This is a genomic window from Pseudomonas putida, assembly GCF_005080685.1.
GTDB lineage: Bacteria > Pseudomonadota > Gammaproteobacteria > Pseudomonadales > Pseudomonadaceae > Aquipseudomonas > Aquipseudomonas putida_V.
This window is the reverse complement of the sequence record NZ_CP039371.1, coordinates 4,234,994-4,291,661: the sequence shown is the minus strand read 5'-3', so window position 1 is coordinate 4,291,661 and position 56,668 is coordinate 4,234,994. Positions and strand designations below refer to the sequence as shown.

The following is a 56,668-nucleotide window of genomic DNA, read 5'->3' as shown; positions in this document are numbered from 1 at the left end:
CCGCTTGGGCCAAATGGCGGCGAGCCAACGCAAATTTCCGATCAAGGGTGTGTTTGCTCAAACCATGTAGGCCGGGAAATTGAGACAAAATAGCCTGGACTACCGCAGTCTGATTTTTATAGATCGACTGCACTTGGCCGGATTTCGACTTGCCTACGGTGATTGCCAGTAGGGCGCCGATGATCGTGTAGTGGACGCTGGCGGAGGCTTCAGGGGCTGGCTCCGCTGCATCAAGCTGCGCCGTTAGCTCGTTTTCATGGCGCTTGTAGACCGTCATCTCTTCGACAACAGAATCGTAGGCCTGATGCATTTTCTCAAACTCACGCGCGTAGAAGTCCCGTTCAGCTTGCACAGCCAAAAAGGCGTTCAAACTCACGCATTCGAGGTGGTCGATATTTTTGGGGAACAGGAATTCGGGTTTTTCCTCCGGATGGTTTAGCGCAAACCAGGCCCGCAGATCCGGACGGCGTATGGACCAATACACTCGCTCGGCGTGGTCGTTGAGCGTAATGGGCCCGCCGAGGAACGTTGCCGGTAGCTCACCCGCGGCAATGGCGTCGTAGATGCGCTCCACATAGAAGTGGAGACAGGGCCACTGCGGAAAATGCTTGAGTAGCTCACCTGAGTGGGCTATTTCGACCTGTAAGATCTCTGCGGTGTGATCGGCCAGATCGCACCAAAGAATTGCCGCATCGATGGGGTGATAGCAGCTTTTGATCGCGTCCATGGAGAACAGCCTCCAGCTGAAGTCGTCCTAATCGCCGATGGGATCATTATTTTGAATCTCATTCGAGCGAGCTAGACTCCGAAAGCAGTTTCGGATCCAATAACGTGACAAAGTATTTTCATTATAGTTCGCCGTAACTCTTCAGGCTGCGACGAGTTTTGACGTAGATCAGTGGGGATTGTGGTTCGGTCGCAGTGCCCGACCACCTTCTGATTGAAGCGCTTTAGGGCGGCCTGCATCGTCGAGCTCGACTTGTATCAGCAACCCCCTCAGTTGCTCCATAGCCGGTGTGGCCTGGCTACCTCTGCGTGTTACCAACTCGTAGGGGTCGCTTACGGACTTGATGGCCAAGGGCAAGATGCATACGCGGTTGTGCTGGACGCACTGCTTGGCCACATCGATTGACACAAGCGCAACGAATTCGGGCTGGTTCTGCAGCAGTGACAGCGTTGCCAGAATCGACGTGGTCTCCACCAGGTGCAGAGGGAAGCGGATGCCCGCATCATGGAACTCTCGCTCAAGCTGCACCCGCATAGGCATGTTGGCCCGGTAGACGATCCACCGACTTTCAGCCAACTCCTCCAAGCGAAGTGCTCCAGCGGCCTGGAGGGGGTGGTCGATGTTGGCGATGACCGCCAGAGTCTCGTCCTGAACAAACGCACTCGAGAAAAGATGCGGCGAACTGCTCACACTCGTCCGACACAGGGCCATGTCCAGACGCCCGCTCTCGATCTGGGTTAAGAGCGATTGGCTGGTGTCCTCAATGATCTCGAATGACATTTCCGGCTGTATAGCAGTCAGCTGGGAGACCGCCTTCATCAACAGCGGCACTGCCCCCATGATCGCCCCCACCGCAAGGCGTCCCCCGACCCCTCTCAGGATCGCATCCAAATCGTGCCGCAGGTTCGAGATATCAGTCTGCACCACCCTGGCGTACCTGATGGCGCAATAGCCGGCAGCCGTTGGTTCAAGCCCACGGTTGTTGCGATTAAAAAGCGTCGTACCAAAAGTCGTCTCGATCTCCTGAAGGGCCTTGCTTGCCCCAGGTTGTGTCAGCCCCACGCTATTTGCGGCTCCGAGAAGAGAGCGGTGCTCGTCCAGCTCGATGAGCAATCGCAGGTGTCTAGCGTGGAGCCTGGACATGATCGAGTTGAGGGACGGGGTCATTTGGTATGAATCCTAGTTATACCTGTATGGATTGTTCTCAATACCACGGCTGAATTCAGATTTCTATACTGGCGCGGCACGATGTCGCACTCGGTGCGGCGGATTGGCCTGAGATCGGCCCAAAATAACAAAGCCAGTAGGCTCGAGGAGACTCCATGTCCCTGATCAATTACATCACCCAGATCCAGTTTGAAGTCGGAGCTATTTCGCTCCTGCCTGCAGAGTGTCAGCGCATTGGTATTACCCGCCCTTTGATCGTCACTGACCGTGGTGTCCGTGCGGCAGGTATCGTCGATGTAGCTCTGAGCAAATTCACCGACTCCACTGTTCAGCTGCCGATCTATGACGGCACGCCACCCAACCCAAACGAAAATGCTGTTCGTGAAGCAGTGGCCATGTTCAAGGAATGCGGTTGCGACGGCATCATCGCCATCGGCGGCGGTTCCGCTATTGACCTTGCCAAAGGTGTAGCCGTATGCGCCAAGCACGAAGGCCCGCTGAAAAGCTTCGCTGTCATCGAAGGTGGTCTGGCTCGCATCACTCCAGCAACGGCCCCTGTGATCGCAGTGCCGACCACTGCCGGCACCGGCAGCGAAGTTGGTCGTGGCGCCATTCTCATCTTGGACGATGGCCGTAAGGTTGGCGTGATCTCCCCCCACGTTGTTCCAAAATCTGCAATCTGTGACCCGGAACTGACTCTTGGCCTGCCTGCAGTTTTGACTGCTGCTACCGGGATGGATGCGATTGCCCACTGCCTCGAAACCTTCATGGCTCCGTCGTTCAACCCACCTGCGGACGGTATTGCATTGGACGGCCTGTGGCGTGCCTGGCGCTTCATCGAAACCGCTACCCAAGATCCGAAAAATCTGGAAGGTCGCACCAACATGATGAGTGCTTCCCTGCAAGGCGCTCTCGCGTTCCAGAAAGGTCTGGGTTGCGTTCATAGCCTGAGCCACTCGCTGGGCGGCATCAATCCTCGCCTGCACCACGGCACTCTCAACGCAATCTTCCTGCCGGCTGTGATCCAGTTCAACCGCAAGGCAGCGACCATGGTCAACGAGCACAAGACAGCGCGTATTGCTCAAGCGATGGGGTTGGCTGACGAAAGCCAAATCGAAGATGCGATCCGGGACATGACCCGAGCACTCGGCCTGCCAACCGGCCTGCGGGAGCTGGAAGTCACTGAAGACATGTTCCCCAAAATCATCAAAGGCGCTCTCGCAGATCACAGCCATCGCACAAACCCGCGTGAAGCTTCTGCAGAGGATTACCAGTGGATTCTCGAGGCCTCCATGTAAGCCTCGAAATCCTGCCCTCATCCAATAACAAGAAAGTGAACGCCTATGAACACCAAATATGCGGAAGCGGAGCTCAACCGTAAGCCTGAAACGGTGGCGAGCTCAAACCCCTTCAAGAAGTACCAGGTCATCACCGTCAGCCTGCTGCTGGTGATCGGCATCATCAACTATGTGGATCGGAGCGCTCTGTCGATTGCAAACACCTCTATCCAGCGGGATATGGGGATTACGCCTTCCCAGATGGGCATCCTCCTGTCAGCGTTCTCGTTGGCATATGCCCTGGCTCAGCTTCCACTGGGTGTGATCATTGATCGCCTGGGCAGCAAGATTTCAGTGGGCGCAGCGCTTCTTGGCTGGTCTGTTGCTCAAACTGCTTCTGGCTTGATCAACACATTCTCTGCGTTCATCGGTTTGCGGATCGTGCTGGGTATCGGTGAAGCACCAATGTTTCCTTCAGCTGCTAAGGCACTTTCAGAGTGGTTCGAAGCTGAGAAGCGTGGGACGCCCACTGGGATCGTGTTGTCGTCGACATGCATAGGGCCTTGCATCGCGCCACCACTCTTGACCCTACTGATGGTCAATTGGGGATGGCGTGGCATGTTCATTGCCACCGGCGTTTTTGGAATCTTGATCGCTGCCTGCTGGTTCGCCTTCTACAAGAGCAAAGAGCGTTTTTTGGCTGAGCTTCCTGCAGAGGAACGCGAACGTCTACTGGCTACGCAAGCACAGAGGCAGGCAGCAATTACAGCAAGGCCCAGCGTGAAAGCTCAGTTGAGCGCGTGGGCTGAGCTGTTCCAGCACAAAAGCACTTGGGGTGCAGTCCTGGGGTTCATGGGCGTGATCTACATGCTATGGCTGCACCTCACCTGGTTGCCAGGTTATTTCGAGCGTGAGCACGGTCTCAGCCTGTATCAAACTGCCTGGATCGTTTCCTTGGCCTATGTATTTGGCGCCTTGGGCACCATCGTCGCTGGCCGTTTCTGTGACCGACTGGTGAAGAATGGGGCCACCGTACTGGGTAGCCGGAAGTTCGTAGTTGTCTGCGCACTGTTCTCAGCTGCTGCATTCACCATCCCTCTGTCGTTCGGCAGTGGCTTCATCCTCAGCGTGGTGTTGCTGTGCGGTGCATTGTTCAGCGTCAACATGGCCAGCTCAACTGCTTGGATGATCGCTAACACAGTCGTGGATAGTCGACGGGTTGCTTCCTTCGGCTCTATCCAGAACTTCGGCGGTTACCTGGCGGGATCGGTGGCACCCATTGTCACTGGCTTCAGCATCCAGCAATCCGGCTCATTCGCTTCCGCATTTTTGATCAGTGCTGCCGTGGCATCGGTGGCAGCAATGGCTTACGTGCTTCTTCTGAAGCAGCCCATTTCCACTGACAAGTAACAAGTTTTCGGAGTAGATATATGCAACTCACAGGTGAACAACTAATCGGTTATCAAGCGGTGCGCGGCGAAGGCCGTGAACTCCTTGCGATCAATCCTAATAACCAACAGTCTATTCCAAGCCCTGTGTTCAACTGCGCAAGCGCAGCTCTGGTTAACGAGGCCTGCGAGCTGGCCGAACAGGCGTTCGACTCGTTCCGCTCCGCTGCACCTGAATTGCGTGCCCGTTTTCTCGAAGAGATTGCGGAAGGGATCGTAGGCCTGGGCTCTACATTGACTGAGCGTGCTCACCTCGAAACCGGGCTGCCCATGGCTCGACTTGAAGGCGAGCGGGGACGCACCGTCGGTCAGCTGCGGCTTTTCGCATCTGTTCTTCGCCAAGGCCGTTGGCAGGATGCGACACTCGACTCGGCTCTGCCAGATCGTCAGCCGCTTCCACGCCCCGACCTGCGCATGTGCAAAATTGCGCTGGGGCCTGTCACCGTCTTCGGTGCAAGTAATTTCCCGCTCGCTTTCTCTGTCGCAGGTGGCGATACCGCTTCCGCACTGGCCGCAGGTTGCCCTGTTGTCGTGAAAGCACACCGCGCTCACCTGGGAACCTCCGAGCTCGTAGGGCGAGTGATCCAGGAAGCTTCGAAGCGCCTTGAATTGCCTGAGGGAACGTTCTCGCTGATTGTCGGTGATGGCAACGATGTAGGACAGCAGTTGGTATCGCACCCGGCTATCAAAGCCGTAGGTTTCACCGGATCACGTAGCGGTGGCCTGGCATTGATGCGGGCAGCGGCAGCGCGGCCTGAACCCATCCCCGTCTACGCCGAAATGAGCAGCATCAACCCGGTATTCCTCCTGCCAGGTGCACTGTCTGCTCGGGCAGAGTCCATCGCCACCGGCTTCATCGACGCTCTGGTAATGGGCGCAGGCCAGTTCTGCACCAACCCAGGCATCGTGCTTGCAGTCGATGGCCCTGACCTGGAAGCCTTCCTGGACAAGGCCGGAGCTCATCTGGGCGACAAGGCTGCGCAAACCATGCTGACTCCTGGCATTCATTCTGCCTATTCGCAAGGGATTGATCGCATCACCAGTCAGTCCTGCGTTCAGGCCGTTGCTTCAGGCCAGCCTGATCTTGGAGCCACACAGGCACAGGGGCATCTCTATCAAACGACCTTCGAAAGCGTGGCAGCCAATGCACAGCTCTTGGAGGAGGTGTTTGGCCCGGCAGCTATCGTCATCCGTTGCCAGAACGTCAACGAAATGCTCGCGTTCGCCAAATCCATCGAGGGTCAGCTGACGGCGACACTTCATCTTGAAGATGAGGACTTGGCGATTGCTCAAGGGTTGGTGCAAGCCATGGAGAAGAAGGCTGGCCGCGTATTGGTCAACGGCTTCCCAACTGGCGTGGAGGTATGTGACTCCATGGTACACGGCGGTGCTTTCCCTGCTACCTCTGACAGCCGCACAACGTCGGTTGGTTCGACTGCAATCGACCGCTTCCTTCGTCCTGTTTGCTATCAAAATTTGCCAAATGTCCTCCTCCCTGAGGCATTGAAGCAAAACAACCCTTTGAATATCTGGCGCCTGGTAGACGGAAAAACCACTGCTCCGAAAGGCTAGAGCAACAAATGCCAGCAGCCACACGCAGCCGTGGCTGCTGGCATCCAATTGATCAAATGGCGGTTGCAGAAGCTGAGTGCAACACGGTCATTGAATTGAAGCTGGAGCATCATGCCGCATAACCATGGCCTTCTGCATCACCTCGCCCATAACTTCGATTGGGCATTTGAAGTCGAAGCGCTTACGCGGACGCATGTTCAGTTGCAGTGCGACCCCTTTCTGAATCAGCTATGTTGATGAGGGATTCATCCTTAACGAACATGCAGAAGCCGTGAAACGTGCGCAGAACTCTGTTTTGAAATGGGTGCAAGAGCAACTGCCCAAGAATTAAACAAGATGAACTTCCCCAAGAAATATACTGAAAGCATTGTTGGGAAGGTTCTTCGACAGCCCGCAATTTACGGGTCTTTTATCGCTATGGAGTGGGACGAATCAGGTAAGCCGATTCAGGTCAAAAAAGAGATTAAAGGCTATTATCCGGCAGTAATTTCAGAGTCAGAGTTTTATAGAGTCGGCGCAAAATTGAGTGAGCGACAAGACCCAAAACTTGCAGGGCGAAAGGTCGCAGAATTCAAAAACATCTTACGAGGGATTGTTTTTTGTGCCTGTGGCTCGGGCTTCCGTTACCACGCACAAAAAAGAGAGTATGTTGACTTGGTGTGCTCGGCCTCATTGGCTGGGCGCTGCACGTATGCATCACCATGAAAAGGCGTCAGATATAGATATGCACGAATAGAGGAAATATTCCTTGCCTACCAATCCCTTATCCCATTTCACAGAATAATACCAAAGTCTAAGGATATTAAGTCGCTGGAAAATGAAAAGCAAGAGCTAGCTGGAAAAATTCTTCAACAGGAAAAATCGTTAGCAAGCAATTTCGACATTCTTACTAATGCCTCGGAAACGGCCAAAAAATACATTCTAAGCAAAATTGAGGAAGTAGCTCACGACTTGGATCAGCTTAAAGCAAAGCATAATGAGATTAGCCTAAGAATTAGTTCGCTGCATCTGGCCAGTAAATCCATGCTTAACGTTATGGGAATTTACAAGTTCCTTTTGAACGAGCATGGGCGAATGCGAGTAAATAATTTCCTAATCGGTCAAAACGTAAGAATTACTATAACGCCTATTAAGAAAAACATTTCATCATGGATGTTCACTTGGCTGATGAGCACATTGACCGCATCAGTTTCACCCCGAATGGATACACTGCCGAAAAGAAGCCCCATCTCTAAATCGCTACCAGCCCTAAAACGCACCCAATCAAAGATTTGGCACCTTTTAGGGCTAATATAAAATTTATTCATGTGCAAAATTCATCGCTTCACCCCTAGCTCTTTGCGATCTGACTTTTTCAGTAAGTTCGCTAATTGGCAATGCCTTGCTGAATAGCCATCCTTGAACAAGTGCATCAGGACAGAAATCAAGAATTGCTTTTTTCTGAGCTTCCGTCTCCACGCCCTCAAAAATTATTTTTGCGTTTAAAGCTTTTGCTATTTCATGAATCTTTTGCAGCACTACTGCTGCCGGAGAGTCTGTTCCAGCAGCTTTTGAGAACGACTTGTCAATTTTTATAATATCAACATTGAGCCCGGCCAGATAGGATAGACTTGAATATCCTGAGCCGAAATCGTCAATTAATACTTTATAACCAGAAGCTCGAATGGACTCAATTTTTTGTTCGACCTGGCTAATTTCAGCCGTTGCCCCTTCAAGAATTTCAATTGCAATCTGGCTAGCTGATACGCCGTGACTTCTTGCTGTATCTGATATGTGTCGAATTAGACCGCCATCCAGCAGGTCCTTGGTTTCAATGTTAAAACTCAAATATACTCCCGGATGGCAAGCCAGGCCTCTCGAACACTCTTCCAAAGCCCTATTAACAATCAGCTTGTTCAGCTTCTCTTGCAAACCAAGAGTTTCCGCTTTTTGGATGAAGACATTTGGAGGGACTGATCCGAATTTCTTATCGTGCCAGCGCGCCAAAACTTCGAACCCGGAAACCTTGCCGGTCTTGCCATGAACAATTGGCTGATATGTAGTTGATATTAGCCCATTTCTAATAGCGTATTTTAAACGATATGAAAGTGAGTTTCTAACTCTACGATATTGGTGGGCAGCATAGAAAGCCAACAAGCCCAAAGAACAGCCAGTTAATGCGACAAACAGGAAAAGAGTAGGTTTGCTGGCCTTGAAAATATTTGCTTGAATGTTCGAGCTAACACAAATGTCGTATTTTTCAGAGCACACTCTTGCAGATGCGCTGCTTAGGATATTTCCTTGCTGAAAATCGCCGAACGTGCGCATGATGGTTTTGCCGTCACGAGAGACAATAAATGCATTTAATTCTGCTGGCGGTGATTCAAAAGGTGCAAATGCGGTGGGTGACGTAACCACAAATGAGTTTTCTTTTGCTGAAACATCAATTTTTATTGCGCCGGGAAAATAGCTTGAAGCTGCACTCCACAGCCTAACATTGTTTTTCGTAAGTCTACCCTCACCAGCCAACCTGAAAGCAGGGATTACGCCCCACATAGCGGAGCAAGTAATAGTGTTGTTTTTTATTCGCCCTGCATCTTTTACAAAGCGATATTCATATAAAACTCGTTTTAACGTGTCTAGGTCAGTTAGCCCGCAAGACTCGTCAGAGGTATTGTTTAGCTCATCAAGTGCAGCTGTAAGGTTTCCTGCGACCATTTCGGCATGATTGAGAATAACCTTAGCGTGGGACTCTATCCTGTTATCTGCACTAGCCAACCATAAAAGCTGTGTCACTCCAAATGAGAACAGCACTCCAACTGTCAGGCATCCAGCTAAATAGCACAGAGTGCTTTTTTCGAGCTTTTTCATGCGCACCGCACCACCCATGATTCCCTATTTCCGCCTTATGCCATATCTCTGTGGGGTTGCATAGGGGCTATATGAGCATTTTCAACCATCACGCTATGCGTGACGGCGCTGGACAAATCCAGCGCCAAATGTTGGCCCTAACAAGTCAGGGCCAGCCGGACAAATCCGGCTAAAAACCAAAGCCTCGGACAAGTCCGAGGCGCTGGACAAATGTAAGGGATCCATCATCCCCACATTCCAAGCGTCCACCTGATTCACGATGCTGCGCTCCCGATTTCTTTCTGGAGCCAGCCCACCATGATGCGTCCCGACAGCAAAGTCGAAAAAGTCTACCTCTATCCCAAGTCCGTGGACTTTCGAAAGTCCATCGACGGGCTCACTGCCCTGGTCGAACTGGATATCAAAGTCGCCGTGTTCGACCCGGTACTTTTCGTCTTCCTCAATAAAGCCCGCAACCGCATTAAGGTGTTGTACTGGGAGCGCAACGGCTTCTGCCTTTGGCTCAAGCGCCTCGAAGCCGAGCGTTTCAAAACCTCCCCCGACGCCACCGACGAAGCTATCATTCTGACCGTCCAGGAACTGAATTGGCTACTCGACGGTTTCGATCTCTGGCGCAACCGTCCGCATCAGGTTTTGACACCCCGTTTCGTCGCTTGAGCCGGTATAATCCGGGCCATGATTTCAGTGCCCGATGACCTTCCTGACGACCCTGCCGCGCTCAAACAACTGCTTGCGCAGTTGTTGGCCGAGCGCACGGTCGATAAAGGCCAGATCGTCGATCTTAAAGAACAGGTCAAGCTGCTGCGCGACCGACTGTTCAATCGCAAGTCGAGCAAACCGTCGAGTCCAACACACCCCAACTGGCGTTGTTTAACGAACCTGAAAGCCAGTGGGTACCTGCCGCTGATGATGCTGACGAAGACGTTGTTGCCCCGACCGAGCCGCGTGGCAAACGCAAACCCCTGTCGGCTGACCTACCACGTATTGAAGTCATTCATGACTTGCCCGATCACGAACTGACTTGCGCCTGTGGTTGCCGCAAACACGTGATTGGCGAGCAAACCAGCGAACAGCTCGACATCGTGCCGATGCAGATCCGTGTGCTCAAACACGTACGCAAAGTCTATGGCTGCCGTGGTTGCGAAACTGCGCCGGTCACCGCTGGCAAGCCGGCGCAATTGATCGAAAAGAGCATGGCCAGTCCCAGCGTGCTGGCCATGTTGCTGACCACCAAGTACGTCGATGGCCTACCGTTGCACCGCTTCGAGACGGTGCTGAGCCGACATGGTATCGAGATTCCCCGGCAAACCCTGGCCCGCTGGGTCATCCAGTGCAGCGAACACGTTCAGCCATTGCTGAACCTGATGCGTGACCGCTTGCTGGAAAGCCCGGTGATCCATTGCGACGAAACTAGAGTGCAGGTGCTCAAAGAGCCGGGTCGTGATCCGACCAGTCAATCCTGGATGTGGGTGCAGGCCAGTGGCCCGCCTGATCGACAAGTCGTGCTGTTCGATTACACCACCAGTCGCGCGCAGGAGGTGTCGCTGCGCCTGCTGGAGGGCTATCGCGGCTACGTGATGACCGATGATTACGCTGGCTACAACGCGTTGGCGCTACAGCCGGGTGTTGAACGACTGGCGTGCATGGCGCATGCCCGGCGTAAATTCGTCGAAGCGCAGAAGGTGCAGCCCAAGGGCAAGACCGGTCGCGCCGATGTTGAGCTGACGATGATCAACAAACTGTATGGCATCGAACGCGACCTCAAGGATGCCAGCGATGAACATCGATTTATCGGTCGTCAGGAACGAAGCCTGCCGATCCTTGAGCAGTTGAAAAGTTGGCTCGACAAGACGCACTCGCAAGTGACATCGCAAAGCGTACTGGGCAAGGCGTTGCATTATCTGGCAAACAATTGGAACCGCCTGGAACGCTACGTCGAGGCGGGCCACCTGCCGATCGACAACAACCTGGCAGAGCGGGCCATAAAGCCGTTTGTGATCGGGCGCAAGGCTTGGCTGTTCAGTGACACGCCCAAGGGAGCCACGGCCAGCGCGCAGATCTACAGCTTGGTCGAAACCGCCAAGATCAACGGCCAAGAGTCCTATACGTGGCTGCGCCACGTACTTGAGCGACTGCCGCATGCGTCGTCAGTAGCAGACTACGAAGCGCTGCTGCCATGGAACTGTTCGCCAGAGATGCCACGGTAACCTTGGCTTCCACCTTGCGGTAGGTGGGGTTCATGGATCGTTTACAGACCTTCGCACCTTGGCGAGCCTCCGTGGTGGCGTTCAGGAAGGACAGCGCATGCTGTTCCTGTTCTGGTCACTCAATTTCATGGGTATGAGCTTCCAGGTCAACAGTATGAACTTTTGGGTTGAGGCCAAAGCCGTAGCAGAGAGGTCCTTCCCCAATGGTGATTGGGAAGAAGCGGCGCTTGGAACCGTGTTTGAGAAGGTCTGTCAGCATTGCAGAGGTGAGAAGGTCGAGTTTAATGGGGAAAGCTATAAGCCACTCTACACTCCCCGTAATTCAACGCTGATACGTGCTTTCAATATCACGCCGGAGGAACAACAACACATGATTACTATCATTGATCCAGTGGAAAGAGCACGCCGAGGAAAAGAAAGGAAAATATGGGTGCGCAGGCAGCGTGGAGCGAGTGAACAGAAGAATAGTGATGCCCGAACTAAGCCATGGGAAAAGTTAGGAATAGGCAAAACGACTTATTGCAAGTGTAAGAAGTTACAAAGGCAGCAAACTTGGGGGTTACAAGTAGGGTGAACTACTTCGTCCTGTTATCTAAGGGGATGCTGCGGTGAGGGGGTTTTAAGTATTATTTGAATCTGCCTTTTAGACATGGTTTTGCTCTTGCAATTTCCAGCGCCGAAAGACCATTAAATCATTGTCTTGCTCTTGATTTTTTAAGTTTAAGTTTTACGATATAAAAACAACAATATTAGGCATTACATGACATTTAAAATCTACAATCTCACCCTTAACAAGGGACTAAAAAGCGAAATGCAGACCAGGCTGACTATAAAGCAGGGCTTTGATATTTATCGTATTGAAAATGATAGTTTTTGGGAGTGTTACGCTGGTGAATGGGAGCGTAAAAGTCTCTCTTATAGTGGTATAACCAATCAGCACTATCTTGGTGATCTCAAATTAGACCGGGTAAGTGCATGCCTCTTTTACTATCAGGTTGATGTCTTCCTGCCCTTGCCGTAGTATTTGATAAATTTGTTCATGGTCGTCAGTTTAGTAAAAACCTAAATACTCTTCAGCGTATGTAGTTCGGTGGTGAAAACGAAGAATCTACTCTCAGTTTCAAAAAGCATGAGTTTTCGTTGAATAAATTGGTAGAATGGCATTGGGATAATCATAGTAGGTCGAATATAACAATAGGTAAGGTTTTGGTTACGCCTAAACTACTGGCTGATTTTCAGCAGTCCCTGCTACGAACTGAACAGCAAATAGAAATCCCACCAGAAATGGCCCGAGGGATGTTCTACACTGGAGAGGATGATGCTTTTGCCTTTGGTTAAACAACCCCGTAAGGGGAGCATCTTGGCGAATCCTTCTCCCTCCTAATCCAAGAATTTTTCTTAGACCGAGAAAACTTCTCTTCTAAGGTCAATCACCTTTTGGATTTTCTCCCGATAGGTTTTCCAGATGGGTATATCAAAGGATATGCTTTGTTCAACAATCAGGCGTGCATGAGCTTTGCAATGCCCATCAAGAAATCGCCATGCATCCATTTTAATGCTCAAATCGTCTTGATTAAATATTGCAGGATTGAAAGAAAGGAAAAACTCTAAGACTTTAACCCCTTCGATTCGGTCGGATAGAATTATCTTTTCTAATTCACGAATTGAATTATTGATCTGAATGACTGCGCCTTCATAATCCTTTGCTTTATCCATTGCCACGCACTCCTCTTTTCCCAAGCATATACACAACCTACAAGGCTGTCAATTTATTTGCCATCGCACGAAAGTCTTGGTGAGACAAAAGTTGGAATTTAACTATATCAGGGATAATAGCCCGTGAGAGAACATCTTGGCAAAGGCTGTTCACACATGCACTTAAAATTTTGCTCTGGAATGCGCCATTGGTATTCAAACCAACACGGCGCAAAGCGCGTATCATTTTGGATTGCGCATTCGAATGTGATTTCCTCTGACCAGAGCCTCAGATTTTAGTTGGTAAATCTCTCCGACTCGAAAAGCATAAAAGTCTTGTGATTCTACCGGGACAATTTTCTTTTCTATCCTATGGTCTTCATCGTCGAGATCCATAGTGGTGACTAACGCCAAGCAGACAATTCCCTCATAATCGTTCGGGTCATTTCCACTGTCCAAGTCGAAATACCAGTCCTGAACCGATGAAATGCGATGGATTTCGATAATTTTCTGTCGCATCCTTTGCTTCCTGCTTTTGGTGTTTCACGACACTAGAAATAATTCTTTGCCCAAGGCAATAATACTTTGGTCTAATAAAAACCGCCTTGCTAGGCGGTTTGGTCAAGAGCTTTAAGGTGTTGTGCTGCCATTTGCGTTATCTCTACTGAATTTCAGCGCAATAACTCCGCTTCCGTTCGTCCCGCAATAAGTTGATACGTCTGATATTTTATAACAGTCATTGTATTTCACAGTTCCTACGCTATCCCATCCTACTGCTTTTTGAGATTTCACGATGTTCGCACAAACCTCTACCTGCTTCAGATCTGAAACGACTAGCGAGCACCGATACTCGCACCAGCAGATTAAGATTGCGGGCTCGCTGGATGTGATTTCAGGTGGCAAGCCTTGATTCGACTTCCTATCCAGTCACACAGGATCATTCGCACCGAAAGCAGCAGGCTTTCAGTAGATCGCACCGTACTGACTGATCACCACGCCTGAGGTTGTATTCAAATGTTTGGGTTTCTGCACTGCGCATCCAGCCAGTCGATAAACACCCGCAAGCGTGGCGTTAGACGTCGATGGTGGGGGTAGAGGATGGTGATGGGTAAATCCGGCGGTCGATGCTGGGGCAGTACTTCGATCAAGCTCCCGTGTTCCAGTTGACGGGCGACATGGTAATAAGGGACTTGGACGAGGCCGAAGTTAGCCTCGCAGGCAGCCACATAAGATTCTCCATTGTTGACCGCCAGGCTGGCTGGCAGGGTGCGAAGCAACACCTGGCCGTGGACGCAGAACTCCAAATGTTGCAGCTTGCCGGTGGTGGCCGATAGGTAGTCCACGCAACGCTGCCCTTCGAGTTGTTCGAGCTTGGAGGGAAGGCAATAACGGGCCACATAGTCGGTACTACCGCAGGTGACCTGGCGCAACGGGGGCAAAGGGTGCGCGACCAAGGTTGAGTCCGACAGTTCGCCGACTCTGACCACACAATCGACGCCTTCTTGTACCAGATCAATCATTCGGTCACCGATGCCGATCTCCAGCATGATCTCGTGGTAGATTTGGTAAAAGGTGGGCAGTGCCGGGATGACCACCAGACGGCCGAAAGAGGCCGGCCAATTCAGGGCTAATGTAATTGCAGGTCTCATTTCCAGCGGATGGCAGGCTCAGGAAAGTATCGCTTGCCGACTCGAGGGCCAGTTTGCCGGCTTTGGTCGGCACAAAGTCCATTGTCGGCATTTCATCGTTGGTGCCGAGCTTTAGGAGTCTGCCATTGAACGTCACCGTTTTGTCGGTCAGCGTTGGTTGCTTGCAAGGTGTAGCGGCGTGCGGCGGCGGGCACGGTCAGTGATGTCGCTTGATACCGGGCAGTGTTGAGCACCAGCAGGGCGAGGCCGCTCGGTTGCTCACGTAGATGTTGCTAAGAGATCGTAGAGAAAGCGAGCACTAAGCTGTAACGTTTGGATAGGGGGTGAGCATCACTCCACCGGAAACTTGGTCATACGTCCGCGTGGTCGTCGAGTGCATGAAGCTTGATGGGATTATCTCCAACGTCGTGAGAGTAGATGGAATGTACGGGAGGGCATCTCGATACTTGGTGCTGTTGATCGCAGTCATCTCGCCGTTTGAGGGAGTGATCATGAACGATTTCAGGTAGCATCTCTATTACAAGTCCCCGGCATGGTCGTCGATGAACTTGCTGAGACTTAACCGCATGCGCAATTCGGTCATGGCGTAGGAGCAGTACTGGCATGTCCTTTCAATTTCTAAAGTTGATATCTTCGGCGAGCAGTGACGCCATGGTACAGCCCGACATTCTCATGTGCGAGCCAGTTAGAGGGCGTCAGATGCAGAGCCTGGCGGGTGTCGAGCCATGAGCTTGACTCTGGGTGAGGTCCTGAACCTGCCCGGCTTGGAAGACATGAGGGTCCGTGCAGGCGAGCTTTACTTGCAACGGCGAGTATGCTGGTCCTACGTGGCGGGAAATGAGGGTATCACCGCGTGTAAAATGGGCGGCGAACTAGTATTTATTTCGGAAATCAATTACCTATGTGACGAACGCAAGCTACTCACTTTGGTCGAGACTGGTGCTGTGTTGGGTATTGCCGGGATGGTGGTTCTTACTGGAGGCCCGTTTCCCCAGTGCATCCCGTCTGCAGTGATCGCTCGTGCTGAACAGTTGGGCTTGTCGCTGATCGAGCAGCCCTCTCCGCTGAAGTTGGTGTTTGTGACCCACCTGATCGATACGGCCCTGATGCATATGACTCAAGTGCGGCGCTCACGTAACCACATTCTCGGCCAGTTGCTGACCGGAGATTACCCGAGTCTGGCCATTGCCCGACAGCGGGCTGCGCATCTGCAACTGATGCTTGATATTCCACGGCGACTGGTCGTGCTGCGCTTGTCAGGTATCGAGACGCTGTTTGAGCGCCAAGGCTTGGCCCAAGGCGAGCAGCTGTGGCAAGCCACTCGCCAGTCCATGGAAGACCAACTTGAAGCCTGGGATCGCAGCCGCCCGGGAACGATGACGGTAGAGATGCCGGGCGACCTCTTCGTGCTACTGCTGGCGGATGCCGATGACCTAACGGCAGCCTTGACCACGTTGCGTCGGCAACTGATCGGAGTGGCAGGGGAGTTGGATATGTACATGGGCCTGTCGAGCGTTGCTGAAGATTGTGGTCATTACCGCCGAGTGCTCAACGAAGCGCGCCAGGCGCTGAATGTGGCGCAGAAACTGCGCCCGGAGAGCGGTTACTGCGATTTCAACGAGTTGGGCGTGTTGGGTTTGCTGCAGGGGGTAGTCGACCGCACGCTCATCGACGACTTCGTCGAAAAGACACTCGGCCCGTTGTTCGTGGCCGGCCGTAAACACCCTAAAGTACTCGTGCATACCCTCGACGCTTTGCTCAAGGAAAATGGCAACGGGCTCAAGGCTGCCCAGCGCCTGGGACTTCACCGTAACACCATCAATCAACGTATCCAGCGCATCGAACAACTGAGTGGAAAATCCCTGGACGATCCACTTTTTCGTATGAATGCTTCGATCGCTATTATGGTATGGCACATGTCTGTCGCCCGAGGTAAGGAATAATGACATGAACATCATCAATGCGCGCCTGCGTAGCAAGCGTAGTCCGCTTCGTCCTGAATGGCATGACATCTAGCCAGATCCAAGTGATGGTCCAAAACTGTGCGGAATGACCGAGATTCCCCTGCAGAATTGTGGTGGCGCCCTCGTGGAGCGCACATTCACTTGGATGCCCTCACATTGCGGGCCAGCTGAGGGGAGCATGGCGAGGAAATCCTGGGCCGCGCCACGAAAACTAACGACAGGGTTGTTCAGTGAAGTGAAGAGACTACCTTTTTCCGCTCGCCGATTGGTGAGACACCAAAGAAACGACTGTAGCACTTTGAGAAGTGTGCTGGCGAAATGAAACCACAGGCGAGGGCGATATCACGCACTTGGGATTCACTGTGTAGCAATAGTTGCCTAGCCCGTGTCAGGCGTAGTTCCAAGTAATACTGACTCGGTGTGTTTTGAAGATGCTTGTGGAACAAACGCTCCATTTGCCGAACCGAGATCTCATTTAGTTCTCCAAGCTCTTCCAAGGTCATCGGGTCTTCAAGGTTGGCTTCCATGATTGTAACAATCTGACTGAGTTTGGGCTGAGAAGTGCCGAGCTTTTGCCGCAAAGGCACGCGCTGGCGCTCTTGCGAACCACGTACTCGATCACATAACAGCAGTTCAGCCGCATGACTGGCAATGTCCCGTCCGCCAGGTTCTCGGGCAATCAGTTGTAGGATCATGTCCATGGAGGCCACGCCGCCGGAGCTCGTGAAACGGTCACGGTCAAGCTCGAACAGTTGGTTGGAAATGATAATGCCGGGAAATCGCTCTTTTAGCGCCTCGATATCTTCCCAGTGGATGGTGCACCGATAACCCGTGAGCAGATTGGCGCGCGCTAGCAAATGGCTGCCTGTGCAAATTCCGCCCAATGGTACTTGGTCATGTGCCAACTTGCGAAGCCAGTTGAGGATGGGGCGGGTATTGTGGTCGGAGACTATCGGGTTTGGGCCCACCACGAACAGCATGTCCAGCTTTGGGGCATCCTTGATACTGAAATCGGGCAGGATTCGCATGCCGTTGCTGGCACTCACTGGCTCCATGTCGGCTGCAATGATCAGGGTCTGGAACATGGTTTTGCGTGCTGCCAGGTTGGCCATGCGCAAGGTTTCCACCGCCGAGGCGAAGCCAATGGTGGTGAAATTGGGAGTGACCAGGAAACCGACGACCTTCAGCGGCGGGGCATCATTGACAGGGTATGCCGGTGCCGACGGCGAGGATTTCAACGTACCCATCAATATGACTCCTTGAATGCAAAAATGACGTGCTCTGCGTCTGTTTGTCGTAAATCGGCAATTCATTATGTTTAGGTTGATGCATTTATCCGAGTGATAGTACACGCAGTGCCTTAGCATTGGGAGGTGCCCCGGCGAAAAGCAAAAAAACCTGCGAAAGTAACGCCTTCGCAGGGTGGGTAATGAGTTGGCCTGGTCAGGCAGGCTTGCTCGCCACCGTGGCCGAAGTGCTCCTTCTAGACGAGAAAATGGCGCTCATGCAGACGATGGACAACGCCAGCGCACCGGTTGCCACCACTTCCATTCGATGCCCTGGCATCATCAGCATCATCGTCAAGATACTGATGATGGAGAAGATGACCAGGTAGCTGAGCCAGGGGAACAGCCACATCTTGAAGTCCAGCGCAGTACCTTGGCTATCCATCCGTTTACGCAGAACCAATTGCGAAACAGCGATTGCCAGATAGACCAGAAGCGCTACCGCCCCCGAACTTGCCAGCAGGAAGGAAAACACCTCGTCGGGAGCAAAGTAATTGAGTGCTGTGGTCAAGAAGCCCACTGCGGTACTGGCCAGCACTGCAATCACTGGCACGCCCGCCGCTGAGGTGCGCTGCAGAACGCGAGGGCCGTCGCCGCGCTTGCTCAGCGAATAGACCATGCGCGATGCGGTGTAGATGGCCGAGTTGAGGCAACTGGCAACGGCAATCAGCACGACGATATCGACGATCATCTTGGCGTGCGGGATGTTCATCAGCTCAAGGGCCCGTTGATAGGAGCCGACCTGCACCAGCATGGGGTCGTTCCAGGGCACGATGGAGATGATCAGGAACACCGAGACGATGTAGAAGATCCCCATTCGCCACACCACGGAATTGGTGGCACGGGTGATTTGCTTGGAGGGGTTTTTCGACTCGGCGGCGGCAATGGTGACAATTTCGGTTCCCATGAAACTGAACACGGTGGTGAGCATGGCACCGATGACAGCGGTCATGCCGTTGGGCATGAAACCACCAAACTCATCACTCAGGTTGACCACACCGCTAACTGAAATATCGGGCAGCGCGCCTGTCAGTGCCAATGCACCCAGAGCAATGAACCCTAGCACCGCGATAACCTTGAGCATCGCAAACCAAAACTCGAATTCACCGTAGCGCGCCACACTGAACAGGTTGGTTACGGTCAGCAAACCGGTCACCACCAGTGCGAATTCCCAGGTTTCTATCGCAGGGAACCAGGCATGCAGAATGGCCGCTGCTGCAATGGCTTCGATTGGAATGACCAGCACCCAGAACCACCAGTACAGCCAGCCAATGGTAAAGCCTGCTGTACGTCCCATTGCGCGCTCGGCGTAGGTGGAGAATGACCCGGTATCTGGCGAGGCCACCGCCATTTCTCCGAGCATGCGCATGACCAGAACGACCAGTGTGCCAGACATGATGTACGCGAGAATTGCCGCAGGACCGGCTGCAGCAATGGCATGCCCCGAGCCGATGAAGAGGCCGGCGCCAATAGCGCCGGCGATTGACAACATGGTGACGTGGCGCTGCTTGAGGCCGGGGGCCAGAGTTGAGTTGCTGGACATGCTAATTACCCTTTTTATTCTTGAGGGAGGGTGAACTGCGAACGGCGGTGCTGCTCTGGGCTGGAGATCGGTGTTATTTCTGCAGGTCGAAGGCCTCCCGCACAGCGCTGCTAATGCCCTCTACGCAAACTCGCAGAATCAACTCGCCTTTTTCTCGGTTGGCGCCCTTAGGCGAGGAAAGCGTTCCGCAGGCGGGGGTGCGTTCAGGGATGATGGGGAAGACATCGTAAGGTGGGAATTTTGCCGGAGGGTGGTCGACGGCGCGGCTCAGGTCGACCTTTTCAGGGTGCAGGGCCAGCATCAGTGAAGTTTCGAAAACGCCACCGTGTTCGATGTCCCAGCCGAGGAAACCTTCGGGGTAGAGCTCTTCGATGACCGCCGGCGCGTTGACGAAATCCCAGTAGGACAGAACGACCACCTTGAAATCGGTGATACCGCCATAACGCAGTTCGCGCAGCGCCAGGTCGATGCCTTCGACGATGAACATCGAGTTTTCATAATGGCCATTCATCAAGACCAGCTTGCGCGCCCCATGCCGGGCGAGTTCGCGGATGATGTCCTGGATGGTATGGGTCAGCGTTGCGCCATCCAGGCTGGTGGTGCCGGGAAAGTGGTTGCCACCTCCCGACTTCTGTTGTGACTTGTAGCCATAGGCCAAGGCGGGTAACACCAAGCCGTCGACTTCTCGCGCTACTGCCTTGCACAGGGCGGTAGGCAATAGCACATCCACCTCCATGCACATGTGATGACCGTGCTGCTCCAAGGCGCCCACCGGCAAGAAAATCGTGCTGCCGGAAGCTACCTTCTGTGCGTACTCAGGCCAGGTGAGTTCGCCAACCACTACGCTTTCGTTCATCGGTTATCTCTCTTTATTCTTGTATTCGTTGAAGTAGTCCGTTTGCAGCGAGCCAGTACATGCAACGATTTGATCAGATCACAACGACATTCACTTGTCAGTTCCCGACCTGAATTTGACAAATGCTGACGGACCTGCGGTACAGGTGGGTCGGGTGGGGCAGGGGGCGAATTTGACAAATTACAGGTCGGAAAAACACAACTTGCCCTGATGGCAATCTGCTGCAATCGGTAATCACACAGGCGGTGAAAACCTTGGGGAAGCGGGGCGAAAGCGCGGCTGGGCCAAGGCACTTTTGATTACCAAGGGTATCTCCATGACGCGTCGCGCCGATTTTTCACGCCGTACATTCATCAAGAACAGCAGCATTTTGGCCGGTGTGGCGGCGCTCTCCGGGGTACTTCCGAACAGAACCTTTGGCGCAGCCGAAAAAGAACTGGTGATACTGGCGTGGGCAGGCCACGCCGCGCCCGACATCGTCGCGGATTTCGAGCGCGAGCATGGGGTCAAGGTGCGGGCCAAGTACTACACCGGCGGCGATAACATGCTGGGGCTCATTTCGCAGTCACCACCGGGCACCTTCGACCTGATCCTGTCGGATGCCGAGTATGTGCAACAACTCAACGCCGCCGACTATATCGAGCGACTGGACCCTGCCGATTATCCCTTCGATGACTTCTACCCAGAGTTTCAGCACTTTCCAGGGCACTGGCAGGGCGATGAACTGTATTCGGTCATGGTCCGCTTCGGCTTTCTCGGTATCGCCTTCAATACCCAGTTGCTGCCGGAGTCCAAGGCGAAAAGCTACCAGGTGTTCTGGGACGATAGCCTCAAGGGCAAGGTCGGCCACTTCGACTGGCACCTGCCAAACCTGGGCCAGATCAGTTTGCTCAATGGCAACAGGCTGCCCTACGACATCGACGCGGCGCACTGGAAGAGGCTCCAGGACAAAACCATGAGCCTACGCGGACAAGTGGCCGGGTTCTTCGATTATGGCGGTACCTTCTCCTCCCTGAAAAACGGCCAGATCCACGCGATGTGTGGCATTGGCGACTGGATTACCGGGGTCTTGCAGCGTGCCGGGGCACCGGTAAAAACAGTGATACCCGAGGAGGGCGGCCTGCAATGGACCGAGTCTTATTGCATCGCCAAGAAAGCCCGCAGCCCGGAACTTGCGAAGAAGTTCATTCAATACATCACCTCCCCTGAAGGCCAGGTGAAGTCGGCGAAGATGGAGGCTTACCCAGCGCTGATTCCCAATAAGCGCGGCTGGGAGTTGCTGAACAAGACCGACCTTGCCGAAGCCAGACGCCAAGGCATGGTACTGGGCCAGCGCAATGTCATGGACGACATCCGCGAGGGGCGTATTCAGTATCGCGCGCTCCCCATGCAGCAGAGCCTGGAGGACTGGAACGACTTCTGGTCGCAGTACAAGGGCGCTTGATGGCGCCTACATAGGAGCGGCGTAATGATTTCGAACAAGCTATCGCCCCCACTGCCCGCCAGTGAGGAGCCTGCACGCACGCGTGGGCAGTTCGGCAAGCGCACCTGGCGCTTACCGGGGTATGGGCTGATCCTGTCGCTGCCGATAGTGGTCTGGCAGTTACTGTTTTTTGTAGCGCCCTTGCTGTTTCTGCTGACCATCAGTTTTTGGCTGGTGCGCAACTTTCGCATGGTCCCTGCGTTCGAGTGGCTGAACTGGAAGTACCTGTTCAGCCGCGAGTACTTCTGGGATGCCTACTTGCACACCTGGGCGATGGCGGCGGGGGCCAGTGTGCTGATCAGTGCCGTAGCCTTTCCGTGCGCCTATACCATTGCCTTCAAGTTCCGCGAATCGACCCGGCAATGGTTGGTGCTGTTGTTGATCACGCCATTTTTTACCAGTTACCTAGTGCGCACCTATTCCTGGCAAGTCTTTCTCAGTGACCAGGGGCTGCTCAATAGCGCCCTGGCGTTGCTGGGGATTGGGCCGTTGCCCTTGCTCAATACCAGTTTTGGTAGCTATGTGGGTTACTTCACCCTGTGCCTGCCGCTGGTGGTGTTGCTGCAGTTGTTCAGCCTCATGTACATCGACCGCACGCTGATCGAAGCTGCCCACAACTTGCGCGCGGGCCGTCTGCGCACGGTATTTGGGGTAGTGATTCCATCGGCGCGGGTCGGCATCGTCATCGCCGCACTGTTCTGTTTCATCATGACCTTCGGTGACTTTGTCAGCCCGCTCTATCTGGGGGGCGGCCAACCACCAACCTTGAGCACCCTGATTACCGACACGACCAAATCGGGGCAGCAATGGCCACGCGCGGCGGTTATTGCCACGACGATGATCGTGACCTTGCTGGCCACGGCGTTCCTGATGGTTCGCCACGCCTACAGGAGGCGCGCATGAACGAACACCGTGTCATCAACTTCATGCTGCGCAGCTTCGTCGTCCTGGTGTTCTTGTTCATCCTCACGCCTATCATTGGCAGCTTCGTGTTTTCCTTCAACGTCGACCGCTTCCCATCCTTGCCCCTGGGTGGCTTCAGTTTGCGCTGGTACGAAGCGATTGCCGCCGACCCGCAAGTCTGGCAAGCCTTCAACAACAGCCTGGTCGTCGGTGTGGTGGTATCGCTGGTTTCCACGCTGCTGGGCTTCACTGCCGCCTATACCGACTTTCGTTATCACTTTTTTGGCAAGTCGGTGTACATGGCATTGGCACTGCTGCCTCCTACCATTCCGGTGGTGATTCTGGGCCTGGCGATGCTCGCGTTCTTGTCGCGAATCGGCCTGTCCGGCGAGCTGTATGCCGTCATGATCTGCCACATCGTCATGTGCTCACCATTCGCCATGGCGGTGATTCGCATGCGCCTGGCGCAGATGGACCCGCAACTGGAGGCCGCCGCCTGGAACCTGAGCGCCAGCCAATGGCAGGCCATGCGCTACGTGATCCTGCCGTTCACCGCCCCGAGCATTTTCGCCGCACTGTTCGTGACCATGGCCGTGTCGTTCGACGAGTTCGCGGTGGCCTGGTTCGTTTCGGGCCTTAACGAGACAGTCCCGGTACGCATCCTCAATACTTTGCAAGGGCAGGTCAGCCCGACCATCAATGCGATAGGCACGATCGTTTTCATCACCACGATCACGCTGACGATCGTTGCCCAGGTTTTGCTCATGCGCCGGCAGAAGAAACCGGCTGACGGCAAAAAAAGCTGAACATCCCATGCCGACGCAGGAGCTCCCCATGACTCAACCGTTAGTGGTATTCGATAACGTGACCAAACACTTCGGCAGTTACGTCGCTGTCGAACCGATGAACCTGGAAATCTACAAGGGCGAGTTCGTCGCGATCATGGGCTCCAGTGGCTGTGGTAAAACCACCACGCTGCGCATGCTTGCCGGGCTCGACAAGCCCAGCAGCGGTGAAATTCGCTTGAACGGCGAGCGCGTCAACGACCTGTATTCCTGGCAAAGGGACACCCCGCTGGTGTGGCAGAACCTGGCGCTGTTCCCCTTTCTGAGCGTGCTTGAAAACGTTGAGTTCGGTTTGCGCATGCGCGGCATGGGCAAAGCTGAACGGCGCAAAAAAGCCCTGCACTGGCTAGAGCGCCTGGACCTGGGCGAGTTTGCCAACCGTGATATCAGCATGCTTTCTGGCGGGCAACGGCAGCGGGTGGCGCTGGCGCGTTCACTGGTCACCGAGCCCCCGATACTGCTGCTGGACGAACCGCTCAGTGCCCTCGATGCGCACTTGAGCGTGCGCATGCAGGCGGTGTTGACTGGGTTGCAGAAGGACCTTGGCATCACCTTCGTCTATGTCACCCACAGCCAATCCGAAGCCTTCGCCATGGCTGACCGCGTGGTGATCATGAGCCGTGGCCGGGTTGAGCAGATTGGCACGCCCAAGGATATTTTCTTCGAACCGCACAACCGTTTTGTCGCTGAATTCGTCGGCGGCAAGAACATGCTTGGCGGCGTTGTGCTTGGCTTCGACGACACCGGGCTGGTGCAACTGGACTCGGCGTATGGTCGCTTTCTGGCACGCTTGCCCGAAGACCGATCTGTTGCGGTAGGGGAAGAGGTCACCCTGTGCATCAGTGCCGAACATATCAACCTCGCCGCGCAACCGACCACAGCCAGCCGCCTGGCGTGTACCGTGATGGGGGAGGAATTCATTGGGTCAATGGTCAACATATACCTGGAAGCCGCCAACGGGCTGGAACTGCAAGTGCAGAAGCCGTACGCGGATTACGACCTACTTGGGCTCAAGAGCGGGCAGAGGGTGCATGTCGGGTGGGACGATGCGCGGGCGCTGATTTTACGTGGCAATTAGAGGTCGATATCTGACATCTGCGCAGGGGCGGCAGCGTGGACAATTGTAGACGTACCCACGCCCAGTTGACCCGAAGGAGGCAGTACATGCAGCAATTGACTGAAACCAGCGAAAACCTGGCCAGCGCCGTGCGTATTGGCTTCCTGCTGGCCGAAGGGTTCGATTTCTATGCCTTGGCCGCTGCGCTGGAACCCTTGCGCCAAGCCAACGACGTGGCCCGCTGCGTGGTCTGCGAATGGCAGATACTGAGCCTTGAGGGCCAGCCGCTGAAGGCCAACAATGGCATCGTGGCGGCCACCTTGCAACTGAGCCAGGCCAAGCCCCTCGATGTGCTGATTCTGTGCCTTGGCAGTGAATTGCAGTTGTGTACCGACGACAGTGTCCGCGAATCGCTGGCGCTGCTGACCAAACCGACCTGCCGCACGCTCGATGTCGGCGAATTGGCCGAATTGATCAGCGTTGCCCGGTTGTCCCCGTAGCGCGTGTTCACCCGCTACCAGAGCTGAACCTGCCTCGATAATTATATTGATCCGCGCCTGCAATGGGTGCGACATCGCGCGCTTCTCTCCTTCATTCCCCCTCATCCATACCTCTGCCTGTTCTTGCCGCAGCGAGGCCTGTACGGCAGTGGCGGGCAATATTGTCCTTTCCACAGCGGCGTTTACAGCAAGGCGGATCTGATCATCTAGGGGTCGGATTCGCGCAAAAAAGGCCGCCTTTTATCTGTTCGAATGATCTCCAGTGGCACCCAAAACAGGGCCTCTCTACTGATCACCTACCAAGGAGTGAAGACATGCAAATGCCGAAAACAATACAGATTCAAAACGGCGAAAAAGTTAAGCCGACGTTCTCGCACCAGGAATACGCCAACCGTCAATCCAAGTTGCGCAGCTATCTGGCCCAGAACAATATCGACGCCGCCGTCTTCACGTCTTATCACAACATCAACTACTACAGCGATTTCCTGTATTGCTCGTTTGGCCGTCCTTATGCCCTTGTGGTGACTCAGGACGCCGTGGTGTCGATCAGCGCTAACATCGACGGTGGCCAGCCATGGCGGCGTACCGTGGGCACCGAAAACATCATCTACACTGACTGGCAGCGCGATAACTACTTTGTCGCGATTCAACAAGCCTTGCCCAAGGCCGGACGTATCGGGATCGAGTTCGACCACTTGAACCTGGTCAACCGCGACAAATTGGCCAGCCGTTATCCCCAGGCCGAGCTGGTGGACGTCGCCGCGCCATGCATGCGCATGCGCATGATCAAGTCGGCTGAAGAACACGCCATCATTCGTCACGGTGCCCGCGTTGCCGATATCGGTGGTGCTGCGGTGGTTGAGGCTCTGCGTGACCAGGTGCCTGAGTACGAAGTGGCGCTGCATGCCACCCAGGCCATGGTCCGTGAAATTGCCCGTACTTTCCCCGATTCCGAACTGATGGACACCTGGACCTGGTTCCAGTCTGGTATCAACACCGATGGCGCGCATAACCCGGTAACCTCTCGCAAGGTCAATAAGGGCGACATTCTGAGCCTCAACTGCTTCCCGATGATCGCCGGTTACTACACCGCGCTGGAGCGCACGTTGTTCCTCGACCATTGCTCCGATGAGCACCTGCGCCTGTGGGAGGTCAACGTCAAGGTCCACGAGGCCGGACTGAAGCTGATCAAGCCAGGCATGCGTTGCAGCGATATTGCCCATCAGTTGAACGAGATTTTCCTCGAGCACGACTTGCTGCAATACCGCACCTTCGGTTATGGCCATTCGTTCGGCACCCTGAGCCATTATTACGGCCGTGAAGCTGGTCTTGAGCTGCGCGAAGACATCGACACCGTGCTGGAACCTGGCATGGTCGTGTCCATCGAGCCGATGATCATGCTGCCCGAAGGGCTGCCGGGTGCGGGTGGTTACCGCGAGCATGATATTCTGATCGTCAATGAAAACGGCGCTGAAAACATCACCAAGTTCCCATACGGCCCAGAACACAACATCATCAAGAAGTAACCGAGCAAGCCGCACAGGAAACTGTGCGGCTTTTTTTATCAGTATGTCGTTGTCCATGCCCAAGGTTCAAGGAGGACATGTGTGGAGTACACTACAGCGCACGCTCGCAATGAACGGGGGCTGCCGCAACCTTGCAAAATTGCCAAGGGTTCGCGGCTTTTTTATTTCGCCTGCAGCATCATTTTCGTAGCCTTCAACCTTCGCACTGCATACCCAAGCCTCGGCGCTGTGCTTGCCGATATATCCAGCGACCTAGGCCTGACGCCTGCCGTCGCCAGTGCAATTACCACGCTGCCTGTACTTTGCCTGGGGTTGTTCGCGCCCGTGGCGCCCTGGCTTGCCCGCAAAATAGGCACAGAGCGCACGATATTGGTATTGATGGTGGCATTGTCCGTAGGGCTATTGATACGTGGCGCCGGGAACGTCAGCGGCCTGGTGGTCGGTTCGATCGTCATTGGCAGCGCCATCGCAATCATCAATGTATTGCTCCCTGGGCTTATCAAACGCGACTTCGCCAAGATCACCGGGCTGATGGCCGGCCTCTACTCCATGGCGCTGTTGAGCGGGGCGGCGACTGCCGCAGGGTTCACCCTGGCGCTGCAAAGCACCTTGGGCGGTGGCTGGACGACGGCGTTGGCGCTGTGGTCAGTGCCGGCAGCGGCAGCCTGTGCCTGCTGGCTTTTCCAACTGCCCAAGGGCAGTGCGCTGGCACCCAAGGCTGCGCCGCGCGTACGAGGGGTGTGGCGCTGCGCGCTAGCCTGGCAACTCACGCTGTTCATGGTGCTGCAATCGATGTATTCGTTTACCGTGTTTGGCTGGCTCGCCCCGTTTCTGAATGGGCGGGGGATGACACCGCTGGAGTCCAGCGTCATCGTCTCCAGTTCAATCCTGCTACAAATGGTCGCTTGTCTGTTCGGGCCGCTGATAGCCACACGCTTGCCGAATCAATCCTGGTTCAATGTTGTTGTGGTGGTGCTCACCACGGTCGGTTTTCTCGGCTGCCTGTCCGCGCCGCTCGACACGGTATGGCTGTGGGGCGGGGTACAAGGCATCGGGCAAGGTGCCTTGACTTCCATTGCCATCACCATGATTGTGCTGCGCTCGGCAAACGCACAGGTTGCGGCAGAACTTTCGAGCATGGTGCAAGGCGTCGGCTATGGCCTGGGCGCACTCGGGCCGTTGCTAGTCGGGGTGCTTTATACGCCGGTCATTGGCTATGCGCACGTTGAGATATTTCTTAGCGGGGTAGGCGTAGCGATGCTGTATTTCGGATATACCTCAGGTCGACGCCGACTCGTGGCAGCCCGCCATTAGCGCTATCCTCCAGCTGACACCTAGTCACCGGAGCGCTCGGAACATCAAGCGAAGCGGTACAGATCCACTTGGAAATTGACGCAGAAAAGATGAAGCTGCGGCTACAGACTGTCGAGCATCTTTTTGGAACTCCCAAATACTGGATGAGAAGCACCCACTTCCTGGCCAAAGCCCTGTCCAGATCCAACTACCCGATTATCCCGATGAAGCAGATGACCTTCGCCGATGCTGAGTCCGCCGGTATGTGTGAGCAGACCCGCAATGAGTTGTTTCTTATCGAGAAGGATCAAGTGATTCCATGGAAGGATTTGATTGCTCTGATTTAGCCGCACTACGCGAAAGTCGAAGGCGGTCTTCCAGCCTATAAACGCGGTTCCCTGGCAGAGCTCGTTGCATAGGGGCGTGCGTGTTTCCTCGGAGATCAGGTGCTCCACCATGTTGCAATGCTCAGCAGCGCAACGCCAAACCCCAATGCCACCACAGCGCCCGGTCGGGAGGCCGAGCTTTCTTCGCGGATGTGCCGCGCTGACCTGCGATAGCCGCCGCCAATCAACAGCGAATAGACGGTGCCGATAGCCACTGCCATGAGCATGAGTGTGGTCATGGCAACGTAATGGGCCAGGGGATGACGAAAAACGATGCATCCCAATACCAAGGTAGACAGCACCGTGCGCTCCCAGGTCAACGCCGTGGGCTCGGGCTGCAGGCCTTGGTCGTCATGCAGGGGCATGTTGGGTGTCCTCAAGGCAGCAACAGCAGGGTGGAAACGATCAGCCCGAACAAGCCCAGCAGCGGTGCCAGGATCGGGTACGGAAGCGCTTGCCGATGACGCAGGGCGCGCTCGACGTTGAGCCAACGTAGGGTCGCATTGACGCTCACTAGCAACGCCATGCCAGTCAGGGCATGGGACAGCAGCGTTTGTGGGCGGCCGGCCAACAGCTCCAGCGGCAGTGCATCCAGTGCGATGCCGCTGGCTAGCAGGGCAAGGGCCGTGCGGATCCAGGCCAGAAAGGTGCGTTCATTGGCGAGCGTGAAGCGTGGGTCGGGCTCGCATCCATCGGCCAGTGCAAAGACCTGACGGAATCTGGATTTAAACGATTTTTCAGCGGGTGGATGCTGCATGGCAACAAACCTTCTATTTAAACGCCGGTGTTGTACGGTCGATTGACCGCCTGCGTTGGCATTCTGAATGGTTTTGTTTGTCTGGCTAGGTCAGTTCTTGCTGAATGCTATGCACTTCTTGGCAACGGCCTTGCTAAAAAAGCACAGCGTTGCTCGAATATCTGCATAGCCCACACATTGGGCGGTTGGCTAAGGTCAGGCTGGGTAAAGCATCCGACCAATTATATTTTAAAGAGGTGAACTATATGGCGTCCGGGAAACTGCACTCCGCGCAAAACGTGCCACTGCCTTTCGGTGGTGACGACATAAAATCCATGATCGGCCGTAAAGTCTGGAACGTGCTGGGTACTTCGTATTGGCCGATTCTTGGCGGGGATGATCAAAGCAGTTTTGCCTGGTTGACCTATGACCCGCCCGGCAGCTTCATACCGCCGCATACGCACCCTATCCAGGATGTGCATGTGTTCGTCCTGGAAGGCGAGTAGCGATAACAAACTATGGTGCGCAGCACAGATTTAGGTATCTGCCCATCAGTTTCTTGCGCACCATCCACAGATTCGACAGGGCAAACAGCGTGGTCAGATGAACCGTGTTTTTCACCTAACCACGGATCCGGGTTTTCACATGGACGAACTGACGCTTGATCATCCGAAACGGGTGTTCGACCTTGGCTCGGGTCTGTGCTTTTACCCGCTCGATCTCGCGCTTGGTCTTGTAGATCAGGCTGCGCTTTCTCAGCTTCGTGTACGTACTGCGACGCGCTGCAATCTGCCAGATCACCTTGCGGCCTTCATGCTCTTCCCGCTTTTCAACACCGGTATACCCCGCGTCGGCATAGACCGCGTTCTCGTCACCGTGCAGCAGTTCAGTCACTTGCGTCACATCTGCGACATTGGCCGCAGCACCCTGGACGTGATGCACCAGGCTCGATTCTACATCGGCACCGATGTGGGCTTTCATGCTAAAAAAGTACTGATTCCCTTTCTTGGTCTGATGCATTTCAGGGTCACGTTTGCCTTCTTTGTTCTTGGTCGAACTGGGGGCGTGGATGTTTGTGGCGTCGACGATGGTGCCTTGGCGAAGCGACAGACCTTTGTCCTGCCAGTAGCGATTGATTACGTCCAGGATGCCCGCTGCCAGTTGGTGTTTCTCCAGAAGGTGCCGGAAGTTCATGATCGTGGTGTCTTCAGGGATCGGAGCGCTGAGCGTCAGTCGAGCGAACTGGCGCATCGAGGTGATTTCGTACAGGGCCTCTTCCATGGCTGGATCACTGAGAGAAAACCAGTTCTGCAGCAGATGAATGCGCAGCATGGTCTCTAGCGGATAGGGCTTGCGACCACCGCCAGCCTTTGGGTAATGCGGCTCGATCAGTGCCATCAGGCCGCTCCACGGAACAACTTGCTCCATCTCGGCCAGTAAGCACTCTCGACGGGTCTGCTTGCGTTTGCCGGCGTACTCGAAATCGGAAAAGCTCATCTGACTCATGGGACTGGCTGTAGCTCGTGGTGGAGTGGTGGGCTATTTCAGCACAGCAGGCGGGAGCTGTGCTGAAACTCGATCGGAGAATCCTTAAGGATTTTATTTTCTCGCGGTTTCCTGATAGGTCTGAATTTCAAGGTTTGTGACAGCTTTGAGAAATTGTCTGGATGAGTTGGAGCCCAGTGTTTAAGGCTCTGAGATAACAGGTGTTATTGTCGAAAACCTTCAGATAGCGAAGCAACTCAGAAGGGCCCGGATTGTAGTCCTGGCCAAAGCGAGCCCGGTCGTGGGTGTGGTAGTTGCTGAAGTGGGTGGTGAAGCAAATGACGACCAGCACCTTCTCACCAGTTTCAGGGTGCGTGCGCACCACAGGATGCTCGGCATCCGGGTAGCGATCCTTGAGCGCCAGGCGTTTTTCGATCGGCATGGCCGCGCCGAAACTGGCCTCGATGCTGTGCCGGGCGCACAGGCCTTGAACCTTGGCTTTTACGTCCGCTGGCAGGCGCTCGTAGGCCACCACTATGTTCGCCCATTAGGTGTCGCCGCCCGCGGGCAGGCATTCCAGGCAGCGGAGCACCCATGGAAGGGCTTTCGCGTCAGGTGGTGTCAGTGTGCCTGGCGTTCTTGTAGCGGTCCACCAGGGTTCCCGGTGATTTGTGGATCTGCACCAGGCCAGGGTAGTCCGGGTGGCTGCCGACCACCGGGTGATCTTCCCGCTCGGCGAAGCACCGGGCGAACGCCACATACTCGGCGTGGCTGATGTCCCGATTGCGCAGGAACAGCACTCGGTGCTTGAGCAGTTGCTGGCGAATTTCGGCGAACAGCCCAACGTCATGGATGGCGTCGGCCAGGTTCAGGCCAACCAGTTCGGCACCGATGGTGCAGGTCAATTGTTCGACTTGCATGATGTGGCCCGCCCTTAGATGCAGAAGATCGATGAGCCGGTGGTCTTGTGTGCTTCAAGGTCGCGATGGGCTTGCACGGCATCCTTTAGCTCGTAGCGCTGGTTGATTCCATCTTGAAGCGGCCACTGCTGACATGGTCAAACAGCTCGCCGGCCATGGCGGCTTTTTCGGCGGGGTCGGCAATGTAGTCGGCCTGGGCCGGGCGGGTCAGCATCAGCGAGCCTTTGATCGCCAGGATCTGTGGGGCGAATGGCTCGATGGTGCCGGAGGAGGTGCCTACACAGACCATCAGGCCTCGGCGATTAAGGGAGTCCAGCGAGCCCATGAAGGTACTGCGCCCGACACTGTCGAACACCACGTTGACGCCCACGCCGTCTGTCAGCTCGCGCACGCGCTTGGCTACATCTTCGTGGCTGTAGTTGATGATGTGGCTGCAGTTATGTGCACGAGCCAGCTTGGCCTCGGTCGACACGGTGCCGATCACGTTCAGGCCGAGCAGCTTGGCCCATTGCGAGACGAGCAGGCCGACACCGCCGGCGGCGGCGTGCAGCAGGATGCTGTCACCCGGCTTGAAGTCGTACAGGTGGCGCAGCAGGTATGACGTGGTGAGGCCGCGCATGGTCATGGCTGCGGCAGTTTCGCAGCTGATGCCAGCAGGCAGCTTGATTAGCGGCGCGGCGGGGATGACGCGCTCGGTGCTGTAGGCGCCTAGGGTATTGATGAAGCCGTAGAGGTGACGCGGTCACCGACGGCGACGTTCAGGGCTACCACCACGACTTGGCTATGGCGCCGCGTCCACCTGTTCAGAAGATCTTGAAGGGCACGTTGACGATCAACCGAAACTCCTCGATGTTACCTTCGGCCTGATACTCACTGGCGCGGTGCCACACATACCCGCTGACTATGCTGGCCCCCGTCAAGCTGCCCGACTGGACCACATAATTGACGAAAGCCCCGACTTCATAGTGGCTTTCGTCGCTTTGCTTGAGTACCGACGAATAGATGCCGTTGGCCCCACCGTCATAGTGAGTGCCATCGATACCCCAGCCCTTGATGTACCACAGGTTGGTCTTGAAACCCGGCAGGCCGTAGGCGGCAAAGTCGTTAATGTAGTTGATTTGGAATGAGCGTTCGTTCGGGCCGTTGTAGAACGACAACTGGGTATTGGGCAGGTTGATCGCGTTGGTTTCGATCACGTAGTCGAAAAATTCATCACCCTTGATCTGCTGCAAACCCAGTTTCAAGCTGTGGTTCTTGTACTTGGGTGTCACGCTGATGCCATACGCCTGCTGCTCGATCTTGCCAGCCACCTCCTGCCCGCTGGATTGTGTGTTGTAGAAATCGAACTGCACGTCGGTGCTGATCGTGTCGCCCTTGAATTGCCTGCCAAGGCCCACGTATTCGCGGTCCCAGATGTCTTCGAAACGGGAAGCATAGAGGCTGGCGCGCCAACCGCTCTTGGCCAGGTAATCGGCACCCGCGTAAGCGACCCAGTCGCCGCTGACTCGGCGCGAGCCGAAACTTGGGCTCAAGTCCTGGCTGCCGGCACCGGTTCGTGGCGTGGCTTTGTCGAAGTAGCCGGACTTGACCGTCAGCCCCTCTATTTCGTGGCTTTCAAGTGATACCCCATCGTAGGACGACGGCAGTGTTCGAGTGTCGGCATACGCCATGACGGGTGTCTTGACCTGATGCCTGCCAACTTTCAGGACGGTGTCCGAGACGTTGAACTTCAGCAGTGCAATGCCCAGTTTGCTCCAGTCATCGACCACGTTACCGTCCTTGTCCACCAACAGCCGATTGCTGCCGCCTGCGGTTGCCAGTTTGCCGCGCTCGAGCGCCATGGCCGAGTACAGCGACAGATCCAGGCCAAAGCCGACCATGCCTTGAGTAAACCCGGAAACATAATCGAGCTTGAACCCTTCCAGCCATGCCGTGCGGTCACGCACCGGGCGGCGTCCTTCGGATGTCTGGGCGTAATAGTAAGTGTCTTTGCTGGCGATCTCGTGGGAGTACCATTGGCGGGTATTGAGGGTCAGCGAACTGTCCTCTATAAAGCCAGCCTCTTTGGCCTCGGCGATCATCGGCGTCAAAATGAACACGGCCGAAAGCCCTACGACCACTTGGGTCGAACGAACGGTATGCATAACGTCCTTCCTTATGGATCTTTTTATTGTTGTGAAGGTGCAATCACGCTCGGTCGCCGCGAATGATGTTTGCGACCCAAGGGCGCTCTGCGCATCGGCGAAGAGCGCCCACGCCTTTCAGCTGTGCAGGTAACCCTGGACTAACGCCACCCAGCAGGTGGCCCCCAGTGGAATGACGCGGTCATTGAAGTCGTAATGATCGTTGTGCACCGAACAGCCGGTGAACTCGCCATTGCCATTGCCGAGGACGAAATAACAACCCGGCCTTGCGTTGAGCATCCAGGCGAAGTCTTCGCTGCCCATCAACCGCACCGGCATTTGCTTGAGCACGTTCTCAGCGCCCAATACCGCCTCGACCACGGTGCGCAAGCGTTCGGTCTCGGCTTCGCTGTTGACCAGCACCGGGGCCAGCAACTGGTAGTCGATCTCAGCGCTGACCCCGTAACTGGCGGCTTGGCCGGCGACGATTTCGCGGATGCGCCGCTCCACCAACGCGCGGATTTTTGGCGTGGCGGTACGCACGCTTACTTGCAGGCAAGCCGTTTGCGGGATGATGTTGTAGGCGCTACCGGCGTGCACGGTACCGACCGTGATCACGGCCGCATCGTCCGCGGCAAGGTTGCGTGAGACCACGGTCTGCAAGGCGCCGATGATTGCGCCCAGCGCGGGAACCGGGTCGATTGCCCGCTCGGGCATTGCGCCATGCCCGCCGCGCCCGTTAAGGGTGATGGTCACACGCTCCGAAGAGGCCATGAAGCCGCCGCTTTGCACCACGGCTTGGCCAACTTCAAGGCCAGGCATGTTGTGGTAGGCGTACACCGCGTCGCAAGGAAAGCGCTTGAACAGGTCATCCTCGATCATCAGCTTGGCCCCGGCCAAGCCTTCCTCATCGGGCTGGAAAATCAGGTTCAATGTGCCATCGAAGCTCGCCGAACGCGCCAGTTGTTCGGCGGCGGCCAGCAAGGTAGCAGTGTGGCCATCATGACCGCAGGCGTGCATGCGCCCTGGGTGCTGGCTGGCCCACGGCAGGCCGTTTTTTTCCAGAATTGGCAGGGCGTCCATGTCGGCGCGGATACCCAGGCTACGCTCGCCGTCGCCGCGCCTCAGCACGCCCACCACGCCGTGGCCGCCGATACCGGTGTGAACCTCGTAGCCCCAGCCGCCGAGCATCTCGGCAACCAGCGCTGAAGTGCGCGGGGTGTCGCCGCCCAGCTCGGGCGCGCGGTGAATGTCCTGGCGGATCAGGGCGAAATGGGCTGCGCTGTCTTGCAGTTCATTGATGATCTTGAAAATGCTCATGGCTGAGTCCTTATTGGCGAATGAGTGAGGTTCAGGCGCGGCCTGGGTGTTCAGGGAACAGCCGCAGCGCGGCCAGGCTCAGCGCTACGGCGCCAATCAGGTAGGCCGCCGGCGTCAGCGGGTTGCCGGTCAGGCCGATCAGCCAGGTCACCAGCAGCGGCGAAAAACCACCGAACAGGGTGACGCCGAAGCTGTAGATGATCGACATGCCGGTCACACGTTGCTCACGTGGGAAGGCTTCCATCAGCAGGGACATGAACGGTCCGATGCCGACGGCCAGCGGCATAATCAACAGCACGATGGCCAGCATCATCAGCAGCGAATTGCCACTGCCCAACAGCAGGAAGGAGGGGTAGACCATAATCAGCGGCATGCCCATGGTCCAATACAGCATTGGCTTGCGGCGGGGCATGCGGTCAGCCACGCGCGCAGCGATCGGCGGCATGATCGCCAGCAGGGCGCTGGCCAAGCCGACCAGGGCGAAGGCGGTGCTGGCTGGATACTGCAGGGTACGAATCAGGTAGGTCGGCATGTAGAACACCACCAGGTACATGCTGACCGTAGAGCTGGCCATCGTCGCGATGCCCAGCAGCAGGGTGCGCCGTTGGGTGTTCAGCAGCTGGCTCAGGGGAGTGGCTGCATCGCCTGGGGCGTGGGTTTCATCCAGGTGGCGGCGAATGTACCAGCCTACCGGGCCGATCAGCAGGCCAATCACGAAAGGCACCCTCCAGCCCCAGCCTTCGAGGGCTTCAGGGCTGAGCAGGTGGCTCAGCAGCAGCCCACTGAGGGCAACCAGCAACGCCGCGGCGCCCTGGCTGGCACCCTGCCAACTGACCATGAAGCAGCGGTTTGCGGTGGTGCCGGACTCCATCAGAAACGCCGAGGCAGTGCCCACTTCGCCACCGGCCGAAAGGCCTTGCAGCAGGCGCCCGAACACCAACAGCACGGTGGCACTGATGCCGATGCTGGCATAGGTTGGGCAAAAGGCGATGATTGCGGTGCCGATGGTCATCAGGCCAATGGTCAACGACAAGGCGGCCTTGCGCCCGTGACGGTCAGCGACCCGGCCAATCAACACACCGCCCAGTGGGCGCATCAGAAAGCCCACGGCAAAGGTTGCCAACGACAGCAACAGGCCGGCGAAGGCTGAATCGCTGGGGAAGAACAGTTTGCCGATGATGGCGGCGAAAAAGCTGTAGACCGTGAAATCGTAAATTTCCAGGGCATTGCCCAGGGATGAGGCAATGACCACCCGGCGCATGTCAGGCGAGGTTGGCTGTGCACGTGACTGGTCGGCTGTCGCGGAGGTCGCACTAGCGGTTGTGGTTTTCATTCTGCTTTCCTGAACCCATCTGCTTGTTGTGCCGCCAGTTTTGAGGCTTGCCGGAATATCTGCACTTGGCATTTCTGCAAGGCCCTCACAAACGGTACAGGCGCAGGTGTCCTGCAGCGCTGCGTGGGCAGCCTGCTGGGCAGATTCGACATCATGTGCACCACGCGTGGGCAGAAAGTGTTTCGATTGGTAGCTTGTGCAGTTAATACGGGCCAGAAAAGGCGTGTAATCCGGATGACGCAGAGCTTTGCCGGCGCGTTCCTCAAGGTCTTGAGTATTGGTAAATCCGGGTGCCTAGGGCTGCTGTGTGGCGGTCTCCAGCGACTGGCGCAGCAGGCCGTGTAACAGGCTGGCGGTAGTGGTCAGGTAGCTGCGGTTGATGCACACCAGGTTGATGAAGTAGTCCGGTATCGGCTCTTGTACCTGAACCGTGTGAAAGTGCTTGGACATATCGCTTAAGCCAACCAGGTCATGCCCCAGCGCCGGCTCGCTGATGGGCATCACCGCATCGCTGTCGATCAGCATCTTGACGGCGAGGTTCATGGCCGTGCATTCAATTACCTGACGGGGGCGGGCCAGGGCGCTACCCTGGAACAACTGGTTGAACTGTGACTGCGCATCGCTCAACGGGTCAACGCTTATCCAGGTGGCTTGCTGCAACTGGCGCAGGGATTTGACATGGCGCAGCGGGTGGTCCTTGCGTACCACCACCACGCCCGCGAGCCTGCACAGCGGCTGCCAGTCCAGGCCAACGGTGCTGGCCGGCAGTTGTGAGGTCAAGGCAAAGTCCAGCAAGCCGTCGCGCAGGTGTTGCAGCAGTTGCGTCGGGCGCATTTCCAGTATCCGCAACATGACCTCGGGATGTTTCTGCTGGAATGCCAATAGCACTTGCTTGAGGGGGGCCAGCAGCGCTGTCACCGGGGTAACGCCCACGGTAATCTCGCTGACCACCTGGCCTTTCATGTCTTCGATTTCCTGGCGCGCACGGCGCACGCTCTCCAGTGCTTGGCGGGCATGCCCGAGCATGCGCTGGCCATATTCGGTCAGCTTCATACCCTTGTTTCAGCGCACCAGAAATGTGATGCCCAGTTCACTCTCCAGTTCCTTGATCGCCCGGCTTAGTGCCGACTGAGTGAGGTGCAGGACCGCCGATGCGTCTTGCAGGCTGCCGGTTTCGTGGATGGAGACCAGCGCGCGAAGTTGATGAAGTTTCATTATTTTCCTAGCGATGTAGCTACGCTTTTTACCGGCAAGTGTGCCAGATCGACCCTTTGGGTGAGAAGCACGACTGACCCAGTAAGGCTAGCAGGGCGATTCACTTGCTAGCGTCGAAAGATGAGTCCAGAATCAAGGCTATTCCGCTTCCAGGAATGACGTAAAACCCTTTTCTTTCAACAGCTCGCAGGCCCGATGCGAGTCTCGTTTCCCGCTCCAAATAAAGATCTGCAGAGTTCGCAATGGCTCTGCAGGTTGTGAAGAAAGGGCCTTCGGGCCCTTTTTTCGTTCCTGCCGAAATTGCCGTAAGCCAGTCGTACTTCCCCTCCGGCATCCATTCCCGACCCTCATTCCTGCGCCAGCCACGTGCTGTCGATTTCTGCACCGCACCAAGGCGAACTGCGCCAAAGCGGTGCGCGCCCATTTGCCAATCAGCTGCCCGGCAGCGGTTTATGGCCGCGTAATGGCATTGGCACGCTTCATGCTTTTTTCCCTTTGTTCAAGTTGCTTGAATAAAAATCCTGAGCCATTCAAGGGGAAATACAATGAGGCGTCTTCCGCTCAAAATGCTGTCTCTGTCACTGATCGCGCTGTGCAGCATGTCGATGGCACAGGCAGAAGATCTTCTGCAACGGGTCACGCAGAAGAAACAGATCGTGGTCGCCACCGAGGCACGTTTCGCGCCCTTCGAGTCGGTGGAGAACGGCAAGATCGTCGGTTATGGCGCCGACCTCATGCACTACGTTCTGGATGCAGACCTGCCGGGCGTCAAGGTGCGCCAGTTGGACCTGCCGTTCCAGGGCATTCTCCCAGGCCTGGACACCGGCAAGTTCGACTTCGTCGTGACGTCGGTAACCGTCAACAAGGCGCGCTTCGAACAGTTCGCCTTTACCGTGCCCATCGCCGAGTCCACCGTGGCGTTGCTCAAGCGCGCGGACGATGCCGACATCAATACCCTGAACGACCTCAACGGGCGCGTGATCGGGTCGCAGTCGGGCTCGGGCCAGTTGGCGGTACTGCGCGCGCTCGATGACAAGCTCAAGGCCCAAGGCCAACCAGGCATCAAGACCATCAAGGAGTATGTGGGCTTCGACGAGGCCTACGCCGACCTCGCCAATGGTCGTCTCGATGGCGTGGCGCAGTCGTTGGCCAACCTCGGCCCGCTGATGAAAGCACGCCCAGGCCTGTTCGCCACGTTGCCGGACATGGTCGGACCCACCACCTACTTCGGCTGGGTCGGTCGCAAGGATGCCGACAGTGCCAGCCTGGTCAAGCTGTTCAGCGACGGCATCGCACGTGCAGCCAAGGACGGCACGCTGAAAACGCTGCAGGAAAAATGGTTCGGTTTCACCATGGACCTGCCAACGGACGCCATGCCAGCACCGAGCATCTGAGTCGCTGATGATGAACGATTTCAGCAACCGCCTGGCCATGTATTGGCCCGCCCTGATCGAGGGCGCATGGACCACGCTGTGGCTGTGCGCCCTCGGGATGCTGCTGGGTTTCCTGCTAGGGGTATCGCTCCACCTGCTGGCCAATGGCCGGAGCCGCCTGGGCGTCGCCTTCACCAAGGTCTATGTCAGCTTCTTCCGTGGCACGCCCATGCTCGCCCAGCTGCTGCTTCTGTTCTACCTGCCGTCGGCGTTGGGGATGGACGTTGCGCCGATGGTCGCCGCAGTGGCGGCGCTGGCACTGAACACCGCGGCCTACCAGTCGCAGATCCTGGGCAGTGGATTTGCCGCGATCCCTCGTGGGCAAATGGAAGCCGCCGGCGTATTCGGCATCGGCAAGTTCGACAGGCTGATACACATCCAGTTGCCACAGGTGGTGCGCCTGACATCTCCCGCGCTGATTTCCGAATTGATCGATGTGATCAAGGTGTCTGCCGTGGTTTCGGTCATCTCCATCACCGACCTGATGCGCGTTAGCCAGCAACTGGTGTCGCAAACCTATCGTCCGCTCGAGGTGTACCTGGTGGCGGGCCTTTTCTACCTGGCGCTGACCAGCCTCCTGAGCCTGCTCGGGAGCCAGCTGGAGCGACGTTGGCAGGAACGCAGCTAATGCCTGAGCTAATCAGTTATCTACCCGACTTCGCCAATGCCCTGGTGGTCACGCTGGGCATCAGCCTCGCCGCCGCGTGGATCGGTTTGGTGCTGGGCTTCACGCTCAATGCCCTGCGCCTTGCGATACCGGGCTTCGCGGCCCTCTACCGGATGTACGTATGGCTCATTCGCGGAACGCCTTTCCTGGCCCAGCTTGCAGTCGTGTACTTCGGGCTGCCGGTGATCGGCCTGCGCCTGGAAGCCGTCGAGGCGAGCATTCTTTCACTGGCGGTCTACAGCGGCGCCTATTTTGCCGAGCTGTTCCGCTCTGCCTGGGCCAGCGTGCCCAAGGGGCAACTGGAAGCTGCGCGCGTGCATGGCATCTCGCGCAGCCGCACCTTCTGGCATGTGCAGGCACCACAAGCCATCGCCTTTGCGCTTCCGTTGCTGGGCAACCAGGTGATCCTCACCATCAAGGAAAGCGCCGTCACCTCCATTATCACCGTCCCGGAACTGACCATGACCGCCGGGCGCATCGTCTCCACCACCTTTTCCTACGTCATGCCCTACGCCTTGCTGGTGTTGAGCTACTGGCTGCTGACCAGCACGGTCGCGGTCATGGCCGACGCGCTGGGGCGGCGCATGACGCGCTACCTGCGAGGCTGATCTGATGAGTAACCTCCCGCTTCTCGAACTGCGCGGCGTCGGCAAGTCGTATGGCTCCAACCGTGTCCTCAGCGGCTTCGATCTGAGCGTGCAACCTGGAGAGATCGTCTCGCTGATCGGGCCGTCAGGCTCGGGCAAGACCACCGCCCTGCGCTGCATGAACTTCCTCGAGCAATACGACGAAGGCGAGATCTGGATCGACGGCCAGCTGCTGGGCTACAGCGGCAGCGGCAGACGCGTGGCCGATCGCGACAGCGAAGCCAAGATCGACGAGGTGCGCAACCCGCTGTCGATGGTGTTCCAGCAATTCAACCTGTGGCCGCACATGACCGTTCGGGAAAATGTCATCGCGCCTTTGGTGCTGGGCAAGAAAATGGACAAGTCCGAGGCCCGCTCGCGTGCCGATCAGGCCTTGGTCCGGGTTGGCCTGAGCGCCAAGGCCGAGGCCTATCCCGCACGGCTGTCCGGAGGCCAGCAGCAACGCGTCGGCATCGCCCGGGCGTTGGCGGTCATGCCACGCCTGATGTTGCTGGACGAGCCGACCTCGGCGCTCGATCCGGAGTTGGTCGAGGAAGTGCTGCAGGTGATTCGCAGCCTCGCCAACGAGGGTATGACGATGGTCATGGTCACCCACGAAATGAGCTTCGCCGCGCAGATATCCAGCCAGGTGGTGTTCATGGAAGCCGGAAAGATCATCGAAACCGGAGCGCCTCGAGCCTTGTTCGGTGCGCCAAAGACCGAACGCTTGCAGCGGTTTCTCACCCCTTGGTTCAACCGCAGCCTGACTCCGGCTGAGCAGGTGATGCCATGAACTCCGAAATCGTCATGAATGCCGTGTCCGGCGCACGCTTGCAATGCCTGCTGGATGCCCTGGCCACCTTCGGGCCAGGTCGCGACTCAGGGATGAACCGCCAGGCGCTGTCGGAGGAAGACTTTCAGGCCAGAGCCTGGTTGATCGCGCAAGCGCAAGCACTCGGCTGCAAGGTCTGGACCGACGCCTGCGCCAATCTGTTCATTCGTCGTGATGGCCGTGAAGACCTGCCGCCGGTCATGACCGGAAGCCACATCGACACCCAGCCGACCGGGGGGCGCCTGGATGGCTGCTACGGTGTGATGGCCGGGCTGGAATGCTTGCACGCGCTGGCCGAGGCCGGTGTACGGACGCGCCGTCCGATCGAGCTGGTGGTCTGGACCAACGAAGAGGGCAGCCGTTTCAGCCCGGGGGCGATGGGCTCGAGCGCCTATGTCGACCCGCAGCGATTGGCGGACTACCGAAACAATCAGGATGCAGATGGCATCACCGTTGGCGCAGCGCTCGACGCGCATGCGGCACGCTTCGCCGACCTCCCGCTTCGCGAAAAGATCGCGACCCATGCGTTCGTCGAGCTGCACATCGAACAAGGCCCGGTGCTGGAGCAAGCCCAGGTCCCGCTTGGCGTGGTATCCGGGATCCAGGGCGTTGGTTGGTACCAGGTGCGCTGCAAGGGAGCCTCGGCCCATGCCGGCACCACCCCGACCCACATGCGCCGTGACGCCGTATTGCTGGCCATGACTGCGCTCGGGCGTATCGACACCCTGGCCGATGCCCTGGCAGGTGAGGACAAGCGCCTGACCTTCGGGCGTTGGAACGTGCACCCCAATGCAATCAATACCATCGCGGGCGAGGTGACGTTCAGCATCGACTTCCGTCATGCCGACCCCGCGATGCTGGAGGCGTTCGACACCCGTTTGCGCGATTGCCTGCCGGCTGATGCCGAGCTGACCCGCCTGTTCTCGCATGCCCCGACCGCGTTCGACGCGCAGGTCATCGGCGTGCTCGAGGCCGCCTGCGATGCCACCGGGCTTCCCTGGCAGCCGATCCGCTCCGGCGCCTTCCACGATGCCATGTACCTGGCCGGGCATTGCCCGACCGCCATGCTGTTTGTCCCCAGCCGCGATGGTATCAGCCATAACCCGCTGGAATTCACTGAACCGACGCAATTGCACGCCGGTGCCCGGGCTTTGGCCTGGAGCCTCGTTGCGCTTGCCGAACAACCCTGAGCCCATAGGAACCAACATGACACACGTTACCCATAGCCACGACTTCCCCGCATGCTGCCAGCCAGACAACGGCTCCTCGCTGGGTATCAATCCAACCCTGCAGGAGCCAATTTCGCCGGACGGCTCCCCGGTGCTGGGCGAGCGCTATACGGTCCCTGCTCGCTGCGGGCGCGCCGTGCGCCTCAAGGCCGGCCAGGTCATCAAGATCGTCAACGACCACGGCACCCAGGTCTGCGACACCTGGCTGTTCAACAGCGAAGACATGAGCGAGTTCCTGTCCATGGAGCATGCCCGTGCCCACTGCAATCGCATCATTCCCAATGTCGGTGACGAACTGTTCAGCAATCGCCGTCGTGCAATCGGTACCTTGCTCAGCGACACCTCGCCGGGCGTGCACGACACCTTGATGGCCGCGTGCGACCTGCATCGCTACACCAACCTGGGCGTCGAGGGTTATCACGACAGCTGCGCCGACAACATGCGCCTGGCACTGGAGGCAATCGGCCTGCGCTCTCGCGAGGTGCCCCAGCCGTTCAACCTGTGGATGAACATCCCGGTCAACCCGGACTACACCGTGCAATGGTTGCCGCCCGTTTCGAAAGCCGGCGACTATGTGGAAATCCGTGCTGAAATGGACGTGATCGTGGTGATGTCCGCCTGCCCTCAGGACATCGTGCCGATCAATGACCTGAACCCTGTGGAAGTCTCGTTCTCGGTCCACGACTGACCGTATCGCCCAGGTGGACGACAGGCATCGATACGCCTAGGATGCCTGTCGCCGAGTCCTTCATGCGCTTTATGAACTGAGGAATGCATGTCCAAAGCTAGCCACACGCCTGTCACCAAACCCCAGCATTCCGAAGGGTTGCCGAGCTTGAGCGTGCGCCTTCGTCACGCCCGCAAGGTCGCCGGCCTGACCCTCAAGCAGGTTGCGCAAGCGGCCGGTTGTTCGGAGAGCCTCATCTCCAAGCTGGAGAACGACGCGGCTTCGCCTTCGCTGGCCATGTTGCACCGGCTTGCGTTGGCGTTGGGCAGCAACGTGTCGGAGCTCACCTGCGAAGACTGGGTGTCGGAGGAGCCGGTGTTGCGTGCCGGGCATCGACAAGTCAATCGCTTTGCCGAGGGCAAGAAAAAAGGCTACATCGACCTGGAGCGCATCACGCATATCCAGAGGGGCGGTTTGTTGCAGGGCGATATTCACATCATCTCGCCAGGCATGGTCAGCGAAATGATCGAGCATGTCGGCGAAGAGATGGGGTACGTGATCGAGGGTAGCCTCGAGCTGACCCTTGGCGACACCACATACACCCTCAATGCAGGGGATTCGTTCCACTTCCCGAGCAATGTCTCCCATGGTTATCGAAACATTTCCGACGAAATAGTCCGCATCCTGTGGATCAACACACCAGCGACCTTCTAGCGGTCTAGGTACTGGCCTTGCGTCGCGCCTGGCGAGGCTTGGTGGCCGTGCCCTTGGCGCTGCTGGCAGTTGCCTTGCCCTTGCCGCTGCCACGGCGTTTCTTCTTCCATGCAGGCGCCTTGCCTGCCGCTGGCCCGCTGATGCTCAGGCGCAAGCCGCTGCAGCGCTGCACCAGCTTGCCCATCCAGGCCGATTGGCGGGCAACGAATTCCTCCAGGGTCATCTCGCCGCTTTGCACCATGTCCAGCGCCTGTTCCCAGATGGCGGTGGTGCCGGGGTCGGCAATCGCGCGCGGCACGGCGTCGATCAGGCTGAACGCGGCCGGCGTGGCACATAGCGCCTTGCCGTTCTTCACCAGATAGCCACGGTCGAGCAGGCCCTGGATGATGCTGGCGCGGGTCGCTTCGGTACCGATACCCGTGGTTTCCTTGAGCTTCTGCTTGAGGCGCGGATCGTCCACCAGCTTGGCAACGTTTTTCATCGCCTTGATCAGGTCACCCTCGGTGAATGGCTTGGGCGGTTGCGTCCACAGGTCCTTGAGCTGCAAGCCGCGTACTGCGCAATCGTCGCCTTTGCGCAGAGCCGGAAGCACCTGGGCTGGCGCGGCTTCGCGGCCTTTGCTCGGGGTCAGCGCCTCTGGCAGGGCGCGGCGCCAGCCGGGCTCGACGATTTGCTTGCCGACGGCGCGCAAGGCATGGCCAGCGCAATCGAATTCGGCCTGGGTACGGTCGTATTCGTGATTGGGTAGGAACTGCGCCAGGTAGCGGGCGCGGATCAGCGTGTACACCGCCTTGTGCTTGGCCGGTAGGCGTGCCGGGTCGCTGGCTGCCGCGGTCGGGATGATGCCGTGGTGGGCGCTGACCTTGGCGTCGTTCCAGGCCCGCGAGCGCCGGTGTGGCTCGAGGTGGGCTTGCAGCGGGGCGAGGCTGGTGTCCGCGCGCTGCAGTGCGGCAAGGATGCCCGGCGCCTCGGCGTGCTGGCTCAACGGCAGGTAGCCACAGTCGCTGCGCGGGTAGGTGATCAACTTGTGGGTTTCGTACAGCGCCTGGGCGATGTCGAGGGTTTCCTGGGCGCCAAGGCCGAATTTTTTCGAGCACAGCTCCTGCAGGGTGCCGAGGTCGAAGGGCAGGGGGGCGGCTTCGCGGACACGTTCGGTGGCTACCTCCAGTACCCGGGCGGTGCCTGCAGCGCCCATGTCGGCGGCGGCCTGCTGCGCCAGGGTTTGATTCAGGCAACGACTTTGGTCGTCGCAGGCGTCCTCTGGCGCGCGCCACTGGGCGTTGAACGTCTGGCCGGCATGTTCGAGTTGCGCCTCGATGGCCCAAAACGGTACCGGCACGAAATCGGCGATGCTGCGGTCGCGGTCCACCACCAGGCGCAGGGTCGGGGTTTGCACCCGGCCCACCGGCAGCACGCCCTTGTAGCCGGATTGGCGGCCGAGCAGGGTGAACAGGCGGCTCATGTTCATGCCGATCAGCCAGTCGGCGCGTGAGCGGCCGAGCGCCGAATGGTACAGGTTGAAGGTCTGCTGCCCTGGCAGCAGGCGCGACAGCGCTTTGCGGATGGAGGCGTCGTCCAGCGCCGAGAGCCACAGGCGCTGGATTGGCCCGCGGTAGCGGCAGTGTTCGACCAGCTCGCGGGCGATCATCTCGCCTTCGCGGTCAGCGTCGGTGGCGATGACCAGCTCGCGAGCCTCGCCGAGCAAGCGCTTGACGGCCTTGAACTGGCTGGCGGTCTTGGGCTTCACCTGCATCTTCCACTTTTCCGGGATAATCGGCAGGTCGGCGAGGTTCCAGCGTTTGTAGCGTTCGTCGTAGCTGTCGGGTGGAGCGGTTTCGAGCAGGTGGCCGATGCACCAGGTCACGCACACATCGGTGCCTTGCCAGCAACCGTCGCCCTTGCGGGTGGCGCCGAGGACCTTGGCGATGTCTTTTGCCTGGGAGGGTTTTTCGCAGAGGAACAGGCGCATGGCCGGGAACGCTTCATCGAGGGTGATGGGCGATAGAATGCGCAAGCGAGGGCGCGTAGGCAAGTTTTATCTGGATGGATGTACAGCGTTTGTCGGTCGGGAAGTGTCCGGCAGTCCGGCCTCATCGCCGGCAAGCCGGCTCCCACAGGGATTGTAGGAGCCGGCTTGCCGGCGATGAGGCCAGTGGGGGATCAGGCTATTTCGCGGGAATCGCGCACCATGTCCACATGCGGGATGCCTGCCTCGAGAAACTCCTCGCTCACCACGCGAAAGCCCAACCGCTCGTAGAACGGCGTGGCATGCACCTGGGCGCTGAGCATCTGCTGGCTGAGGTCGCGGTTCTGCGCCTCGCGGATCACCGCGTTCATCAGCGCGTCGCCGACCTTCAGCCCGCGCCAGTCGCGCAGCACCGACACCCGGCCGATGGTGCCGTCGGGCAGCAGGCGCGCGGTGCCGATCGGGTAGTCGCCTTCCAAGGCCAGGAAGTGCAGGGCGGTCGGGTCTTCTGCGTCGAATTCCAGCTCCGGCGGCACATGTTGCTCGGCAACGAATACCGCGCTGCGGATGCGGTGGATATCGGCGTGATCCTTGTGCCAGTCGGCGAGGCGAACGCTGATCTTATTCATTGGCAAATCCCAGGCTTCCTTGTTTGACCAGCTGGCAAACCAGCGTCAGGCCGTCTTCGTCTTCCAGCCACTCTACAAGGTTTTCGATGTGCAGTGCGTCGGCCGCGCAAATCAGTTTCAGCAGGTCGCGCAGGTGGCCCGGCAGCAAACGGCTCTGGCCGCTGGCGAACAGCAGCAGGTTGTCGTCGACTTCCGACCAGGCCATGCGCGCGCTCGGATTGCGGATCAGGATGGCGCCCTGTTCCAGGCTGTCGATCAGTTCTTCCTCGCTCAGTTCTTCGCCGCTGACCTGCTCGGGGTAGCGCGGCTCGGTCATGAACTGGCCGAACCAGGTCAGCAGCAGGCGCTCGTCGCCCATGTGTTCGGCCAGCAGGGCCTTGAGGCGGTCCAGGGCGTCGTGCTGGATCTGGTGCGGGTCGCTGACAGGCTGGGCGTCGGCGTCGCTGTAGCGCTCTTCGTCGGGCAGGAACTGGCCGAGGAAGTCGGTGAAGTGGGTCAGCACTTCGGCGGCGCTCGGTGCGCGGAAACCGACCGAGTAGGTCAGGCAGTCGTCTTCGGCCACGCCATAGTGGGCCAGGCGCGGCGGCAGGTAGAGCATGTCCCCCGGTTCCAGGGTCCATTCGCCGCTCTGTTCGAATTCGGCGAGGATGCGCAGGTCGGCATGCTCCAGCAGCGGGCTGTCGCTGTTGCACATCTGGCCGATCTTCCAGTTGCGCTTGCCGTGGCCCTGCAGCAGGAACACGTCGTAGTTGTCGAAGTGTGGACCGACGCTGCCACCGGGGGCGGCGAAGCTGATCATCACGTCGTCGATGCGCCAGCTCGGCAGGAAGCGGAAGTGCTCCAGCAGTTCGGCGACTTCCGGCACGAACTGGTCGACGGCTTGTACCAGCAGGGTCCAGTCCTGTTCCGGCAGTTCGGCGAAGGTGTCTTCGGTGAACGGGCCGCGGCGCAGTTCCCACGGGTGCTCGCCATGCTCGAGCACCAGGCGCGACTCGACTTCTTCTTCCAGTGCCAGGCCGGCCAGTTCGTCGGGGTCGATCGGGCTGATGAAGTCCGGGAACGCCTGGCGCACCAGCAGGGGCTTCTTCTGCCAGTAGTCGCGCATGAATTCGCGGGCCGAGATGCCGCCGAGCAACTGCAGTGGAGTATCAGGATTCATGTTCAACCTATTGAAAAAACGTAGTTTTCGTCCGGGAATAAAAACGCCCGGCTAAGCCGGGCGTTGAGCACGACGCTCAGCTTAGATGCGTTTGGCCTGGGCCGCCGCGTTACCGATGTAGGTGGCGGGGGTCAGTTGCTTGAGCTCGGCCTTGGCTTCGGCTGGCATGTCGAGGCCATCGATGAAGGTCAGCAGCGCTTCAGGGGTGATGCCCTTGCCACGGGTCAGCTCCTTGAGCTTCTCGTAGGGGTTCTCGATGTTGAAGCGGCGCATGACGGTCTGGATCGGCTCGGCCAGGACTTCCCAGCAGGCGTCCAGGTCGGCGGCGATGCGGGCCTGGTTGACTTCCAGCTTGCCGATACCCTTGAGGCTGGCCTCGTAGGCGATGACGCTGTGGGCGAAGCCGACGCCCAGGTTGCGCAGCACGGTGGAGTCGGTCAGGTCGCGCTGCCAGCGCGAGATCGGCAGTTTGCTGGCCAGGTGTTGGAACAGCGCGTTGGCGATGCCCAGGTTGCCTTCGGAGTTCTCGAAGTCGATCGGATTGACCTTGTGCGGCATGGTCGAGGAGCCGATTTCGCCGGCGACGGTCTTCTGCTTGAAGTAGCCCAGCGAGATGTAGCCCCAAACGTCACGGTCGAAGTCGATGAGGATGGTGTTGAAGCGCGCGATGGCGTCGAACAGCTCGGCGATGTAGTCGTGCGGCTCGATCTGGGTGGTGTAGGGGTTGAACACCAGGCCCAGTTCGTCTTCGATGAAGGCACGGGCGTTCTGCTCCCAGTCGATCTGCGAATAGGCCGACAGGTGGGCGTTGTAGTTGCCCACGGCGCCGTTGATCTTGCCCAGCAGCGGGACGGCGGCAACCTGGGCGATCTGGCGCTCCAGGCGGTACACGACGTTGGCCAGTTCCTTGCCCAAGGTGGTCGGCGAAGCCGGCTGGCCATGGGTGCGCGAGAGCATCGGCACATCGGCGTGGGCGTGGGCCAGGGCGCGGATGGCGTCGGCGATCTGGCGCATCAGCGGCAGCAGCACTTCGTCACGGCCGGCGCGCAGCATCAGGGCGTGGGACAGGTTGTTGATGTCCTCGCTGGTGCAGGCGAAGTGAATGAATTCGCTGACCTTGGCCAGCTCAGGCAGCTTGGCGGCCTGCTCCTTGAGGAGGTATTCGATCGCCTTGACGTCGTGGTTGGTGGTGCGCTCGATTTCCTTGACGCGTTCGGCGTGCTCGAGCTTGAAGTCGGTGGCCAGGGTGTCCAGCAGGGCGTTGGCTTCGGCGGAGAACGCCGGCACTTCGCCGATCTGCGGGTGGGCAGCCAGGCGCTGGAGCCAGCGCACTTCGACCAAGGCGCGGAAACGGATCAGGCCGTATTCGCTGAAAATGGGGCGCAAGGCCTGGGTTTTGCCGGCGTAGCGGCCGTCTACAGGGGAAACCGCAGTGAGCGAAGAAAGCTGCATGGGGTGTTCTCGGACAGTCAGGCTTTTGGAAGGGCGCATATCATACATGAAAAATGCGTCCGGGTCGGGTGGCTGACCAAAGGTCGGGCCTGTGTAGGGGCGGCCTTGCGCCGCGATGGGCCGCAAAGCGGCCCCGGAATCCAGAGCATGGCTCGAATTTGCGGGGTCTATTCTGCAGCCCATCGCGGCGCAAGGCCGCTCCTACACGGTTCGGCGTTGCCTTTCAGGAAGGCGAACGCATCATGTCGTACAGTTCGTTGAGCAGCTTGCGGCGGCTGAATACCAGCTGCCAGCGGTGCCCGCCCAGCTGACGCCACAGGCGCGCGGCGCGGATGCCGGCGAGCAGCAGGGCGCGGATCTTCGAGGCGTTGCTGGCCTGTTGCAGGAAGCGCATGTCGCCATGTACCTGGATGCGCTGGCGCAAGGTGCTCAGGGTGTCCTGGTACAAGGCTCCACTGGAAGCGATGACGTTTTCGTGAACCAGGCCGAAATGCTCGGCCTGCGACTGGATCTGCGGCAAGCGGTTGCCGATGGTGTCGAGCAGGTCGCCGCGCTTGTTCAGCTGGCGCTCAAGGCCGAGCATCGACAGCGCGTAGCGCAGCGGCTCGCGCTGCAGGCTGCTGGAGTCGCGCTCGAGGGCGCCGACCAGGGCGCGATAACCGTCGCGCAGGTTGAGGTCGTCGCCACCGAACACCTGCAGGGTGTTTTCCGGGTCGCGCACCAGAAGGCTGCCGAGCATGCAGCCGATGTTGGCCTCGCTGGCCTGGCCGGTGCGGGCGATGCGGTCGACGAGCACGGCAGCCTGGAACACACCGCCCAGGGCAATCAACTGCTCCTGCAGGTTGCTCATGCGCGCGGGCTCCACGGCTCGGCGGTTTCGATCACGCCGCCGCCCAGGCACACCTCGCCATCATAGAACACCACCGACTGGCCGGGGGTCACTGCGCGCTGCGGCTCATCGAACACCGCGCGGTAGCCATTGGCAGTGCGCTCCAGGGTGCATTGCTGGTCGCTCTGGCGGTAGCGCACCTTGGCGGTTAGCTGGCGCGGGCTGCTCAGGTCGATTGGGTTGACCCAGAAGATCTCCGAGGCCAGCAGCGCGCGCGAGAACAGCCACGGGTGCTCGTTGCCCTGGCCGACCACCAGCACATTGCGGGTGAGGTCCTTGTGCAGCACGTACCACGGCTCGTCACCAGCATCCTTGAGGCCGCCGATACCCAGGCCCTGGCGCTGGCCGATGGTGTGGTACATCAGGCCGTGGTGGCGGCCGATCACTTCACCTTCGGTGGTCTCGATATTGCCCGGCTGCGCTGGCAGGTACTGCTTGAGGAAGTCGCTGAAGCGGCGCTCGCCGATGAAGCAGATGCCGGTCGAGTCTTTCTTCTTGGCCGTGGCCAGGCCGTGTTTCTCGGCGATGGCACGCACCTCGGGCTTTTCCAGCTCGCCTACCGGGAACAGGGTGCGGGCGATTTCCTTGCCGCCGACGGCGTGCAGGAAGTAGCTCTGATCCTTGTTCGGGTCCAGGCCCTTGAGCAGTTCGGTCAGTTCCCCGGTGTCGCGGCGGCGCACGTAGTGGCCGGTGGCGATCAGGTCGGCGCCCAGCGAAAGCGCGTAGTCGAGGAAGGCCTTGAACTTGATTTCGCGGTTGCAGAGGATGTCCGGGTTCGGCGTGCGGCCGGCCTTGTATTCCTCCAGGAAGTGCTCGAACACGTTGTCCCAGTACTCGGCGGCGAAGTTGGCAGTGTGCAGCTTGATGCCAATGCGGTCGCACACGGCCTGGGCATCGGCCAGGTCTTCACGGGCGGTGCAGTATTCGGTGCCGTCGTCCTCTTCCCAGTTCTTCATGAACAGACCTTCCACCTGGTAACCCTGCTCCATGAGCAGGAGGGCGGAAACGGAAGAGTCCACGCCGCCGGACATGCCGACGATGACGCGGGTCTTGGCGGGGTCTTTGAGTGCTGGGCTGGTCATGGCTACCGATGTGTATCAAGGGGGAAAAACGCCGATTCTATCAAACCCGCGCCCGCGCGTCAGTCGCGTAGCAGGGCGAGGCTGTGCAACGGGCCTTCGAGGTAGTCCTCCAGGCAACGTGGCACCAGCTCGCTGCGCCAGCGGCTGGGGTCGGCGAGCAGTTCTTCGCGGGTCAGCCAGACGGCGCGAATGATATCGCTGTCCAGTGCCAGGTCGGCGTGATGGCGCACGGGGCGGGCGGCGAAGCAGATGCGTTGATAGGTCACGCCATTGCTGGGCGCGGTGTACAGGTAGATGCCGACGACGCCGGTCAGCTCGACTTCCCAGGCGGTTTCCTCGAGGGTTTCGCGCAGGGCGGCCTGGGGCAGGGTTTCGTTGGCTTCGAGGTGGCCGGCGGGTTGGTTGAATACGTGTTGGCCGGCCTTGAACTCCTCGACGAAGAGGAACTTGCCTTCGTGTTCGACGATGGTGGCGACGGTGATGTGGGGTTGCCAGGTCATGTGCTGCTCCTCAAAGGCTGGCACGGTCCCTTGTAGGAGCGGGTTTACCCGCGAATGCGGCGGTGAGCTCAACATCGCATTCGCGGGTAAACCCGCTCCTACAGGGGCATGGTGTCGATTAATTGCCAGAAAGCACAAACCCCGGTGCGTGGCCGGGGTTTGTGTTGTTACATCAAGCGAACCTTACAGCGCGGCAATCGCGCTGTTCAGGGTCTGGCTTGGGCGCATCACCTTGGCGGTCAGCTCGGCATCTGGGGCGTAGTAGCCACCGATGTCGGCCGGCTTGCCCTGGACGGCGTTGAGCTCGGCGACGATGGTCTCCTCGTTCTCGGTCAGGGTCTTGGCCAGTGGGGCGAAGCGTGCCTGCAGGGCGGCGTCGTCGCTCTGGGCAGCCAGGGCCTGGGCCCAGTACAGGGTCAGGTAGAAGTGGCTACCACGGTTGTCGATACCGCCGACCTTGCGCGAAGGCGACTTGTTGGTGTCGAGGAACTTGCCGGTAGCCTGATCCAGGGTGTTGGCCAGGACCTTGGCGCGTGGGTTGTCGTAGGTGTTGCCCAGGTGCTCCAGGGAAGCGGCCAGGGCCAGGAATTCACCCAGCGAGTCCCAACGCAGGAAGTTCTCTTCGACCAACTGCTGCACGTGCTTCGGTGCCGAGCCGCCAGCGCCGGTTTCGAACAGGCCACCGCCGTTCATCAGCGGGACGATCGACAGCATCTTGGCGCTGGTGCCCAGTTCCATGATCGGGAACAGGTCGGTCAGGTAGTCGCGCAGCACGTTGCCGGTCACCGAGATGGTGTCCTTGCCTTCGCGGATGCGTGCCAGGGAGAACTTGATGGCCTCGACAGGTGCCAGGACGCGGATGTCCAGACCGGTGGTGTCGTGGTCCTTCAGGTACTTCTGCACCTTCTCGATCATCACGCCGTCGTGGGCGCGAGCCGGGTCCAGCCAGAACACCGCAGGGGTGTTGCTCAGGCGGGCACGGTTGACGGCCAGCTTGACCCAGTCCTGGATCGGCGCGTCCTTGGTCTGGCACATGCGGAAGATGTCACCGGCTTCGACGTTCTGCTCCAGCAGGACCTTGCCCTTGCTGTCGACCACGCGCACGACGCCGTCGGCCTTGATCTGGAAGGTCTTGTCGTGGGAGCCGTACTCTTCGGCCTTCTGCGCCATCAGGCCAACGTTCGGCACGCTGCCCATGGTGGTCGGGTCGAAGGCGCCGTTGGCCTTGCAGTCTTCGATGGTGGCTTGGTAGATGCCGGCGTAGCAGCGATCCGGGATGATCGCCTTGGCGTCTTGCAGTTCACCGGCGGTGTTCCACATCTTGCCCGAGTCGCGGATCATCGCTGGCATCGAGGCGTCGACGATGACGTCGCTCGGTACGTGCAGGTTGGTGATGCCCTTGTCGGAGTTGACCATGGCCAGGGCTGGACGCTGGGCGTACAGGGCCTGGATGTCGGCTTCGATCTCGGCCTGCTTGTCCGCTGGCAGGTCCTTGATGCGGGCGTACAGGTCACCGATGCCGTTGTTGGCGTTGAAGCCGACCTGGCTCAGTTCGGCGGCGTGCTTGGCCAGCACGTCGTTGTAGAACTCTTCGACGATGACGCCGAACATGATCGGGTCGGAGACCTTCATCATGGTGGCTTTCAGGTGGACCGACAGCAGCACGCCGGAAGCCTTGGCATCGGCGATCTGCTCGGCGATGAAGGCTTTCAGGGCCTTGCGGCTCAGGGTGGCGCAGTCGACGACCTCAGCGGCTTTGACGGCGGTCTTTTCCTTCAGCACGGTGGTGCTGCCGTCCTTGCCGACCAGTTCGATGCGCAGGCTGTCGTCAGCCTCGATCAGGGCGGCTTTCTCGCTGCCGTAGAAGTCGCCTTGGCTCATGTGGGCAACGTGCGACTTGGAGTCGGCGGCCCAGGCGCCCATCTTGTGCGGGTGCTTGCGAGCGTAGTTCTTGACCGACAGCGGGGCGCGGCGGTCGGAGTTGCCTTCGCGCAGCACCGGGTTTACGGCGCTGCCCTTGATGCGGTCGTAGCGCGCGCGGGATTCTTTTTCCTCGGCGGTGCTCGGCTCGTCGGCGTAGTCAGGGATATTGAAGCCCTTGCCTTGCAGTTCCTTGATCGCCGCCTTGAGCTGCGGTACCGAGGCGCTGATGTTCGGCAGCTTGATGATGTTGGCTTCAGGAGTGGTAGCCAGCTGACCCAGTTCCGCCAGGTGATCGCCTACTTGCTTCTCTGCGCCCAGTTGCTCCGGGAAAGCCGCGAGGATACGGCCAGCCAGGGAGATGTCGCGAGTTTCGACGGCGATGTCAGCCGAAGCGGTGAACGCCTCGACGATCGGCAGCAGCGAGTAGGTGGCGAGGGCGGGGGCTTCGTCGGTGAAGGTATAGATGATCTTGGAACGGGTGGGCATGCGGGTTAACTCTCTATGTGCTGAGCGTGCTCGAGTCTCGAGGTGCGCAGGGTAGGCGCATCGCCCAGGCAGCGCCATGAGCGGAAAGTCGAGAGGCTGCGAGCGGTGATGGTGGATGCATCAGTCGAGCGTCAAGTGCTGAGCTGCGGTAACAGCCCAGGCTTAGTGGCCAGGCTTTGTGGCCTGTACCTGGCCGAGGGCGAGCCGCATTTTCCAAGGGTTCGCCCCGATGACCCTACGGTCGCGGCGCAGTATATCAAACCAATCGGGCTATTCAGCAAGGCGAAGTGACATCGGCCCATTTATAAGACCAAAGACGTAGGGGCAATGTGGCCGGTTGTCGCAGGGCTTGCAGGGTGGTGGATGTGGTTTAGGCTCATTGCATCGCATGAAGTCCAACCACGACCCGCAAGCGGAGTAGTGCACCATGGGATACCAGAAAATCAAGGTTCCGACCGACGGTAGCAAGATCACCGTCAATGCCGACCACTCGCTCAATGTGCCCGACAACCCGATCATTCCCTTCATCGAGGGCGATGGCATCGGGGTGGACGTCTCGCCCGTCATGATCAAGGTCGTCGATGCCGCCGTGCACAAGGCCTACGGCGGCAAGCGCAAGATCGCCTGGATGGAGGTGTATGCCGGGGAGAAAGCCACCCAGGTGTATGACCAGGACACCTGGCTGCCGCAGGAAACCCTCGATGCGGTGCGCGACTATGTGGTGTCGATCAAGGGGCCACTGACCACGCCGGTCGGAGGCGGGATCCGTTCACTGAACGTAGCCCTGCGCCAGCAGCTCGACCTGTACGTCTGCCTGCGCCCTGTGCTGTGGTTCCAGGGCGTGCCGAGCCCGGTCAAGAAGCCCGGTGACGTCGACATGGTGATCTTCCGGGAGAACTCCGAGGACATCTATGCCGGCATCGAATGGAAGGCCGGCTCGCCCGAGGCCGACAAGGTGATCAAGTTCCTCAAGGAGGAAATGGGCGTCACCAAGATCCGCTTCGACCAGGATTGCGGTATCGGCGTCAAGCCGGTTTCCCGCGAGGGCACCAAGCGCCTGGTGCGCAAGGCCCTGCAGTACGTGGTCGACAACGACCGCGAGTCGCTGACCCTGGTGCACAAGGGCAACATCATGAAATTCACCGAAGGCGCCTTCAAGGATTGGGGCTATGAGGTGGCCCGTGACGAATTCGGCGCCGAGCTGCTCGACGGCGGCCCGTGGATGAAGTTCAAGAACCCGAAAACGGGCCGCGAAGTGGTGGTCAAGGATGCCATCGCCGACGCCATGCTCCAGCAGATCCTGCTGCGCCCGGCCGAATACGACGTGATCGCCACCCTCAACCTCAACGGTGACTACCTGTCCGATGCCCTGGCGGCGGAGGTGGGCGGTATCGGCATCGCGCCCGGTGCCAACCTGTCCGACACCGTGGCCATGTTCGAGGCCACGCACGGCACCGCACCCAAGTACGCAGGGCAGGACAAGGTCAACCCCGGTTCGGTGATACTGTCGGCAGAGATGATGTTGCGGCACATGGGCTGGACCGAGGCGGCGGACCTGATCATCAAGGGCACCAATGGTGCCATCGGCGCTAAGACGGTCACCTATGACTTCGAGCGTTTGATGGACGGCGCCACGTTGGTCAGCAGTTCAGGCTTTGGCGAGGCGATGATCAAGCATATGTAGCGAACGACAAAACGGCCGCCCTGTCGAAGGGTGGCCGTTTCGAACGTCTACCGTGTGGCTAGCGCGTCAGGCTTCGAGTGGTATGCTCGAGGTCTGCGTTGCGGTGGGTTCGCTGACCGTGGCAGTAGCGTTGGTGATCTGCGTGGCGTGCAGCCCCTTGGGGCCTTGGACGATCTCGAAGTTCACGGCCTGTCCGGCTTTGAGCGTCTTGTAGCCGTCCATCTGGATAGCCGAGTAATGGGCGAACAGATCATCGGTTTTGCCGTCTTCATTGATGAATCCGTAGCCCTTGGCATTGTTGAACCACTTGACTTTGCCGCTTGCCATCCCTATGTCCCTCTGCAAAGGACTCCATCACTGGAGTATCATCCACTTCATCCGCATACGAACCATGCGAAAAATCTGGTTGACTGCGCGGATCTTTATCGACCACGGTGGGTTCCTATTGGTTGTAACACCGTTTTGCCGATAGTCAAGGTCATGCGGCGCCCGCGCCGGCGACGGCCTTTGCGGTCAACCCACAACCTTAACCTGTCGATCGTGATGAAATTCTTTCCATGCATGCACCTAGCGAGATTCGACTAACATTCAATCAGGATCGCCCGCAATCGAATGAGGACGATGGCTCTGGTCTCGCGGTTCAGGAAGCCAAGCCGATCCTGCAGGCGCCACCGATGTACAAGGTGGTTTTGTTCAACGACGACTACACGCCGATGGATTTCGTCGTCGAAGTGCTCGAGACGTTCTTCAATCTGAACCGCGAGCTGGCGACCAAGATCATGCTGACCGTCCATACCGAAGGGCGGGCAGTGTGCGGATTGTTTACCCGTGACATCGCCGAAACCAAGGCCATGCAGGTCAACCAATACGCCAGGGAAAGCCAGCATCCGCTACTCTGTGAAATCGAGAAGGACGGTTAATCGCCGACCACTTGGGTATGAGGTGAAGCTATGTTAAACCGCGAGCTCGAAGTCACCCTCAATCTTGCCTTCAAGGAGGCCCGTTCGAAGCGTCATGAATTCATGACCGTCGAACATCTGCTCTTGGCACTCCTTGACAATGAGGCTGCCGCGACCGTTCTGCGCGCCTGTGGCGCCAATCTCGACAAACTCAAGCATGACCTGCAAGAGTTCATCGATTCCACCACCCCGTTGATTCCGGTCAACGACGAAGACCGTGAGACCCAGCCGACCCTGGGCTTCCAGCGCGTGCTGCAGCGCGCCGTGTTCCACGTGCAGAGTTCCGGCAAGCGTGAAGTCACCGGCGCAAACGTACTCGTGGCGATCTTCAGCGAACAGGAAAGCCAGGCCGTGTTCCTGCTCAAGCAGCAGAGTGTGGCCCGTATCGATGTGGTCAACTACATC

At 58.0% G+C, this 56,668-nt stretch carries 51 protein-coding genes and 6 pseudogenes (2 of these 57 cut by a window edge); 27 read left to right on the top strand and 30 right to left on the bottom strand.

Annotated elements, in window-relative coordinates; genetic code table 11:
- Together E6B08_RS19790 and E6B08_RS19785 are read right to left on the bottom strand one after the other, a co-directional pair.
- On the bottom strand, nucleotides 1-727 hold the 5' portion of the coding sequence (locus E6B08_RS19790) for a hypothetical protein (RefSeq protein WP_063423924.1). 11 nt of this gene lie to the left of the window's left edge; only the first 727 of its 738 coding nucleotides appear in the window; it begins with the start codon at nucleotides 725-727; its stop codon lies off the left edge, out of view.
- A 168-nt stretch (nucleotides 728-895) separates the two neighbouring features.
- Nucleotides 896-1,894: a LysR family transcriptional regulator gene (locus tag E6B08_RS19785; protein ID WP_063423925.1), complete on the bottom strand. Its 999-nt coding sequence runs from the start codon at nucleotides 1,892-1,894 to the stop codon at nucleotides 896-898.
- Nucleotides 1,895-2,049: 155 nt separating this feature from the next.
- Between E6B08_RS19785 and E6B08_RS19780 the strand changes: the two genes are divergently transcribed.
- From E6B08_RS19780 to E6B08_RS19770, 3 genes are read left to right on the top strand one after another with little or no spacing between them, the layout of a single operon-like run.
- Nucleotides 2,050-3,192 (top strand): iron-containing alcohol dehydrogenase, encoded by a 1,143-nt coding sequence (locus E6B08_RS19780; RefSeq protein WP_047595526.1) that lies wholly within the window; start codon nucleotides 2,050-2,052, stop codon nucleotides 3,190-3,192.
- 45 nt (nucleotides 3,193-3,237) lie between these two features.
- Nucleotides 3,238-4,581, top strand: coding sequence for an MFS transporter (locus E6B08_RS19775; protein ID WP_136915583.1), 1,344 nt, complete (start codon nucleotides 3,238-3,240; stop codon nucleotides 4,579-4,581).
- A gap of 20 nt (nucleotides 4,582-4,601) precedes the next feature.
- Nucleotides 4,602-6,191 (top strand): aldehyde dehydrogenase (NADP(+)), encoded by a 1,590-nt coding sequence (locus tag E6B08_RS19770; RefSeq protein ID WP_136915582.1) that lies wholly within the window; start codon nucleotides 4,602-4,604, stop codon nucleotides 6,189-6,191.
- Between the two features lie 87 nt (nucleotides 6,192-6,278).
- On the opposite strand, the pseudogene E6B08_RS19765 reads toward E6B08_RS19770, so the two are convergent.
- A pseudogene (locus tag E6B08_RS19765) lies at nucleotides 6,279-6,404 on the bottom strand (IS30 family transposase); the annotation flags it as partial.
- 87 nt (nucleotides 6,405-6,491) lie between these two features.
- Between E6B08_RS19765 and E6B08_RS19760 the strand changes: the two are divergent.
- Nucleotides 6,492-6,896, top strand: a complete 405-nt coding sequence (locus tag E6B08_RS19760; protein ID WP_136915581.1) for a recombinase family protein — start codon at nucleotides 6,492-6,494, stop codon at nucleotides 6,894-6,896.
- 395 nt (nucleotides 6,897-7,291) lie between these two features.
- On the opposite strand, the gene E6B08_RS19755 is transcribed toward E6B08_RS19760, so the two are convergent.
- Together E6B08_RS19755 and E6B08_RS19750 are read right to left on the bottom strand one after the other, a co-directional pair.
- Complete coding sequence (locus E6B08_RS19755) at nucleotides 7,292-7,498, bottom strand: hypothetical protein (protein WP_136915580.1); 207 nt, start codon at nucleotides 7,496-7,498, stop codon at nucleotides 7,292-7,294.
- Entirely contained in the window at nucleotides 7,491-9,041 is a 1,551-nt protein-coding gene (locus E6B08_RS19750; protein ID WP_161775528.1) for an EAL domain-containing protein, read from the bottom strand. Before E6B08_RS19750 ends, E6B08_RS19755 begins: the two co-directional genes overlap by 8 nt.
- A gap of 297 nt (nucleotides 9,042-9,338) precedes the next feature.
- Here E6B08_RS19750 and tnpB point away from each other — a divergent pair, with 297 nt between their 5' ends.
- The 3 genes and pseudogenes from tnpB (at nucleotide 9,339) to E6B08_RS19735 (ending at nucleotide 11,822) form a co-directional block, all read left to right on the top strand.
- Nucleotides 9,339-9,698, top strand: a complete 360-nt coding sequence (tnpB, locus tag E6B08_RS19745) for an IS66 family insertion sequence element accessory protein TnpB (RefSeq protein WP_028699721.1) — start codon at nucleotides 9,339-9,341, stop codon at nucleotides 9,696-9,698.
- 18 nt (nucleotides 9,699-9,716) lie between these two features.
- Nucleotides 9,717-11,248, top strand: a pseudogene (gene tnpC, locus E6B08_RS19740) (IS66 family transposase).
- Between the two features lie 97 nt (nucleotides 11,249-11,345).
- Complete coding sequence (locus E6B08_RS19735; RefSeq protein WP_136915579.1) at nucleotides 11,346-11,822, top strand: hypothetical protein; 477 nt, start codon at nucleotides 11,346-11,348, stop codon at nucleotides 11,820-11,822.
- Between the two features lie 824 nt (nucleotides 11,823-12,646).
- Here the strand turns inward: E6B08_RS19735 and E6B08_RS19730 are convergent.
- From E6B08_RS19730 to E6B08_RS19720, 3 genes are all read right to left on the bottom strand, one after another.
- Nucleotides 12,647-12,970, bottom strand: a complete 324-nt coding sequence (locus E6B08_RS19730) for a hypothetical protein (protein ID WP_136915578.1) — start codon at nucleotides 12,968-12,970, stop codon at nucleotides 12,647-12,649.
- A gap of 216 nt (nucleotides 12,971-13,186) precedes the next feature.
- On the bottom strand, nucleotides 13,187-13,462 hold the full coding sequence (locus tag E6B08_RS19725; RefSeq protein WP_136915577.1) for a hypothetical protein: 276 nt from the start codon (nucleotides 13,460-13,462) through the stop codon (nucleotides 13,187-13,189).
- Between the two features lie 491 nt (nucleotides 13,463-13,953).
- Nucleotides 13,954-14,592 (bottom strand): LysR substrate-binding domain-containing protein, encoded by a 639-nt coding sequence (locus E6B08_RS19720; protein ID WP_136915576.1) that lies wholly within the window; start codon nucleotides 14,590-14,592, stop codon nucleotides 13,954-13,956.
- 725 nt (nucleotides 14,593-15,317) lie between these two features.
- Here E6B08_RS19720 and E6B08_RS19715 point away from each other — a divergent pair.
- A complete protein-coding gene (locus tag E6B08_RS19715) occupies nucleotides 15,318-16,535 on the top strand; it encodes a PucR family transcriptional regulator (protein WP_136915575.1) in 1,218 nt (405 codons plus the stop codon).
- A gap of 248 nt (nucleotides 16,536-16,783) precedes the next feature.
- Here E6B08_RS19715 and E6B08_RS19710 read toward each other — a convergent pair whose 3' ends face one another.
- From E6B08_RS19710 to E6B08_RS19700, 3 genes are all read right to left on the bottom strand, one after another.
- The gene (locus tag E6B08_RS19710; RefSeq protein WP_136915574.1) at nucleotides 16,784-17,803 is read right to left on the bottom strand and encodes a GlxA family transcriptional regulator; all 1,020 of its coding nucleotides are present in this window, start codon (nucleotides 17,801-17,803) and stop codon (nucleotides 16,784-16,786) included.
- 196 nt (nucleotides 17,804-17,999) lie between these two features.
- Nucleotides 18,000-19,385 carry a GABA permease gene (gene gabP, locus E6B08_RS19705; protein ID WP_136915573.1) on the bottom strand — a complete coding sequence of 462 codons (1,386 nt, stop codon included), beginning with the start codon at nucleotides 19,383-19,385 and terminating at the stop codon, nucleotides 18,000-18,002.
- A gap of 73 nt (nucleotides 19,386-19,458) precedes the next feature.
- A complete protein-coding gene (locus tag E6B08_RS19700) occupies nucleotides 19,459-20,241 on the bottom strand; it encodes a creatininase (RefSeq protein ID WP_016488025.1) in 783 nt (260 codons plus the stop codon).
- Between the two features lie 316 nt (nucleotides 20,242-20,557).
- Here E6B08_RS19700 and E6B08_RS19695 point away from each other — a divergent pair, with 316 nt between their 5' ends.
- From E6B08_RS19695 to E6B08_RS19660, 8 genes and pseudogenes are all read left to right on the top strand, one after another.
- Complete coding sequence (locus E6B08_RS19695; RefSeq protein WP_075045746.1) at nucleotides 20,558-21,685, top strand: polyamine ABC transporter substrate-binding protein; 1,128 nt, start codon at nucleotides 20,558-20,560, stop codon at nucleotides 21,683-21,685.
- 24 nt (nucleotides 21,686-21,709) lie between these two features.
- The gene (locus E6B08_RS19690; protein ID WP_136915572.1) at nucleotides 21,710-22,627 is read left to right on the top strand and encodes an ABC transporter permease; all 918 of its coding nucleotides are present in this window, start codon (nucleotides 21,710-21,712) and stop codon (nucleotides 22,625-22,627) included.
- Nucleotides 22,624-23,433 (top strand): ABC transporter permease, encoded by an 810-nt coding sequence (locus E6B08_RS19685; RefSeq protein WP_028699712.1) that lies wholly within the window; start codon nucleotides 22,624-22,626, stop codon nucleotides 23,431-23,433. Before E6B08_RS19690 ends, E6B08_RS19685 begins: the two co-directional genes overlap by 4 nt.
- Nucleotides 23,434-23,461: 28 nt before the next feature.
- Complete coding sequence (locus E6B08_RS19680; protein WP_075045745.1) at nucleotides 23,462-24,550, top strand: ABC transporter ATP-binding protein; 1,089 nt, start codon at nucleotides 23,462-23,464, stop codon at nucleotides 24,548-24,550.
- An 86-nt stretch (nucleotides 24,551-24,636) separates the two neighbouring features.
- Complete coding sequence (locus tag E6B08_RS19675; RefSeq protein ID WP_075045744.1) at nucleotides 24,637-25,029, top strand: hypothetical protein; 393 nt, start codon at nucleotides 24,637-24,639, stop codon at nucleotides 25,027-25,029.
- A gap of 314 nt (nucleotides 25,030-25,343) precedes the next feature.
- Nucleotides 25,344-26,555, top strand: a complete 1,212-nt coding sequence (locus E6B08_RS19670; RefSeq protein ID WP_016488019.1) for a M24 family metallopeptidase — start codon at nucleotides 25,344-25,346, stop codon at nucleotides 26,553-26,555.
- Between the two features lie 81 nt (nucleotides 26,556-26,636).
- Entirely contained in the window at nucleotides 26,637-27,869 is a 1,233-nt protein-coding gene (locus tag E6B08_RS19665; protein ID WP_136915571.1) for a CynX/NimT family MFS transporter, read from the top strand.
- 203 nt (nucleotides 27,870-28,072) lie between these two features.
- Nucleotides 28,073-28,192 (top strand): annotated as a pseudogene (locus E6B08_RS19660) (IS5/IS1182 family transposase); the annotation flags it as partial.
- A gap of 98 nt (nucleotides 28,193-28,290) precedes the next feature.
- Here the strand turns inward: E6B08_RS19660 and E6B08_RS19655 are convergent.
- Nucleotides 28,291-28,599 (bottom strand): DUF202 domain-containing protein, encoded by a 309-nt coding sequence (locus tag E6B08_RS19655; protein ID WP_136915570.1) that lies wholly within the window; start codon nucleotides 28,597-28,599, stop codon nucleotides 28,291-28,293.
- A gap of 11 nt (nucleotides 28,600-28,610) precedes the next feature.
- Entirely contained in the window at nucleotides 28,611-28,991 is a 381-nt protein-coding gene (locus tag E6B08_RS19650; protein WP_084785226.1) for a YidH family protein, read from the bottom strand.
- Nucleotides 28,992-29,140: 149 nt separating this feature from the next.
- Between E6B08_RS19650 and E6B08_RS30875 the strand changes: the two genes are divergently transcribed.
- Nucleotides 29,141-29,476: a hypothetical protein gene (locus E6B08_RS30875; RefSeq protein ID WP_192938567.1), complete on the top strand. Its 336-nt coding sequence runs from the start codon at nucleotides 29,141-29,143 to the stop codon at nucleotides 29,474-29,476.
- Between the two features lie 10 nt (nucleotides 29,477-29,486).
- Here the strand turns inward: E6B08_RS30875 and E6B08_RS19640 are convergent.
- The 8 genes and pseudogenes from E6B08_RS19640 to E6B08_RS30965 form a co-directional block, all read right to left on the bottom strand.
- A pseudogene (locus E6B08_RS19640) lies at nucleotides 29,487-30,476 on the bottom strand (IS5 family transposase).
- A 220-nt stretch (nucleotides 30,477-30,696) separates the two neighbouring features.
- Nucleotides 30,697-31,375, bottom strand: a pseudogene (locus E6B08_RS19635) (TauD/TfdA dioxygenase family protein); the annotation flags it as partial.
- A 14-nt stretch (nucleotides 31,376-31,389) separates the two neighbouring features.
- Nucleotides 31,390-32,134, bottom strand: a pseudogene (locus E6B08_RS19630) (quinone oxidoreductase family protein); the annotation flags it as partial.
- Between the two features lie 44 nt (nucleotides 32,135-32,178).
- Nucleotides 32,179-33,519: an OprD family outer membrane porin gene (locus tag E6B08_RS19625; protein ID WP_136915569.1), complete on the bottom strand. Its 1,341-nt coding sequence runs from the start codon at nucleotides 33,517-33,519 to the stop codon at nucleotides 32,179-32,181.
- A 117-nt stretch (nucleotides 33,520-33,636) separates the two neighbouring features.
- A complete protein-coding gene (locus E6B08_RS19620) occupies nucleotides 33,637-34,818 on the bottom strand; it encodes a M20 aminoacylase family protein (protein WP_060494675.1) in 1,182 nt (393 codons plus the stop codon).
- Between the two features lie 31 nt (nucleotides 34,819-34,849).
- Complete coding sequence (locus E6B08_RS19615) at nucleotides 34,850-36,151, bottom strand: MFS transporter (RefSeq protein WP_136915568.1); 1,302 nt, start codon at nucleotides 36,149-36,151, stop codon at nucleotides 34,850-34,852.
- Between the two features lie 294 nt (nucleotides 36,152-36,445).
- Entirely contained in the window at nucleotides 36,446-37,204 is a 759-nt protein-coding gene (locus tag E6B08_RS19610) for a LysR family transcriptional regulator (RefSeq protein WP_202877478.1), read from the bottom strand.
- A 9-nt stretch (nucleotides 37,205-37,213) separates the two neighbouring features.
- Nucleotides 37,214-37,366 (bottom strand): LysR family transcriptional regulator, encoded by a 153-nt coding sequence (locus E6B08_RS30965; protein ID WP_202877477.1) that lies wholly within the window; start codon nucleotides 37,364-37,366, stop codon nucleotides 37,214-37,216.
- 545 nt (nucleotides 37,367-37,911) lie between these two features.
- Between E6B08_RS30965 and E6B08_RS19605 the strand changes: the two genes are divergently transcribed.
- The 7 genes from E6B08_RS19605 to E6B08_RS19575 all read left to right on the top strand — a co-directional run bounded on the left by E6B08_RS19605 (nucleotide 37,912) and on the right by E6B08_RS19575 (nucleotide 43,534).
- Nucleotides 37,912-38,760 (top strand): transporter substrate-binding domain-containing protein, encoded by an 849-nt coding sequence (locus E6B08_RS19605; protein ID WP_136915567.1) that lies wholly within the window; start codon nucleotides 37,912-37,914, stop codon nucleotides 38,758-38,760.
- 7 nt (nucleotides 38,761-38,767) lie between these two features.
- Entirely contained in the window at nucleotides 38,768-39,427 is a 660-nt protein-coding gene (locus E6B08_RS19600) for an ABC transporter permease subunit (RefSeq protein ID WP_136915566.1), read from the top strand.
- Nucleotides 39,427-40,074, top strand: a complete 648-nt coding sequence (locus E6B08_RS19595; RefSeq protein ID WP_136915565.1) for an amino acid ABC transporter permease — start codon at nucleotides 39,427-39,429, stop codon at nucleotides 40,072-40,074. The genes E6B08_RS19600 and E6B08_RS19595 overlap by 1 nt, the downstream gene beginning before the upstream one ends.
- 4 nt (nucleotides 40,075-40,078) lie before the next feature.
- A complete protein-coding gene (locus tag E6B08_RS19590; protein WP_136915564.1) occupies nucleotides 40,079-40,885 on the top strand; it encodes an amino acid ABC transporter ATP-binding protein in 807 nt (268 codons plus the stop codon).
- Nucleotides 40,882-42,114 (top strand): M20 family metallo-hydrolase, encoded by a 1,233-nt coding sequence (locus E6B08_RS19585; RefSeq protein ID WP_136915563.1) that lies wholly within the window; start codon nucleotides 40,882-40,884, stop codon nucleotides 42,112-42,114. Before E6B08_RS19590 ends, E6B08_RS19585 begins: the two co-directional genes overlap by 4 nt.
- 16 nt (nucleotides 42,115-42,130) lie before the next feature.
- On the top strand, nucleotides 42,131-42,841 hold the full coding sequence (locus E6B08_RS19580) for a DUF1989 domain-containing protein (protein WP_192938566.1): 711 nt from the start codon (nucleotides 42,131-42,133) through the stop codon (nucleotides 42,839-42,841).
- An 87-nt stretch (nucleotides 42,842-42,928) separates the two neighbouring features.
- Nucleotides 42,929-43,534: a cupin domain-containing protein gene (locus tag E6B08_RS19575; RefSeq protein WP_136915562.1), complete on the top strand. Its 606-nt coding sequence runs from the start codon at nucleotides 42,929-42,931 to the stop codon at nucleotides 43,532-43,534.
- Nucleotides 43,535-43,538: 4 nt separating this feature from the next.
- On the opposite strand, the gene E6B08_RS19570 is transcribed toward E6B08_RS19575, so the two are convergent.
- From E6B08_RS19570 to E6B08_RS19535, 8 genes are all read right to left on the bottom strand, one after another.
- Nucleotides 43,539-45,503, bottom strand: coding sequence for a DNA topoisomerase III (locus E6B08_RS19570; RefSeq protein WP_136917449.1), 1,965 nt, complete (start codon nucleotides 45,501-45,503; stop codon nucleotides 43,539-43,541).
- A gap of 191 nt (nucleotides 45,504-45,694) precedes the next feature.
- Nucleotides 45,695-46,129: a GNAT family N-acetyltransferase gene (locus E6B08_RS19565; protein ID WP_136915561.1), complete on the bottom strand. Its 435-nt coding sequence runs from the start codon at nucleotides 46,127-46,129 to the stop codon at nucleotides 45,695-45,697.
- A complete protein-coding gene (locus tag E6B08_RS19560) occupies nucleotides 46,122-47,288 on the bottom strand; it encodes a cupin domain-containing protein (RefSeq protein WP_136915560.1) in 1,167 nt (388 codons plus the stop codon). Before E6B08_RS19560 ends, E6B08_RS19565 begins: the two co-directional genes overlap by 8 nt.
- An 81-nt stretch (nucleotides 47,289-47,369) precedes the next feature.
- Nucleotides 47,370-48,740: an adenylosuccinate lyase gene (gene purB / locus E6B08_RS19555; RefSeq protein WP_136915559.1), complete on the bottom strand. Its 1,371-nt coding sequence runs from the start codon at nucleotides 48,738-48,740 to the stop codon at nucleotides 47,370-47,372.
- Nucleotides 48,741-48,963: 223 nt separating this feature from the next.
- Nucleotides 48,964-49,590, bottom strand: a complete 627-nt coding sequence (gene hflD / locus E6B08_RS19550; RefSeq protein WP_136915558.1) for a high frequency lysogenization protein HflD — start codon at nucleotides 49,588-49,590, stop codon at nucleotides 48,964-48,966.
- A complete protein-coding gene (gene mnmA, locus E6B08_RS19545; protein ID WP_136915557.1) occupies nucleotides 49,587-50,711 on the bottom strand; it encodes a tRNA 2-thiouridine(34) synthase MnmA in 1,125 nt (374 codons plus the stop codon). The genes hflD and mnmA overlap by 4 nt, the downstream gene beginning before the upstream one ends.
- 59 nt (nucleotides 50,712-50,770) lie before the next feature.
- On the bottom strand, nucleotides 50,771-51,211 hold the full coding sequence (locus E6B08_RS19540) for an NUDIX hydrolase (RefSeq protein ID WP_136915556.1): 441 nt from the start codon (nucleotides 51,209-51,211) through the stop codon (nucleotides 50,771-50,773).
- A gap of 183 nt (nucleotides 51,212-51,394) precedes the next feature.
- On the bottom strand, nucleotides 51,395-53,620 hold the full coding sequence (locus E6B08_RS19535; protein WP_136915555.1) for an NADP-dependent isocitrate dehydrogenase: 2,226 nt from the start codon (nucleotides 53,618-53,620) through the stop codon (nucleotides 51,395-51,397).
- 427 nt (nucleotides 53,621-54,047) lie between these two features.
- On the opposite strand from E6B08_RS19535, the gene icd reads away from it, so the two are divergent.
- Entirely contained in the window at nucleotides 54,048-55,304 is a 1,257-nt protein-coding gene (icd, locus tag E6B08_RS19530; RefSeq protein WP_136915554.1) for an NADP-dependent isocitrate dehydrogenase, read from the top strand.
- 66 nt (nucleotides 55,305-55,370) lie between these two features.
- On the opposite strand, the gene cspD is transcribed toward icd, so the two are convergent.
- Nucleotides 55,371-55,631 carry a cold shock domain-containing protein CspD gene (gene cspD / locus E6B08_RS19525; protein WP_136915553.1) on the bottom strand — a complete coding sequence of 87 codons (261 nt, stop codon included), beginning with the start codon at nucleotides 55,629-55,631 and terminating at the stop codon, nucleotides 55,371-55,373.
- A 230-nt stretch (nucleotides 55,632-55,861) separates the two neighbouring features.
- Here cspD and clpS point away from each other — a divergent pair, with 230 nt between their 5' ends.
- Both clpS and clpA read left to right on the top strand, forming a co-directional pair.
- Complete coding sequence (gene clpS, locus E6B08_RS19520) at nucleotides 55,862-56,224, top strand: ATP-dependent Clp protease adapter ClpS (protein WP_013973290.1); 363 nt, start codon at nucleotides 55,862-55,864, stop codon at nucleotides 56,222-56,224.
- 30 nt (nucleotides 56,225-56,254) lie between these two features.
- Nucleotides 56,255-56,668: the beginning of an ATP-dependent Clp protease ATP-binding subunit ClpA gene (gene clpA, locus E6B08_RS19515; protein WP_136915552.1), read on the top strand. 1,857 nt of this gene lie beyond the right edge of the window; 414 of the gene's 2,271 nt are visible here — the first part of the coding sequence; the start codon lies at nucleotides 56,255-56,257; its stop codon lies off the right edge, out of view.

Coding starts and splice junctions, on each gene's coding strand:
- E6B08_RS19755 (WP_136915580.1), bottom strand. CDS start 7,498: ATGAATAAATTTTATATTAGCCCTAAAAGGTGCCAAATCTTTGATTGG.
- E6B08_RS19670 (WP_016488019.1), top strand. CDS start 25,344: ATGCAAATGCCGAAAACAATACAGATTCAAAACGGCGAAAAAGTTAAG.
- E6B08_RS19770 (WP_136915582.1), top strand. CDS start 4,602: ATGCAACTCACAGGTGAACAACTAATCGGTTATCAAGCGGTGCGCGGC.
- E6B08_RS19680 (WP_075045745.1), top strand. CDS start 23,462: ATGACTCAACCGTTAGTGGTATTCGATAACGTGACCAAACACTTCGGC.
- E6B08_RS19585 (WP_136915563.1), top strand. CDS start 40,882: ATGAACTCCGAAATCGTCATGAATGCCGTGTCCGGCGCACGCTTGCAA.
- E6B08_RS19700 (WP_016488025.1), bottom strand. CDS start 20,241: ATGAACGAAAGCGTAGTGGTTGGCGAACTCACCTGGCCTGAGTACGCA.
- E6B08_RS19605 (WP_136915567.1), top strand. CDS start 37,912: ATGAGGCGTCTTCCGCTCAAAATGCTGTCTCTGTCACTGATCGCGCTG.
- icd (WP_136915554.1), top strand. CDS start 54,048: ATGGGATACCAGAAAATCAAGGTTCCGACCGACGGTAGCAAGATCACC.
- E6B08_RS19575 (WP_136915562.1), top strand. CDS start 42,929: ATGTCCAAAGCTAGCCACACGCCTGTCACCAAACCCCAGCATTCCGAA.
- E6B08_RS19650 (WP_084785226.1), bottom strand. CDS start 28,991: ATGCAGCATCCACCCGCTGAAAAATCGTTTAAATCCAGATTCCGTCAG.
- E6B08_RS19750 (WP_161775528.1), bottom strand. CDS start 9,041: ATGAAAAAGCTCGAAAAAAGCACTCTGTGCTATTTAGCTGGATGCCTG.
- E6B08_RS19615 (WP_136915568.1), bottom strand. CDS start 36,151: ATGAAAACCACAACCGCTAGTGCGACCTCCGCGACAGCCGACCAGTCA.
- E6B08_RS19725 (WP_136915577.1), bottom strand. CDS start 13,462: ATGCGACAGAAAATTATCGAAATCCATCGCATTTCATCGGTTCAGGAC.
- E6B08_RS19710 (WP_136915574.1), bottom strand. CDS start 17,803: ATGGGTACGTTGAAATCCTCGCCGTCGGCACCGGCATACCCTGTCAAT.
- E6B08_RS19690 (WP_136915572.1), top strand. CDS start 21,710: ATGATTTCGAACAAGCTATCGCCCCCACTGCCCGCCAGTGAGGAGCCT.
- E6B08_RS19570 (WP_136917449.1), bottom strand. CDS start 45,503: ATGCGCCTGTTCCTCTGCGAAAAACCCTCCCAGGCAAAAGACATCGCC.
- purB (WP_136915559.1), bottom strand. CDS start 48,740: ATGCAGCTTTCTTCGCTCACTGCGGTTTCCCCTGTAGACGGCCGCTAC.
- clpS (WP_013973290.1), top strand. CDS start 55,862: ATGCATGCACCTAGCGAGATTCGACTAACATTCAATCAGGATCGCCCG.
- E6B08_RS19760 (WP_136915581.1), top strand. CDS start 6,492: ATGGGTGCAAGAGCAACTGCCCAAGAATTAAACAAGATGAACTTCCCC.
- E6B08_RS19610 (WP_202877478.1), bottom strand. CDS start 37,204: ATGAAGCTGACCGAATATGGCCAGCGCATGCTCGGGCATGCCCGCCAA.
- E6B08_RS19775 (WP_136915583.1), top strand. CDS start 3,238: ATGAACACCAAATATGCGGAAGCGGAGCTCAACCGTAAGCCTGAAACG.
- E6B08_RS19695 (WP_075045746.1), top strand. CDS start 20,558: ATGACGCGTCGCGCCGATTTTTCACGCCGTACATTCATCAAGAACAGC.
- E6B08_RS19565 (WP_136915561.1), bottom strand. CDS start 46,129: ATGAATAAGATCAGCGTTCGCCTCGCCGACTGGCACAAGGATCACGCC.
- gabP (WP_136915573.1), bottom strand. CDS start 19,385: ATGTCCAGCAACTCAACTCTGGCCCCCGGCCTCAAGCAGCGCCACGTC.
- E6B08_RS19780 (WP_047595526.1), top strand. CDS start 2,050: ATGTCCCTGATCAATTACATCACCCAGATCCAGTTTGAAGTCGGAGCT.
- E6B08_RS19540 (WP_136915556.1), bottom strand. CDS start 51,211: ATGACCTGGCAACCCCACATCACCGTCGCCACCATCGTCGAACACGAA.
- E6B08_RS19560 (WP_136915560.1), bottom strand. CDS start 47,288: ATGAATCCTGATACTCCACTGCAGTTGCTCGGCGGCATCTCGGCCCGC.
- E6B08_RS19735 (WP_136915579.1), top strand. CDS start 11,346: ATGCTGTTCCTGTTCTGGTCACTCAATTTCATGGGTATGAGCTTCCAG.
- E6B08_RS19785 (WP_063423925.1), bottom strand. CDS start 1,894: ATGACCCCGTCCCTCAACTCGATCATGTCCAGGCTCCACGCTAGACAC.
- E6B08_RS19600 (WP_136915566.1), top strand. CDS start 38,768: ATGATGAACGATTTCAGCAACCGCCTGGCCATGTATTGGCCCGCCCTG.
- E6B08_RS19580 (WP_192938566.1), top strand. CDS start 42,131: ATGACACACGTTACCCATAGCCACGACTTCCCCGCATGCTGCCAGCCA.
- cspD (WP_136915553.1), bottom strand. CDS start 55,631: ATGGCAAGCGGCAAAGTCAAGTGGTTCAACAATGCCAAGGGCTACGGA.
- E6B08_RS19590 (WP_136915564.1), top strand. CDS start 40,079: ATGAGTAACCTCCCGCTTCTCGAACTGCGCGGCGTCGGCAAGTCGTAT.
- E6B08_RS30965 (WP_202877477.1), bottom strand. CDS start 37,366: ATGAAACTTCATCAACTTCGCGCGCTGGTCTCCATCCACGAAACCGGC.
- E6B08_RS19625 (WP_136915569.1), bottom strand. CDS start 33,519: ATGCATACCGTTCGTTCGACCCAAGTGGTCGTAGGGCTTTCGGCCGTG.
- E6B08_RS19720 (WP_136915576.1), bottom strand. CDS start 14,592: ATGAGACCTGCAATTACATTAGCCCTGAATTGGCCGGCCTCTTTCGGC.
- E6B08_RS19620 (WP_060494675.1), bottom strand. CDS start 34,818: ATGAGCATTTTCAAGATCATCAATGAACTGCAAGACAGCGCAGCCCAT.
- E6B08_RS19595 (WP_136915565.1), top strand. CDS start 39,427: ATGCCTGAGCTAATCAGTTATCTACCCGACTTCGCCAATGCCCTGGTG.
- E6B08_RS19655 (WP_136915570.1), bottom strand. CDS start 28,599: ATGCCCCTGCATGACGACCAAGGCCTGCAGCCCGAGCCCACGGCGTTG.
- E6B08_RS19685 (WP_028699712.1), top strand. CDS start 22,624: ATGAACGAACACCGTGTCATCAACTTCATGCTGCGCAGCTTCGTCGTC.
- mnmA (WP_136915557.1), bottom strand. CDS start 50,711: ATGACCAGCCCAGCACTCAAAGACCCCGCCAAGACCCGCGTCATCGTC.
- E6B08_RS19715 (WP_136915575.1), top strand. CDS start 15,318: ATGAGCTTGACTCTGGGTGAGGTCCTGAACCTGCCCGGCTTGGAAGAC.
- hflD (WP_136915558.1), bottom strand. CDS start 49,590: ATGAGCAACCTGCAGGAGCAGTTGATTGCCCTGGGCGGTGTGTTCCAG.
- E6B08_RS19675 (WP_075045744.1), top strand. CDS start 24,637: ATGCAGCAATTGACTGAAACCAGCGAAAACCTGGCCAGCGCCGTGCGT.
- E6B08_RS19535 (WP_136915555.1), bottom strand. CDS start 53,620: ATGCCCACCCGTTCCAAGATCATCTATACCTTCACCGACGAAGCCCCC.
- tnpB (WP_028699721.1), top strand. CDS start 9,339: ATGATGCGTCCCGACAGCAAAGTCGAAAAAGTCTACCTCTATCCCAAG.